The organism is Saccharopolyspora sp. NPDC000359, from assembly GCF_040300525.1.
GTDB lineage: Bacteria > Actinomycetota > Actinomycetes > Mycobacteriales > Pseudonocardiaceae > Saccharopolyspora.
Genome location: NZ_JBEPDU010000035.1, coordinates 1 through 56181, shown reverse-complemented (window position 1 = coordinate 56181; position 56181 = coordinate 1). Strand labels below are relative to the sequence as shown.

Genomic DNA, 56181 nt, shown 5'->3' with positions numbered 1-56181 from the left:
TCTGGGAGAGCGTCATCGCGGTCGACGGGATCCCGAGCTGCCTGGTGGAGGAGTGGTGCGCGCCGGACGAGGTGCTGGCCGCCGTCGACCGGGAGCTCCCCGCCGCGCTGGAGGCGGCCGCGGCCCAGCCACGCACGATGCTGCACGCGGTGACCGCCCTGCACCTGCCGCTCAGCGGCGCGAGCACGGTGACCGCGACGGTGCTCGGACGGCGCCGGGGCGAAGCCCTGGGGCGCTCCCCGGACACCCCGGTCGTGCTGATCACCCAGGTCGTGTCCGCCGAGGGCACCCCGCTGGTCGCGGCGAAGTGCGCGCTGCCCAGCGGCGCACCCGGCATCCCGGTGCGCCAGTCCAGATGACCTGCCGCCCAACGGCCGGCCGAACCGAGGAGAAGCACCCATGGCGTCCGAGGAAACCCTGATCGTCGACTGCGACACCGGCATCGACGACGCGCTGGCGCTGCTGTACCTGCTCGGGGACCCAGGTGTGCGGATCGGCGCGGTGACCACGGTGTTCGGCAACACCGACCCGGAGACCGCGGCGCTCAACACGCTGCGGGTCCTGGAGCTGGTAGGCCGGTCGGACATCCCGGTGGCCATCGGCGCCAGCCACGGCTGGCGCGGCACCCGGCACCTCGCCCCGGACGTGCACGGTGCGGACGGCCTCGGCGGCACGAACCTGCCAGCCCCGGAAGCCGCGCCCAGCACCGAACCGGCCGCTGAGCTGATCGTCCGCATGGCCCGGCAGGACCCCGGGGCCGTGCACCTGCTGGCGGTAGGCCCGTTGACGAACCTGGCCGCCGCGCTGCAGCTTGAACCGGAGCTGCCGCGGCTGGTCAAGCACGTCACGATCATGGGCGGAGCGCTGCGGCACCCGGGCAACGTCACCCCGGCCGCGGAAGCGAACATCAGCAACGACCCCGAAGCCGCGCGGATCGTGCTGCGGGCCGGTTGGCCGGTGACGCTGGTGCCGCTCGACGCCACCATGACCGAGGCGATCACCGAGCAGCAGCGGCGGCAGCTGGCTGAGTTCGGCACCCCGGTCACGACCTTCACCGCCGCGATCCTGGACCAGTACCTGGACTTCTACGCGCGGCACGCCTTCGGCGAGCGCAAGGCCGCCTGCCACGACCCGCTGGCCGCGGCGATCGCGGTGGGCGACGTCGAACCGCTGCTGGCGCCGGTCGTCCCGGTCGACGTCGAGACCGGCGACGGCCCGGCCCGCGGCACGACGGTGGCGGACCTCCGCGGGCAGTACCGCGGGTTCCCGGCGGACGAGGGCGCGAACGTGCGCGTGGTCCTGCGGACCGACGGCACCTTCGGCGCGCGGTTGGTCGACCGGCTCTGCGGTCGGGAAGCGGTGGCGCGCGGGGCGGCGTAGCGGTCCCCAGGTCGGGTGCGCGGCGGTTCCACGTCGGACTCGTGTGCGGTTCGGCCGGTGCGTGGGAACTCCAACGCGTCCCGGCCGAACGCACGGCCTCCCCAACCCGATGTGTGGAGGGGACTGGCCGCCTGGCTGCGGCGGTCGGTTGAGGCTTGGTCAGGAGAGTCGCTGATGACCAAGGCTGTGGTCCTGGATAACCTTCAAGCGATGGCGACTCCGAAGGTGAAGCTGCGGCCGGTCGACCTGGCCCGGGCGGCGGGCATCTCCACCCAGCAGGTCCGCAACTACCTGGACGCCGGGGTGCTGCCGCCCGCGCGGCGGACCGAGTCCGGCTACCGGTGCTTCCACGACCGGCACCTGCGGGCGCTGCTCACCTACCGGGCGCTGGTGCGGGGATTCGGCATCCACACCGCGCAGGCGATCATGCACGCGGTGCACGCCGGTGCGGTCCCGAAGGCGTTGGAGCTGGTCGACGCCGGGCACGCGGCCCTGCACGAGCAGCGGCGCAGCCTCGACGAGATCGGCGCGGCGCTGGAAGCGGTCGCCGACCAGGCCCCGGCGCCGAAGGCGGACATGCGGATCGGGGACCTCGCCGCCCACCTCGGGGTGCGCACCTCGGCGCTGCGGGTGTGGGAATCCGAGGGGCTGCTGGTCCCGGAGCGGGAACGAGGCACCGGCTACCGCTGCTACCGCCCGCCCGACATCCGCGACGCGCAGGTGGTCCACATGCTCCGCCAGGCCCGTTACCCCCTACCCCAGGTCCGCCAGGTCCTGACCGAACTCCGACGCACCGGGAGTCGAGAAGCACTCCGCGCAGCCCTGGCCCAACGCCGAGCGGACCTGACCACCCGGGCCAGGGCCATGCTCGAAGCAGCCAGCCACCTCCACGCCTCACCACCCCGCAACCCGAACCCACCAACCCCGCATGATCTCCGAACCCGCACAACTCCAGTGGAACCGGACGTCCGACTCCACTGGCGCCCACCCCCAACTCGCCCGGTCCCCCGGCACTTCGCCCAAGGCGGTGGCACCTCGCTGAGGGCTCGCGGAGTTGTGCAGTGGGGACCCGGCGAACCACAGTTTCAGTTGAAACTGTGAACGAACGGCGTGTCGGGCACCCGACATGCCGAGATGTGTTGGCATTCCCGGGGTTTCGATGCGCCCGCGCCAGATGTGGGGTCCCGGCCGAGTTCCCGCGCTGCCGCAGCAGCGCGGGAACTCGGTCTCTTCGGGGGTTCCCGGGCCGGGGGCATGGTCCACTTGGGACGTCGGCGCCGGGGTCGGGGCGGGGTCTGGGGCGGCGCGCGGCGCCGCCGAGGTCAGGCGGAGGCCGCGAGCCAGGTGGAGCGACCGGCGTGGGTCGACATCCAGCACCCGGCAGCCGGGGATCCCATGTCCGGGGCGGGGTCACCCAGCGCCAGCAGCTCGTTGATCACCTCGCGCGCCGAACCGTTGGTGCGCCACAGCACCTTGCTCGGGAACAGCACGTCGGGCTCGTCGCCGGGGACCCGGGCCGCGTCGGCGTCGTTCTCCCCGAAGAGCTGCACGATGTCGAAGACACCGCGGTGCACCCGGATGCCGACGACGGCGACGAGCCCACCGTCGGCATCACGTGGGTGCGCGAACTGGAAGTCGCGCGCGACCAGTGCTTGCAGGCCGTTCGTAATGTCGTACATGGCGCCACCGATATCCGTCGTGCGGTTCGGACCCCGCTTGCGCGGTGGTCCCGGTCCCGTCAGGCGATCAGGTCGTCGAACTCGCCGTCCTTGGCTCCGTGGAGGAACGCGGCGATCTCGTCCCGGCTGTAGACCAGGGCCGGGCCCTCCGGGTAGCGGGAGTTCCTGACCGCCACCCCGCCGTCTACCAGCGGTGCCAGCTCGACGCAGTTGCCGACCGCCCCGCTGTGGCGGCTCTTGCGCCACACCGCGTTGGGCAGCTGCTTCGCGGGCATCCCGTTCTGGATGTTCGGCATCCGAACCCCACCTTCCCCCGACTTACGTTGCACGATCATCTGCACGTGCAGTTGATCGTGCACCCAAGTTAGCAGGTGCAGATGCACGATTGAATGCACGTGCACGGCGGTGAGACGTTGATCACCGTGCTCGCGACGGCGTAACCGTACGCGTGTCATGTCGTTTGCGCCGCTATGAACCTCCGTGACCTGCACGTTTCATGGGCACGACGGTGCGGGTCCGGAATGGCGGCGCGCCATGCGGGTGAAAGAGCCCCCGATCGGGTGGCGAGAACTGGCCACGGCGGAGCAGTGCGAGCGCTCCGGGGCGGTGGCGGTCAGGCCTGCTTGAGCGCGGCCTTGAGGGTCTTGCGGGTCTGCTCCGGGGTCTGGGCGTCGACCGCCAGCCGGTGGCTGACCTTGCTGTACACCTCGACCTCGTCCGGCTTGTCCAAGTAAAGCGCGCCGCAGAGGTGCTCGAGGTAGACGATGTCGGGCAGCTCCGGCTCGGCGAAGCGCAGGATGGTGAACGCGCCCTCCGCGCCCGACCGGCCCAGCTCGAACGGCAGGACCTGCAGCGTCACCGCGGCCAGGCTGGTCGCCTCGAGCAGGAACTCGATCTGCTCGCGCAGCACCTCGCGGCCGCCGATCGGGCGGTGCAGCACCGACTCGTCGATCACCGCCCACACCCGCGGCGCCTTCGGCTGACTGAACAGCTTCTGCCGCTGCATCCGCAGCCGGACCCGGCGGTCCAGCTCGTCCTCGGTGAACTCCGGGCGGCCCTGGGTGGCGACCGCGCGGGCGTAGCGCTCGGTCTGCAGCAGGCCCGGCACGAACTGGATCTCGTAGGTCTGGATCCGGGAGGCCGACTCCTCCAGCCCGACGTAGTCCTGGAACCAGCCCGGCATCAGGTCGTTGTACCGGTGCCACCAGCCGGGTTCGTTGGACCGGCGCACCAGGTCCAAGAAGGACTCGCGCTCGGTGTCGTCGTCGACGCCGTACAGCGTCAGCAGGTCCGCGACGTCGCGTTCCTTGAAGCCGACCCTGCCCAGCTCCAGCCGGCTGATCTTCGAGCCCGAGCCGCGGATGGCGTACCCGGCGTCCTCTCGGGAGATCCCGCTTGCCTCTCGTAGTCGGCGCAGCTGACTGCCGAGCACGAGGCGGCGCGCAGTGGGACCGCTGCTCGTGGCGCTGTCCGGGGCCACGCGAGACCTCCTGTGAGGGGACACTACGACGACTAGTCGTGTTCCAGGGGTGGAACGTTACGCGAGGGGATAGTAGTGGAATCGGGTCCCAGGTCGAGCGGCTTGCCCGGATTGGCCGAACCTACCCGGCCGTAACCAGGAGAAATCGATCAAATACGCTCCGTGGGTCGGGGTGCGGTGGCTGGGGAGGTCATGGTGCGGACCAGTGGGGCGGTTTCCGGTGGGATCGACCCGGAGCGGCCGAGCAGTGCTCGGCTCTACGACGCGGTGTTGGGTGGCAAGGACAACTACGCGTCCGACCGGGCGGTGGTCGACGACCTGCTCGCGGTCGCACCCGGGCTCGGCGAGCTCGCGCGCGACAACCGGGCGTTCCTGGTGCGGGCGGTCCGCTACCTGGCCGGGACGGTCGGGATCGACCAGTTCCTGGACTGCGGTTCCGGGCTGCCCACCGCGGAGAACCTCCACCAGATCGCGCAGCGGGCCAACTCGGACGCCACCGTGGTCTACGTCGACAACGACCCGCTGGTGGCGGCGCACGGCCGGGCACTGCTCACCGAGAACGAGAACGTGCGGTTCGCGGTGGGGGACCTGACCGACCCGGCCGGGCTGCTCGCCGACCCGGTCGTCGCGCGGGGGCTCGACTGGTCGCGCCCGATCGCGCTGCTGCAGCTCAGCACCCTGCACCACGTGCCGGACGAGGTTGGCGTGCCGGAGCTGGTGGCCCGCTACCTCGACGCGCTGCCGCCCGGCTCGTTCCTGGTGCTGAGCCACCTCTTCCAGCCCGGTGCGGAGGACCCGGAGGCCGGTGCGCTGGCTGCCCGGTTGGAGGCGACCTTCCTGCGCAGCGCGCTGGGCAGTGGTCGGTTCCGTACCCGCGCGGAGATCACCGCGTGCTTCGCAGGCGCGGAGGTCCTGGAGCCGGGGCTGGTCGTGCTGGCCGACTGGTGGCCGGACGGTCCGCGCGCGGCCCCGCTGGAACCGGTGCGACGCCTCCTCCTCGGTGGTGTGGCCCGGAAGTCGTGACGGTGCTCGACGTGGCACCGAACGGAACTCTCCGTGGCCTCGGTCCACGTCGACGCGCCCGTGGCGGGTTGTGGCCTCGGTGTGGTTACCGGGGACGTGCCGACCACGATCTACAGTTTCAGTCTTGGTTTCTGGGGGTCGGTGCAACACCTTCGTGGATGATCTTGGTGGAGGTGTTGTGGGTGTCGGTGGTGCGGGATCGTGCTGGTGAGGTGTGGCGGTTGTGGAAGGAGGGGTTCGGGCAGCGGGGGATTTGTCGTGAGTTGGGGATGTCTCGCGAGTCGGTGGTCAAGGTGGTGGGGCCGGCGGGTGGGATGGTGCCGGCGGTGAGGCGGCGTGGGCCGCGGGCGTTGACCTTGGCTGAGCGGGAGGAGATTTCCCGGGGCTTGGCGGCGGGAGAGTGGTTGCGTCAGATCGCTCGCAGGCTGGGGCGGGATGTGTCGGTGGTCTCGCGGGAGATCAACCGGAATGGTGGTCGGCGGGCCTACCGGGCCATCGAGGCCGACCAGGCGGCCTGGCAGCGGGCCCGGCGACCGAAGGTGTCGAAGTTGGCCGCGAACCCGGAGTTGGCTGAGCAGGTGGGCCGTCTGCTGAAGAAGCGGTGGTCACCGCAGCAGATCGCGGCCTGGCTGCGCTGTCACTATCCCGAGGATCCGGAGATGCGGGTGTCCCACGAAGTCATCTACCAAAGCCTGTATGTGCAGACCAAGGCCAGGCTGAAAGAGGAACTGACCCAGTACCTGCGGCGCAAACACCGCCTGCGGCGGCCCCGCGCGGCCTCAGCCCGCGCCGCCAACAACGCCCACGGCCGTGGCCAGATCCCCGACCGGGTGCCGCTGTCGGCCCGCCCACCCGAGGCCGAGGACCGGGCCGTGCCCGGCCACTGGGAAGGCGACCTCATCCTCGGCTCACACGGCAGCGCCGTGGCCACCCTGGCCGAACGCCACTCCCGCTACGTCATGCTCCTGGCCCTGCCTCACGGCAAAACCGCCGAAGCCGTCCGCGACGCCCTCTCGGCATCCATCCACCGCCTCCCCCGACTGCTCCACCACTGCCTGACCGCCCCCGACCTCTGGAAAAGCATCACCTGGGACCAAGGCAAGGAAATGTCCCAACACACCCGCTTCACCATCGACACCGGCATCCCGGTCTACTTCTGCCCACCCGGCCAACCCTGGCTACGCGGCACCAACGAAAACACCAACGGCCTCATCCGCGACTACCTACCCAAACGAACCGACCTACGCCCCCACACCCAAACCGACCTCGACACCATCGCCCACGAACTCAACACCCGACCCCGCCACACCCTCAACTGGATGACACCATCACAAGCACTAGCCCAAGCGCTTGGTGTTGCAACCACCCCCTGAAACCAAGACTGAAACTGTGAACAACCGGTGTGTCGGGCGCCCGACACACCGGTGCGTGTCCGAGTTTTTCGCGATCCCAAAGAAATCGGACGTCTGATCTCCAGCGGGGGTCGCGCAGGCGGGGCGAGTCAGTTCTCGTAGGTCTCGACGCGGGTCGGCCCGTCGTGCCAGGTGGCGATCAGGGTGGACGCGCGGTCGACGGCGCTGAACTCCACCCGCAGCCAGCCCTCCGCCTGGTCCCAGGTCTGCACCGTGTAACCCGACCGCGGTGTCGCCGAGATCAGTTCGGCGCGCTCCGGGCGCACCGAGAGCACGACCGTGCCGCCGTTGAGCTCGTAGGTGCGCACGTCCCGCGCGATCTCCGTCGTCGACTCCAGCGTCGGGGTGTCCACTGTGGTCGTTTCGGGGGTGCTCGGCGGTGCGGTGGGACTCGGTGCGGTGGTGGTCGGGGTGTCCGGTGGCGGCAGCTCGACGGGCGGGGGTGCTGGTTCGACGGGCGGCGGCGGTGGGGGCGGCAGCGTCGTCGGGGTGAGGACCGGGCGGGCCGGTGGTGGGTCCGGCTGGTCGAACACCGCGCCGTGGATGACGTCGCGGACGCCGAGCCAGGTCACCGTGACGGCGGCGGTGGTCGCCACCAACCACACGCCGGCATAGGTGAAGGCTCGATGAACTCGCACGGGAGTGCAATCTTCCCCGCCCGCACCGGCTCCGCGCAAGCACCCCGCACCACCGCCGGTGACGTGGTGAGGTTCACCGCGGCACGAACGCCGCTCACGGTCCGGTTATGGTGCCCGCCATGGCTGTGGTGCTGGTTGTCGAGGACGATCCGGTGGTGCGCGCTGCGCTGATCCGCGACCTGACCGCGCGGGACTGGGTCGTCCGCAGCGTCGGGACCGCCCTCGACTCGCTGCGGGAGGTCACCGAGAACCCGCCGGACGTCATCATCCTCGACCTCGGCCTGCCGGACCTCGACGGCGGCGAAACGCTCAAGATGATCCGCGGCGTCTCCGACGTGCCGACCATCGTCGCGACCGCCCGCGACGATGAGACCGAGATCGTCCGCCTGCTGCGCGCGGGCGCCGACGACTACATCGTCAAGCCGTTCTCCAGCGAACACCTCAACGCCCGCATCGAAGCCGTCCTGCGCCGCGCCCGCGGTGCGCAGCCGACGCAGCTGATCACCGTCGGCGGGCTGCGCATCGACACCGAGAGCCGGGTGGTGGTGCTCGACGGCACCGAGCTGGAGCTGACCCGGCGCGAGTTCGACCTGCTCACCTACCTCGCCTCGCGGCCGGGGCGGGTGGTGCCGCGCCGCGAGCTGCTCTCCCAGGTGTGGCGGCAGTCCTACGGCGACGACCAGACCATCGACGTCCACCTCTCCTGGCTGCGCCGCAAGCTGGGGGAGAGTGCAGCCGAACCCCGCTACCTGCACACCGTGCGCGGAGTCGGCGTCAAGCTCGTGGAACCGGAATGAGGCGCACGGTCGTCCTGGTGGCGCTGGCGGTGACCTCGATGGTCGCGCTGGCGTTCCTGATCCCGCTGGGCCTGGTGATCCGCGAGATGGCCCGCGACCAGGCGATGTCCGACGCCGAGCGGCAGGCCGTCGCACTCGCCCCGGTGCTGGCCACCACGGACGACCACGCGCTGGTCGGCAAGGCGGTGGCCAGCACCCGCGCCGGTCAGCTGGGTCGCATCGCGGTGCACCTGCCGGACGGCGGCGTGGTCGGCACCAGCCGGGCGGGCGCGGGCGACGTCAGCCGGGCGGTGGTCGACGCGCGCACCGCGACCGTCGAGGTGCCCGGCGGTTCGACGGTCGTGCAGCCGATCGCGCTGGACGGCGGGCGCACGGCGGTCGCCGAGGTCTTCGTGCCGGAGGCCGAGCAGGTCCGCGGCGTGCTGCGGTCCTGGATCGTGCTCGGCGGGGTCGGGTTGCTGCTGGTGATCGGCTCGCTGCTGGTCGCCGACCGGTTGGCGGCGCGGATGGTGCGCGCGACGATCCGGTTGGCCGACGCCTCGTCGGCGTTGGGCGCGGGCGACCTCGGGGTCCGGGTGCACCCCAGCGGCCCGCCCGAGCTGGTCGCGGCGGGCCAGGCGTTCAACACCATGGCCGACCGGGTGCGCCAGTTGCTGGCCGCCGAGCGCGAGATGGCGGCGGACCTCTCGCACCGGCTGCGCACGCCGCTGACCGCGTTGCGGCTCAACGCCGGAGCGCTGGGCGACGACCAGGCCGCTGAGCAGACCCGGCTAGCGATAGACCGGCTGGAGCGCGAGGTGGACCTGGTGATCACCAGTGCCCGTCGGGCCGGTCCGGGCGAGGACCCGGACTGCGACGTGGCGGCGCTGCTGCGCGAGCGGCTCGAGTTCTGGTCGGCGCTGGCCGAGGACCAGCAGCGGCGGTGGAGCCTGCGCGGCGCGGAGGGGTCGGTGCGGGTGCCGGTGCCCGCCACGGAACTGGCGGCGTCCGTGGATGCCGTGGTGGGCAACGTCTTCCGGCACACCCCGGAGCGGACCGAGTTCGTGGTGTCGTTGCACCGCAACGACGGGGTGAACGACGGCGTGGTCGGGGTGGTCGTGGAGGACGCGGGGCCGGGCGTCGCGGGGCTGTCGGAGGCGGTGCAGCGCGGCCGCAGCAGCGCCGGGTCGACCGGCCTGGGCCTGGACATCGCGCGCCGGGTGGCGGAGTCGACCGGTGGTCGCCTGGTGGTGGACCGCTCCAGCCTCGGCGGTGCCCGGGTGTGCCTGTGGCTCTGGCAGCGCCCGGCGGCACCGCGGCCGAGCCGCCGCCGGGACCGCCGCCGCCCCCGTCCGTCGAGGTGAGCGGCGACCGCGTCGGCTGGTCGTCGGGGCCGGTGGTTACCCTCGCGGGCGTGCTGACTGTGTCGAGCGTGAACGTTCCTAGAGCACACAACGATCTAGCTTGAAACGCTAAGGCCACAGGACGTGGTCTGACCAGCGAGAAAGCCGAGGGATGCGTGCGTGAGCGCCCACCCGGTGCATCCGGGCGGGCGCTCGCCTCCGCCATGGAGAACCTTCGTCTTATTCCGGTAGCGTTCCGCTCTCTGGCGAACGAGACGAACGCGCCTGAGCTGGCGACTTGGACCATCCACGGCGAACGACTGATCGACGACACCCGACGGCTCAAGCTGAGCATCGCGTCGGTCGAGCTACCAGACGGCGTCACGTTCGAGCAGTACGTGCTGCGCATGCCCAAGGCCGCGATGACTGTGGTCGTCGACTCCGATCACGTGCTGACGATCTGGCGCCACCGATTCATCCTCGACCGGTGGGTGTGGGAGCTCCCCGGCGGCTATGTCGACCCGAACGAGGACCCCGCGCTCACTGCGGCCCGAGAGGTCGAAGAAGAGATGCCATAGCTGCACCGCCACTTGCGCAATTTTCGGAGTATTGCTTGCTGGCGCTTGCTACCTCCTGCACTCATTTAACGAAAACTCGGCCTTCGGGGGCAGCTTTCGATGCTATCGCCGCTATATCTATTTTTGTGCGCTGTAGGCCAAAAATCACGTCGGTGACGATAGCAGTCGTCACCACAATGGTGTTGTGCGGCATTCTGACTGCGCTGTTTCCGTGGCCTCGTCGCTTGCTGGCAGAGTTGGTTCTGTTCTCCCATCTAGTGCAGCAACGGCGTGTATGCTTCCCTTATGTCAGATAGGAATGACAGACGTTGGAGCGCGCCACCCACCTTCCCGGTGCTCTGTGCGAACGGTGCATGGGCCGAGCGACATGAACTTGACGAGTTCATGTCCTTTGCGGGACGGACAGTTGAAATATGGCTGGCCTCTGCTTCGTCGGATAGGTCACGCGGAGTACGCGTTGGCTCCTTCGAGAGAAAAGGACTAGAACAGCAGGCTGGTGAAAGTTCCATCTCGCCTGAAGTGATGGCCGGAACGACGCTGAGCGCATCCCCGAATCGGTCTATGACCGTGCACGCGACAAGTTGCTACAGCGTCGAGCCGAGGCAGAGGGGGAAATCGCACGGGCAAGTCAAGGCGCTGAGAACCCGGTATCCGATCCGCCTGCGGTCGCCCTCGGCTTGCTAGAGGAGTGGGACACCTTGCCTGTGCTGCAACGGCGGGAGGTGCTGCGATCGCTGATCAAGCGGGTAGAACTTGTCCCGGACAACACGCCTGGGCGGCAGCGGCGCCGGGCATCGGTACGGGTCATCCCTGCCTGGGACGATGGTTCCATAGAATCGCCCCATGGGTGGTTTCCTCACGGTGTCGAGCGTGAACGTCAACGGCCTGCGCGCCGCCGCCAGGAAGGGCTTCGTGGAGTGGCTGGCGGCCACTGGTGCGGACGTCATCTGCATGCAGGAGACGCGCGCGGAGCCCGACCAGCTCACCGCCGCCGTCCGCGAGCCCGAGGGCTGGCACACCGTGCTCGCGCCCAGTTCGGAGAAGGGTCGCGCCGGGGTGGCGATCTACAGCCGTACCGAACCCGAGGCGGTGCGCACCGGTTTCGGCTCGGCGGAGTTCGACGAGAGCGGCCGGTACGCGGAGGTCGAGCTGCCGGGGCTGGTGCTCGGCAGCCTGTACCTGCCCAGCGGTGACGTCGGCACGTCGCGCCAGGACGAGAAGGAACGCTTCATGAAGGAGTTCCGCCAGTACCTGGACGAGCTCCGCGGGCGCGCCGCGGCCGACGGTCGCGAGGTTTTGGTGTGCGGTGACTGGAACATCGCGCACCAGGAGGTCGACCTGAAGAACTGGAAGGCCAACCGGAAGGAGGCGGGCTTCCTCCCGGAGGAGCGGGCCTGGCTGACCGACCTGTACGCCAGCGGCTACACCGACGTGGTCCGCCACCTCCACCCGGAGGGCCCCGGCCCGTACTCGTGGTGGTCCTACCGGGGCAAGGCCTTCGACAACGACTCCGGGTGGCGGATCGACCTGCACGTGGCCACCACCGGTCTGGCCGAGCGCGCGACCTCGGCGGTGGTGGAGCGGGCCGAGAGCTACGACCTGCGCTGGTCCGACCACGCCCCGGTCACCGTGACCTACGACGTGTGATCAGCGCTTCTGGTAGGTCAGGTGGACCACTCCTCCTGGGAACGGTTGGGCGCTGGTCAGGTCGAACTGCTCGGGGTGGAACCCGCCGTCGAACAGCGGAATCCCCGCTCCGGCGACCACCGGGTTGAGCTTGATCAGCAGCTCGTCGATCTCCGGGCGCAGGGCGGCCGCCAGCTTCGCGCCGCCCACCAGCCAGATCTTTTTGCCCGGTTGGGCTTTGAGCTCGCGGACCTTCTCGACCGGGTCCGTCGCCACGAGGTGCACGCCGGGGTCCGGGCCCCCGGTCATCGTCCGCGAGAACACGTAGTGCTCCAGGTGGGCGTAGGCGTTGGTGATGCCCGCCTGCAGGCCGATCTCGTAGGAGCCGCGGCCTTCGATGACGGTGTCGAAGTGCTTCGGCTCGACGTCGGCGATGCCGAGCGGTTCGCGCAGGTGCGTGGGGATGATCTCCGGGAGTTCCGCCAGCAGCCGCGGCAGGTACTCCGGGCTCGGGGCCATCAGACCGGTGCTGCTCGGGTCGGAGCGGTCGGGGGCGGCGATGTAGCCGTCGATCGTGGTGGCCACGCAGTAGGTGAGCTTTCGCAAGGTCGCCTCCAGGTTCAGCGCTTGGTGTAGGTCAGGTAGATGACGCCGTTGTTGAACACCCGGGTGTCGGCCAGGTCGAACTGCTCGGGACTGAACTCGCCGTCGAACAGCGGGATTCCGGCGCCGGTGACGACCGGGTGGAGCTTGATGACGAGCTCGTCGACCTCCGGGCGCAGGGCGGCCGCGAGCTTCCCGCCGCCGCACAGCCAGATGCCCATGCCCTCCTCCCGCTTGAGCTCCCGCACCTTCTCCAGCGGGTCGGTGGCGACGAATTCCACCGTGGGGTCGGTGCACGGGTCGACGGTGCGGGTGAACACGATGTTGCGCAGGTGCTGGTAGGCGTTCGTCACCCCGTCGGCCACGCCCACCTCCCAGGTGCCGCGCCCCTGCAGGACGGTGTCGAAGTGCTTGTTCGGCACGCCTTCGAGACCGGTCAGCGGGCGGAAGTGCGTCGGCATGATCTCCGGGTACTCGTCGCGGGTCGGTTGCGCGTGGTCGCCCTCGATCAGAAAGAAGTCCGGGTTGTCGCCGGCCGGTCCGGTGATGAAGCCGTCGACGGTGGACGCGACCAGGTAGGTGAGCTTCCGCATGGGACCTCCGGTAACCACTTCGTTTGTAGTGCTTCGAATGTAGTACTCTGCCTGTAGTGGTTGTCAAGGGGCTTTTTCGGAGGAAGCCATGGTGCAGAACCCAGAACGGCGGATCGCCCTGGTCGACGCGGCGATCGAGGTGCTGGCGCGGGACGGCGCGCGCGGCCTGACCTTCCGCGCGGTGGACGCCGAGGCGGGGGTGCCCAAAGGCACCGCGTCGAACTACTTCGCCAACCGGGACGACCTGCTCAACCAGGTCGGCGCGCACATCCATCGGCGGCTGGCGATCGACCCCGCCGTGGAGGGCCTCCAGCTGCCGCCGTCACGCGAACTGCTCACCGAGCTGATGCGCGCGCTCTACCACCACATCTCCGACGACCGGACCGGCTGGCTGGCGCTGCTGGAACTGCGCCTGGAAGCCACCCGCCGACCCGAGCTCCAGGCGGCGCTGACCAGGACCCTGCGCGAGAACCTCATGGGCAACGTGGAGGGCCACCGCGAAACCGGCAACCCCGGCGACGACATGACGGTGGTCCTGCTCTACTACGCGATGACGGGCCTGATCCTGGAGCACCTGACGGTCCCCGAGGTCCTGGCCGACCACGACGAGGACGAGCTGATCAGCACCTTCGTCGCCCGCGCCGTCGGCACCTGAGCCGGGTCAGCGGGCGATGAGGTCGTTGAGCGGGGTGCCCGGGTCGGCCAGCGCCGCCGGGTCGACCGTGGTCCCCGAGGTGACCAGGGTCCTCAGCTGGTCCTGGACGTCCCAGGTGTTGACGTTCATGCCCGCCAGCACGCGGCGGCCGTCCAGCCAGAAGGCGATGAACTCGCGGGCCGCCACGTCACCGCGGAACACCACCTGGTCGTACTCGCCCGGCACCACGTGGCCGAGGAACTCCATGCCGATCCCACCCGCATCCGGGTCGTACTGGTCGGTGAAGAAGTAGGGCAGTTCCGAGTACTCGCTGTCGCGGCCCAGCATTGCCGCCGCCGCGGTCGCCGGTTGGTGCAACGCGTTTGCCCAGTGCTCCACGCGGATCTGCCTGCCCAGCAGCGGGTTGAAGGCGTTGGCCACGTCGCCCGCCGCCACGATGTTCGGGTCCGGGGTGCGCAGCGAGGCGTCCACCAGGATGCCGTTCTGCACCCGCAGCCCGGCCTGCGCCGCCAGCGACACGTCCGGCTCCACGCCGATCGCGACCAGCACCGCGTCGGCGGGGAGCTCGGAGCCGTCGGTCAACCGGACACCGGTCGCGCGACCACCACCGGTGCGGATCTCGTCGACCGCGGTGCCGAAGCGGAAGTCGACGCCGTGCGCCCGGTGCAGGTCCGCGAAGACCTGCGCGACCTCGGGGCCGAGCACGCGCAGCAGCGGCAGCTGGGCGGTCTCCACGACGGTCACCGCAACCCCGGAGGTACGGGCCGCGGCCGCGACCTCCAGGCCGATCCAGCCCGCGCCGACCACGACGAGCCGTTCGACCTGGGCCAGGGCCCGCTTGATGCGGTCGGAGTCCTCGACGCGGCGCAGGAGCAGCACGCCCTCGGCGTCGGCGCCGGGCACCGGCAGCGGGCGGGGGTGCGCGCCGGTAGTGAGCAGCAGCTTGTCGTAGTCGAGGCGGCTGCCGTCGCTGAGCTCGACCTGCCGCAGCGACCGGTCGATCCGCTGCACCGCCACCCCGAGCTGGAGGTCCACCCGGTTCTCCGCGTACCAGCCCTCGTCGTGCACGTAGGCCGCGTCGAACCCGCTCTTGCCCAGCAGGTAGTCCTTCGACAGCGGTGGGCGCTCGTAGGGCCGGTGCGGTTCGTCGCCGAGCAGCGCGATCCGCCCGTCGAACCCCAGCGCCCGCAGCGCCTCGGCGCCCTTGGCCCCGGCCATCCCGGCGCCCACGATCACGAACCGCTCCGAATCCCCCACGACGACCTCGCTCCCACCGGGTTCCGCTCCGGTCGAGCGTCCGTCCCGGCGGTGCCCCGGGCAACCCAGAACACCCCGCAGGATGCGGTGAAGGGCACCTCCACCGGCTCGGCCGGTCGAGATGCCCTCCGCTCGTCACCCCTCCGGGTGGGGGTCTGCGCGACCTCCGTGGAGGTCAGCTGTCCGACCTCCAGGGAGCTCGCGTGGTCACCGCACCGCGTCGAGCGCGTCGACCAGGCCAGCGCCGTAGAAGCCCGCGCCGGTCCCGCCGCCCGCGCACACCGCGTCCGGCTTGCCGTCGCCGTCCGGGTCGTAGTTCTCCGGGCACGCCAGGGCATCCGCCTGGTTGGCCAGCGCACCGGTCACCTGCTGGGCGCTCCACTCCGGGTGGGCGCTGCGCAGCAGCGCGACCACACCGGCCGCGTGCGGGCTGGCCATCGAGGTGCCCTGCATCCAGCCCCAGCCACCGCCTGGCACGGTGGACAGCACCCGGCCGTTGCGCGACGGGGTGTCCGGGACCTGGTCCTTGTCGCCGCCCGGGGCGGTCACCGCGACCGAGCCCAGCCCGTAGCTGGAGTAGTACGACTTCACCAGATCCGGGCCCACCGCGGAGACCGCCACCACGCCCGGCAGCTCACCCGGCAGCACGTGGCACTCGGGCCCGGTCAGCCGGTCCTGCTGCGGGGTGCCGTTGTTCGGGCTCTCGGTGTCGTGGATCGGCTTGGACAGGTCCCAACCGGCGTTGCCCGCCGCCGCCACGGTCACCACGTCCTTGCTGCTGGCGTAGGCGACCGCCCGGCGCACCGCCTCCGCCCCGGCCCGCTGGTCCGGGTCGCTCTCGCACCACAGCAGCCAGGGGTCGACGAAGTAGGAGTTGTTCGTGACGTCGATGCCCTGCTCAGCGGCCCAGATGAAGCCGCAGATCGCGTACTCGGGGTAGATGAACCCGTCGTCGTCGACCACCCGCACCGAGGCCAGGCTGACGTCCGGCGCGACACCGGCGACGCCCACGCCGTTGCGCGCCGCGGCGATGGAGCCCGCCACGTGCGTGCCGTGGCTCTGCGTCGGGTCCTGCGGCTGCCAGGCCTCCGGCCGGGTGTCCGGGACGCCCTCGTTGACGCAGCTCACCGACTTGGTGGAGTCGATGTTCGGCGCGAGGTCGGGGTGCGCCGCGTCGATCCCGGAGTCAAGCACGCCGACAGTGATGTCCGCGCTGCCCTGCGAGACCTGGTGCGCCTGGTCGGCCTTGATCTGCCGCATGTCCCACTGCTCGGGCTCCAGCGGCTCCTGCCCGGCCTGCGCGGCGAACGCGGCGGCGTCGACGTTGCCCTCCAGCGCCTCCAGCCGCGTCGACTGCGTCGGCGGCAGCTGCTCGGCGAGGTTGCGGGTGCTACCCGCCTGGTCGACGGCGGGTTGGGCGCGCACCGCGTCCGCGAAGGCCGGGTCGGTGGAGGTCGCCACCACGACCCCGATCTGCGGCCAGCTCTGCACCACGGTGCCGCCGACGGCGCGGACCGAGTCCTCGGTCAGCTTCAGGCCGTCACCGGTCGGTCCGAGCACGACGAAGTGCGCCGGTGCGGCGGTGCTCGCCGGTGCGGGCGCTGCGGTGCTGACGACACCAGCTGGCACCAGCAGCGCCAGCGCGAGGGCCGACCCGGCGATGCGCGCCGTGCGCCCTCTCAGTCCTTTGCGTGACACGCGTCCCTCCTGTGGAGACGAAGAGTGATCCACCCAGCGTTGTGCGACGGATTCTGCGCCTGTTTCGGGGATGTCTGGTAGGGCGAGATGGAGTAATTGGCTAGCTGGAAGTGAGCAGTGCCGCACGTGGTTGGTGGGTGCGCGGTGCCGCTCCGCGGACTTAGAGTCGGTTGGTGTCGGTCGAAGATCTGCAACTCGCCCAGCCGGAACCCACCCCCAGCGCGTCGGCCATGCGCAGAGCGTTGCGCCGGGCCACCGACGGCGTTTCGCTGGACGCCACCGAGGCCGCCGTGCTGCTGCACGCCCGCGGCGATGACCTGGAGCGGCTGTTCGCCGCGGCGGGGCGCGCGCGGGACGCGCACCTGGTCGCGGAGGGTCGGCCCGGGGTGGTCACGCACGCCCGCAACGTGTTCATACCGCTGACCCGGTTGTGCCGGGACCGGTGCCACTACTGCACGTTCGCCACCGTCCCGCACCGCCTCGAATCGGCGTTCCTGGAACGCGAGGAGGTGGTGGAGATCGCCCGCCAGGGCGCCGCCGCCGGGTGCACCGAAGCACTGTTCACCTTGGGCGATCGGCCGGAGGAGCGCTGGTCAGCGGCAGCGGAGTGGCTGGAGGCCCGCGGCTACTCCTCCACTGTGGACTACGTGCGGGCCTGCGCGGTCGCGGTGCTGGAGGAGACCGGCCTGCTGCCGCACCTCAACCCCGGGGTGCTGTCCTGGTCGGAGCTGACCAGGCTGAAGCCGGTCGCGGTGAGCATGGGCATGATGCTGGAGACCACCGCCGAGCGGCTGTGGCGGGACAAGGGCGGGCCGCACTTCGCAAGCCCCGACAAGGAACCCGCGGTCCGGCTGCGCGCGCTTGCCGACGCCGGTCGGGTCGCGGTGCCGTTCACCAGCGGAATCCTCATCGGCATCGGCGAAACCCGCACCGAGCGCGCCGAGTCGCTGCTCGCGCTGCGCAGCACCGCCCGCCAGTACGGGCACCTGCAGGAAGTCATCGTGCAGAACTTCCGGGCCAAACCGGACACCGCGATGCGCGACGTGCCCGACGCCGACCTGCACGACCTGGCCGCCACCGTCGCGGTCGCGCGGCTGCTGATGCCCTCCGGGGTCAGCGTGCAGGCACCGCCGAACCTGGTCGGCGACCAGCAGCTGCTGATGCTGCGCGCCGGGATCGACGACTGGGGCGGCGTCTCCCCGGTGACCCCGGACCACGTCAGCCCCGAGCACCCCTGGCCCCAGCTGGACGACCTGGCCGCGACCACCGCCGAGGCCGGGTTCGAGCTGCGCGAGCGGCTCACCGCCTACCCGCGCTACGTGCGCGCCGGGCTGGCCGGGGACAGCACGCAGTGGCTGGACCTGCGGGTGACCGGGCACGTGGCGGCGCTGGCCGGTCCGGACGGCCTGCGGCGACCGGACGCCGAGGTCGTCGGCCGCGAGTGGCAGGAACCGGACGGCGGGTTCGACTCCACCGGCCGCACCGACCTGCACCGCAGCATCGACACCGAGGGCCGCACGGGGGACCGCCGCGGCGACTTCGACACCGTCTACGGCAACTGGGACGAGCTGCGCGCCCAGGTCCCCGCCGGAACCGCCCCGGAGCGGCTCGACGCCGACGTGCGCGCCGGGCTCCAGCTGGCCGCCTCCGACCCGGCCGCGCTGCTCGACGAAGCGCACCACGACGCGGCGATGGCCTTGATGACCTGCGACGGAGTCGCGCTGGACGAGCTCGCGCGGATCGCCGACGAGCTGCGCCAGGAGGTCGTCGGGAACGACATCACCTACGTGGTCAACCGCAACATCAACTTCTCCAACATCTGCTACGTCGGCTGCCGGTTCTGTGCCTTCGCGCAGCGCGAGCGCGACGCCGACGCCTACCGGCTCTCCCCGGAGGAGGTCGCCGACCGCGCCGACGAGGCGTGGCGGGCCGGGGCCACCGAGATCTGCATGCAGGGCGGCATCGACCCGCGGCTGCCGGTGTCCGGCTACGCCGACCTGGTGCGGGCGATCAAGCAGCGGGTGCCGGAGATGCACGTGCACGCCTTCAGCCCGATGGAGATCGTCAGCGCGGCGGCCAAGGCGGGCGTGAGCATCGCGGACTGGCTGGCCGAGCTGAAGGAGGCCGGGCTGGGCAGCATTCCGGGCACCGCGGCGGAGATCCTCGACGACGAGGTGCGCTGGGTGCTGACCAAGGGCAAGCTGCCCGCCGCCGAGTGGGTCGAGGTGGTCAGCACCGCGCACCGGCTGGGCATCCCGTCCTCGTCGACGATGATGTACGGCCACGTGGACACCCCGGAGCACTGGCTGGGCCACCTCCGGACGCTGGCCGGGGTGCAGGACACCGCGGCCGAGCACGGCGCTGCCGGGTTCACCGAGTTCGTGCCGCTGCCGTTCGTGCACCGCAACGCGCCGATCTACCTGGCCGGGCTCGCCCGGCCGGGGCCCACGCGCCGGGACAACCGCGCGGTGCACGCGATGGCGCGCGTGCTGCTGCACGGGCGCATCGACAACGTCCAGTGCTCGTGGGTGAAGCTCGGCGACGCCGGGACGACCGAGGTGCTGCACGGCGGGGCGAACGACGTCGGCGGCACCCTGATGGAGGAGACCATCAGCCGGATGGCCGGCTCCGAGCACGGTTCGGAACGCAGTGTCGAGGAGCTGCACGAACTGGCTGCTCGGGCGGGGCGTCCGGCGCGGCAGCGGACCACCACCTACGGGCGTTCGGGGCGCGTGCAGATCGGTGTCAGCCCGGTCTGAACCGCCGTTCGGCGCAACTTCCGTTGGAATCGCACGTCTGATTCCAATGGGAGTTGCGCCCTCCACGAATCGCCCGTCCCCGGACGGGTGTGATCCAGGTCATGGCGGTAGCTGGATCGGGTGGTCGTGCGAGTCGCTGATCCACTGCCTGGCCTGCGTCGTTGAACGTTGCACAGACCCGGATTCACGCTCATTCCGGGGGAAAATATGATCATTCCGTCGTGGTCGGTTTACGCAAAGCGACCGCAGGTGTTACGGCCGACCGGTACGGTCCGCCACCAGACTCGGACGAATGCTGACCCGAACGGGTCAACTGTCGTTAGGGAGGCGCGCTCGTGCGTAGCCGAATAGCTCACGTGGCCACGCGAGCCACCGCACTCGGTACCGCGATCGCCGCGGCGCTGCCCGCGACCGCGACGGCGGCCACCGCCGAACCGCTGGCGCTGACCGTGCGCGGACCACTGGACTCGCTGGCCACCCCGGTCGGCCTCACCGCCGTCGGACTCGGCGTGGTCGGCATGGTCGCGGGTGCGTTCCGGAAGAAGAAGGTCCACCCCGAGAACCAGCGCAAGACCTCCTGACCCGGGAGGTCGTTCCCACCGTCGGCGCGGGGCTTGCGAGAATCGGCACGTGAGCAGCGACACCGCACCCCAGAACAGCCAGTCCGCGGCTCGGCCGCGCGTGTTGTCCGGCATCCAGCCGACCGCCGATTCCTTCCACCTCGGCAACTACCTGGGCGCCCTGCGGGAGTGGGTCGCCATGCAGGACACCCACGACGCCTTCTACTGCGTCGTCGACCTGCACGCCATCACCGTCGAGCAGGACCCCGCGCAGCTGCGCCAGCGCACCCGGCTGTCCGCCGCCCAGCTGCTGGCGCTGGGCATCGACCCGGACCGCGCCACGCTGTTCGTGCAGAGCCACGTCCCGGAGCACGCCCAGCTCGGCTGGGTGCTGGAGTGCCAGACCGGCTTCGGCGAGGCCGGTCGGATGACCCAGTTCAAGGACAAGTCCGCCCGGCAGGAGGCCGACCACGTCAGCGTCGGACTGTTCACCTACCCGGTGCTGCAGGCCGCGGACATCCTGCTCTACCAGGCCGACGCGGTCCCGGTCGGCGAGGACCAGCGCCAGCACCTGGAGCTGACCCGCAACCTCGCCCAGCGGTTCAACTCCCGCTACGGCAGCACCTTCACCGTCCCGGCCGCGCACATCCCCCAGGCGACCGCGAAGATCTACGACCTGCAGGACCCGACCTCGAAGATGAGCAAGTCGGTGCCCGCCGGGGTCGTCGAGCTGCTGGAGGCGCCGAAGCGGTCGGCGAAGAAGATCCGCTCCGCGGTCACCGACCTGGAGCGCGAGATCCGCTACGACGTCGAGGGCAAGCCGGGCATCAGCAACCTGCTGGTGATCTACTCGGCGCTGACCGGCCGCAGCGTCGCCGACCTGGAGACCGCCTACGAGGGCAAGGGCTACGGCGACCTGAAGAAGGACCTCGGCGAGGTCGTGGTCGAGTTCGTCACGCCGTTCCAGGAGAAGGTCCAGGCCTACCTCGACGACCCGGCGGAGCTGGACAAGGTGCTGCACCGCGGCGCCGAGCGGGCCCGCGAGGTGGCTTCGGAGACGCTGCGCACCGTCTTCGACCGGATGGGCTTCCTTCCGCCGATGGGCTGAGCTGATCAACAGCGGGTAGCCTGCTGCCGTTCGGGGGAATCCGTTGCGGCGGGAGGTGCACCGTGACCGGGCAGCAGGAGGAGAAGCCGGGGCGGTTGGCGCTGCTGCGGCGCAAGCACGCGTGGCTGGACCGGCTGATCCGCGCGTTCGAGCGGTACCAGAAGCAGTACGGCGACTACTACGCCGCGGCGATCACCTACTTCAGCGTGCTCGCGTTGGTGCCGCTGCTGATGATCGCCTTCGCGGTGGCCGGGTTCGTGCTGGCGGGCAACCCCGGCCTGCTCGCGCGGCTGCAGGACTCGATCACCTCGGCGGTGCCGAGCCCCGCGATGAGCGAGATGCTGACCGGGGTCGTCGAGCAGGCGATCCACCAGGCCGGAGCGGTCGGGGTGATCGGCCTGCTCGCCGCCCTGTACTCCGGCCTGGGCTGGATGACCAACCTGCGCGAGGCGCTGACCGCGCAGTGGACGCAGGTGCCGAGCGCGCAGCCGATGTGGCGCCGGATGGTGTCCGACCTGCTGTCCCTGGTCGGCCTCGGCGCGGCGATGGCGGTCTCGTTCGGCATCAGCGCCCTCGGCGGCCTCGGGCTGCGGCTGTTCGAGCTGGTCGGCATCGAGCACACCGCGGCGGCGGTGCTCGCGCTCCGAGCCCTGACCACCCTGCTGTCCCTGGCGGCGAGCTGGCTGGTGTTCCTGTGGGTGCTGGCGAGGCTGCCGCGCACGCCGGTCACGCTGCGGAGCGCGGTGTGGGGTGCGCTGTTCGCGGCTGTGGGCTTCGAGATCCTCAAGCAGGTGGCGGTGATCTACCTGAACAGCGTCACCAGCTCCCCGGCCGGAGCGGCGTTCGGGCCGATACTGGGTCTGCTGGTGTTCGCCAACCTGACCTCGCGGTTCGTGCTCTTCGTGACGGCGTGGACGGCTTCGGCGCCGGAGAACCTGCAGGCGGCGGCGCCGGAGCCGCCGGGCCCGGCGATCATCCGGCCGGTGGTGCAGGTGCGGGAGCGTCCGGGGGCGCGGGCCGCGGCGGGGTTGGTGGGGATCGGGGCGCTGGCCGGGTACGCCTGGCGGCGTCGGCGGTGAGGTTCGGGGTGGGGTACTGGGGTATTGGTGGTGGTACTGGGGTGGGGTGAGGGGGATTTGGGTTTCTTCGCGTGGGGGGGTTGGTTCTGGGTTCATAGCGGGGGGTGGTTGCTTTGGGGGTGTTGCAATTTCAATCGAAATTGCGTCGTTCTCGACGTAGCTCGCGGTGGCGACGTGGCAATTTCAATCGAAATTGCAGAGGTCACCGCCCCTCTGATCCGTGTGATGTGGTCCTGGTGTCGTGGCTCCTCGGGGGCGTGTGATGTGGGTTTTTGTGGTGTCACCGCTTCTTGGGTGGGCGTGTGGTGTGGTTTTTGTTTGCGTGTGAGTGGTCTTCTAGCAATTGCTTCCTGGGCTCAGGTGTCATTGCTCAGTAGACCTGCTCTTCGGTACACCGACTCCAGGTAGGCCTGGGCCCTGGTGGGGTTCAGGGGTTCTGGTTGGAGGAGGCGGAAGAGAACCGCTCCCACCATCATGTCGATCAGTACTTCCAGGTCGGCGTCGGGTGGGACCGCGCCCTCGGACTGCGCTCGTCGCAGGAGGTCCCGGGTGGTTTGGCGCCGGGGGACGACGTAGTCGTGCCAGTAGGTCGCCATGAGTTCTGGGTGGCTGGCGCTGGCTCCGAAGATTCGGGCGATCATGGCGCGCAGGCGCGGGTTGGCGATTGCTTCGGCCAGGCCGGGCAAGACCTGCCGGACCAGTTCTTCCAGCGGTGCGTCGGGGTTGGGGGGTGCCGTTCCGGGGGTTTCGTCGCGGGCGGATTCGATCGCGGCCGCCAGCAGTGCTTCCTTGGAGTTCCAGCGGCGGTAGACCGTGAGCTTACCCACTCCGGCGCGCTTGGCGATCTGCTCGATGCTGGTGCCTTCGACGCCGCCTTCGATGAACAGGTCCAGGGCGGCTCGCAGGATTGCTCGATCGGCCTCGGGGTTCCGGGGGCGTCCGCGTCGGGCGCGCTTGGGCTCGTCGGCGTTCATGCGCTCCTCCCCGCGAGCAGCGTCTTCTCGATCCAGCGGTTGAGGTCGGTCGTGCTGGTGCTGCGCCAGGCCAGGTGGGCGTCCGGGCGCACCAGCCAGATCTCGTCGCGCGGTTGGTTGGCCGTCAGGTGCGTGACGGCGTCTCCGAGTGGGGTGGTGAGCTGCTGGTTGGCGAGGAGGGCCCAGTGGCCACCGAGTTCGGTGTGGAGGCGGGTGGGGCGGTTGCCGTTCCGGCACGGCAGGTCGGGGACCCGGTCGCCCGGGCGCGGGCGGGGGCCGCGGCGGGAGCCGAGGGGGCCGTTGCGGTAGTTCACCCACAGCTGGGAGGCCAGCCAAGTCCCGCGGCGCTGAACCACGTCGAGGTTGGCCACGCGGGTGAAGAGGTTGCGGACCGCTCGGCCCACCGCGCCTTCGGCCAGCATGAGCTTGGTGTTGGCCGTGGTGCTGCGCAGGACGTCCTGCGCCAGGGGGCGGCGTTCGGCCTGGTAGGTGTCCAGGAGTGCGGCACCAGCGCGTCCCCGCAGCACCAAGGCAAGCTTCCACGCGAGGTTCTCGGCGTCACCGATGCCGGTGTTCATGCCCTGGCCGCCGAAGGGGCTGTGGATGTGCGCGGCGTCCCCGGCGAGCAGGACCCGACCGGCGCGGTAGCTGTCGACGAGGCGGCGGTGGATGCGGAAGGCCGAGGCCCAGGTTGCCTCGCGCAGCCGCGCGTCGGTCCGGCCGGTGCGCTCGGTGAGCAGTCGGCGCAGCTGCGCGAGGACGTCGTCCTCGACGTGCTCGACGTCGGCCATCAGCCGCCACCGGTCGTCGGTCGCGCTGTGCATCGGCATCGCGATGAACAGGCCGTCGCGGGCGAACCAGCCCGACGAGCCGCGGCGGTCCAGGTCCCAGTCGGCGTCGACGTCGGCGAGCAGCCACTGGTCCACCAGCGCAGCGCCGGGGAAGCCGATGCCGACGAGCTTGCGGACCGCGCTGTGCGCGCCGTCGCAGCCCACCACGTAGTCCGCGTGCGTGGCCTCGCCCGAGATCGTGGCGACCACGCCGTCGGAGCCCTGCGCGAGGTCGGTGAGCTCGCGGCCCCACTCGATGGCGCCGCCGAGCTCGGCCAGCCGTCGCCGCAGCGCGGCCTCCACCTCGGCCTGCGACACCACCAGCGCGGAGAGCTGGTTGCCCTCGACCTCTCCGAAGCTGACGGTGGCCAACGGCTTGTCCGCGGCGTGCAGGGTGATCCGGATGGCGTGCTGCGCGCGTTCTGGCAGATCACCGAGGGCGCCCAGCCGGTTGAGCACTTCCACGCCGCGCGCGTGCAGGATGTTCGCCCGCGACGTGGTCGCCGGTTCGGCGGCACGATCGATGACCCGCACCGGGACGCCGTGCGCCCTCAAGCCGCATGCCAGCGCTAAGCCGGTAGGGCCGGCTCCCACCACGAGAACGCCCATCGTCCGCTCCAATTAATTAACGATACGGGACCGTAAACTAATTGAACCACGGCCGGGGGCCGCCGGGTAGTGCTCCCGGATCAGGGGTGGTCGTCGCCGCTGCTGCGCCGTCGCCGGGCCAGGGCCGCTCGGCGGCGCTGCACGGCGATCGCGGCGGCCACGGCGACACCCGCCGCAGCCAGCAGGGCGAGCGGTCCGCCGACCGTGCCGAACAGGGACGGGTCCGTCGGCTGCGCCTGCACCCGGTCCGGCTCCGGCTCGCCGTCCGCGGGCGGCGCCGGGGAGGCGGTGACCAGCTCGCCGACCGGCTCGCCGCCCAGCGCGAAGCCGTAGTCCAGCAGCCGCATGGTCTGCGCGGACAACCGGATCGGCTGGTTCTCGCCGCGCATCAGCACGGCCACCAACCGCCGCCCGTCGCGCTCGGCCGCGCCGATGTAGGTGTGCCGGGCGTCGTCGGTGAACCCGGTCTTGCCGCCCAGCCCGCCCGGGTAGGACCGCAGGACCTGGTTGTCGCTCCACACCTCCAGCGGCGGACCGCCCGGCGCCCCGGGCAGGAACGCCGAGTGGGTGCTCACGATCTTGGCGAACTCGGGTTCCCGCATGGCCACCCGGAAGATGGTCGCCAGGTCGTAGGCGGAGGTGCTCATGCCCGGGCCGTCCAGCCCGGACGGGGTGGCGGTGCGGGTGTCCAGCGCCCCGAGCGATTCGGCCAGCGCGTTCATCTTGTCGACGGTGACCTCGACACCGCCCATCTTCACCGCGAGCGCGTGCGCGGCGTCGTTGCCGGACCGCAGGATCAGGCCGGTCAGCACCTCCCGGACGGTGTAGGTGGCGCCGGGCGCGAGACCGACCCGGCTGCCCTCCTGGTTCGCGTCCTCCTGCGTGGCCACCAGGGTGTCGTCCAGCCGCAGCTCGCGGAGCGCGGTCAGCGCGGTCAGGACCTTGATGGTGGACGCCGGGCGGTGCCGGGCGTGCGGGTCGTGGGCGGCCAGCACCTCACCGGTGTCCAGGTCGGCGAGCACCCAGCTGGCCGCGGTGACCTCCGGCGGCGGAGCGGGGGCGCCAGGCGGCAGGACCGGCCCGCAGCGGCTCAGCTGGTCGCCGCCGACCGGCGTCTCGGGCACCGGCACCGGTTCCGGCGCGGGTTCGCCGGGCAGCGGCACCTCCGAGGTGTCCACCGGCGGTGGTGGGGCGGCTGCGGGGCACTCCTGCGCGTGCGCGGTGCCGCTCAGGAGCGGGAGCGCCACGCCGAGAGCGCAGAGGACGACCTTGGTGCGAAGCAGGACTACCGAACCGCGGGCACTTCGAGGCACACGCAGCAGGCTAGCCAATCCACGACCCACGCGTACCGGCAACGCCCACCCGGACCGGTGGGTGAGGCGGGTTACAGCGGATACTGGCCCCGTGACGATTTCCCGACGTGTTGCGCTGTTCCTGCTGGCCTTCGGCGTGTGGTCGTACCTGCTGTGGCCGAACTTCGCCCGCAACATCTGGAACAGCGACCGCTCCTGGGCCGACGGCTCCCCGACGAGCTACCTGGTCGTCCACCTGGTGCTCGCGGTGGTCTCCCTCACCCTCGGCACGATCATCGGCATCCTCGGCTGGCGAGCCCTCCGCGCCACCCGCAAGAGCTGACCACGGTGGAGGCCAGGGTCAGGACTGCCGCACCCTGGGGACCCCTCCCTTTCGTCCCAGGCCGAACGCGATCCGGTAGATGTCCGGCAGGTCGAGCCTGCCGTCCTTCCGGCGCGTCATGATCCCGAGTTCGATCAACTCGTCGATGAGCTTGCCCGGCCTGAGGTCACGAGGGCCCGCAGGTGACTCGTCATCCGGGGACTTCTGCTGGAGTGCCGCGAGATCGGACTGCACTTCCGCGCGTTGCCAACACGCCTCGACCTCGGATTGCTCGATCGGGACCTGCCTGCCGCGCAGCGGGTCGATCGTGGTTGGCACCCAGTTGATGTCGTCGGTGATTTCCTTCAGGCGCATGGAAGAGGCGCTCTGAACGCCTTGCTTGATCGGTTCCCAGTGCAGCGCGAAGGCGTGGCTGGGGTGTTGGTCCTCGGAGTTCTCCGTGGCTGTCCGGAGCGCGTTGAGGAAGCTGCGTGGGCTGACCTGGCCAGCCCCGTCGGCGAGGTGGTTGGGAACCCACGTGTAGGTGTGTCCCCTCCTGCGGTCAGGTCCCATGTACGGGCCCGCGATCGAGACGAAGGCGGTGTGCTGGCGGTCGGGATCTCCGAGCAACGGCTCTGGCGGCAGGAACCTGCTGCTACTGCTCGTCCATGCTCCGGTCATGTTGCGGAACGTGGCGGAATGTTCGTCGTCCGCGTTCCCGAGGTAGTGGAAGAGCAGGCCGTAGAGGTTGGAGCGGGGCCATTGGAGATCGGCTTGGTTGGAGAGGATCTTGGAGGCGTCTGAGAAGTTGAGTTGGAGCTTGTCGAGCCAGTCGTGGCGGATGAAGACCTTGGCTCGGAGGTTGCGTGTCGTGATGCGCAGGTCGAGCGCGAGCTGAAGCATCCCGATCGTCAGCTGATCGGCGTGGTCCCGATTCGAGTGGAGCCATTCGAGCGCATCGAACAGGAAGAGTTTTGTCGTGCCGGTGGAGTCTGCGTCCTGGTCGGCGCGAATCAGCCATTCATCGGTGTCTTCAGCGTGGTCGCGTATCCATTCGACGCGTTCCGACCACTTCCCGGACTGCAGTTCTGGGTGGCCGAGCGCCTTCAGCACGACGGTTTCCCAGATGATCTTCGCGTTAGCGCGTTGAAGGAGGTCTTCCAGGGTCCGCTGCCGCGGGTAGCTCTCGCTCTGGTCCGCCCCGAAACCTGGGAAGGCTCGGACTCGGCGAAGTTGGGGGAGTCGGTATTCTTCGGCGGCGATCTCCCGGAGTTCGTCGTCTTGCAGGGCCTGGAACCACACCGTCTTGCCGACACCTCGGCCGCCCTTGACCACGGTGACGTCCGGATCCAGTGCACGTCGGTGGGCTTGCGGGGTGAACAACGAGCGCGGATCGGGTGAGATGGTGTTCGAGTCGTAGCTTGTCGGGAGCGCCCCTCGCAGGAGGGATCGATATTCTTGTGGTGTCAATTCTTCCACGGCTTCTCTCCGACGATCAGGTTGGTCGTGGCGGTGAGGAAGTGCTCGTATGCCGCCCGCGTGAACGGGTTGTCGTGCCATCCTGGCTCGGCCGCGTGATTCAATCCGACCAGATCGCTCGTGAACAGGATTGGAAGCGGGGAGTGCGGCGCATCCTCGTCATCCGGGCCGAAGCTGAACGCGTCCATGTCGTCGGATGCGTCGGTGTCGTCGTAGAGGGTTTCCGCGAAGCAGAGCTGCGCATTTTCTCGGAAACTCCGGAGGTAGCTCTCCTTGTTGTTGCCCGGAACGAGTGCCGCGACCACGCGCAGCCGACGTCGAATGTCATCAACGCGGTTGAGGGAGATCTTGTGCCACTGCTCGAACAGTGTGCGGTAGCCGGTCCAGGACGCCTGGTTGTCGCTTGCGAACAACAGGCTGAGCCAGCTGAGTCGGGTGATTGCGATTGCGGCTATGTCGTGAATCCCGGCCCGGCTGTCGATCAGGACGACGTCCGGTCGACCACTGCGCTCGGCGACCTGCTGTTCGGCCTCCTTGACAGCTTCCTCGAGGCGTTCCGCGAGCGTGTGCGGGGTGTCGTGGTTCTCGGCTGGGACTTCTGTGTAGATGCGGTTCAGCTTGGCCAGGTAGTCACGATGCCGCGGTGTCCCGGCCGGACCACGCACCCTGTCGGATGTTGCTGGGCGCCCGTCAGCAGCGAAGAGCCATACCTCGCCGTTTCCTGACGAGGGCCGGACGATGTCACTTCGGCTGACCAGATCAAGCCCGGCCTCGTTGCCAACAGCAGATTCGACGAGGTAGTCGACGATGCCGTGCTGTGCTCGGTTCTCGGGCGGTTGCAGGAGTTCGCCGACACCAGGCGACTCCAGGTCCAGATCAACCACCAGCACGCACAATCCCTGTTCGGCCAGGTGCTTGGCGAGCATGAACGTCGCAGTCGAGCGTCCCACTCCGCCTTTGAAGCCGTACAGCGTGATGCGGTTCTCCTTGGCCGCGGGGTGTGGGCGCAACCAATCAGCACCCACCACTGTGCGCTCCAGAAGCGAAAATGCCCCGCGTCCCGAATCGGGATCGGCTTCGTGCGCGACGACCAGGTCGGGCGAGTTCAACACCGCCGAAGCGGTGAACATCTCACTGGCGCGCAACACTGGAGTGGCGGCGGCGAACGGGCCAGCGGCCGCGCGCACCCGATCGTCCAGATTCGCCGGGAGGTGGCCCTGACCACGGTCGTCGATGACCAGGCGAAGTCGTCCCACCAGGTCCCGGACCAACACGACTTCAAGCCCATTGCGGCTGACTTCGTCGGCAAGTGCGTAGACGTTTTCCCACGCGGTGTCGAAACGGATCGTGGTCACGGCAGCACCCCGGTGATCTTTGCTTCTTCGTAGAAGGGCAGTACCTTGCGCGCTGCGGCGAGGTGCTGGTCGGCGCGAGTGACGTCGATGTGCGAACCCTCCGCATAGCGCTCTGCCACGTCCCACTGGTGGAACGGGTTCTCCTGGGGCATGGCTTGGTGGAACGTGCTGCCGCTTCGGCCGCTGGAGACCACTGCGATCTCGTCCCACAGCGTGGGGAGGTGCCCGTATTCGTGCTTGTCCTTCTTCTTGCTGCCTCTGGGGTGCGCGCGATGGTTGGGTCGGTTGCCCTCGTCGATGTAGCCGCCCAGGTAGCTGGTGAGGACGGCTTTCAACCCGCATTCCGCGGCGATGCCGGCCAGGTGGTCGGCGTTGGGTAAGCGCTCCTGGCCGCGCAGGAGCTGAGCGTCCTGGTAGTGCCGGAACGCAGCCGCGAAGAAGGTTTCTGCAGACGCGGGGGTGGTCATGATCGGGATCGTACTGACCGGGAGTGACCACGCGTGCGCAGTTGGTGGTCGAAATGGGACCGGCGCCCATCCCGGGTGGGGTGGGCGCCGGTCCGGAAGGGGGTGGGTCAGCGGCGGCGGAACATCAGGGCTCGCTTGACCTCCTGGATCGCCTTGGTGACCTGGATGCCACGCGGGCAGGCGTCCGTGCAGTTGAAGGTCGTGCGGCAGCGCCACACGCCGTCGACGTCGTTGAGGATGTCCAGGCGCTCCTCGGCACCCTCGTCGCGGCTGTCGAAGATGAACCGGTGGGCGTTGACGATCGCCGCCGGGCCGAAGTAGTTGCCGTCCGACCAGTACACCGGGCACGACGTGGTGCACGCCGCGCACAGGATGCACTTGGTGGTGTCGTCGAACCGGGCCCGCTCGGCCACCGACTGGACCCGCTCGCGGGTCGGCTCGTTGCCCGAGGTGATCAGGTACGGCTTGATCGACCGGTACGCCTCGAAGAACGGCTCCATGTCGACGATCAGGTCCTTCTCCACCGGGAGGCCCTTGATCGGCTCGATGGTCAGCGTGGTCTCGCCGCCCTTGGCCAGCATGTCCTTCATCAGGACCTTGCAGGCCAGCCGGTTGACGCCGTTGATCCGCATCGCGTCGGACCCGCACACGCCGTGCGCGCAGGACCGGCGGAAGCTCAGCGAACCGTCGATGTACCACTTGATGTAGTGCAGCAGGTTCAGCACGCGGTCCGAGGGCAGCGCCGGGATCCGGTAGGACTCCCAGTGCATGTCCTCGTCGGTCTCCGGGTTGTACCGCAGGATCTTGACGGTCACCATCGTGGCGTCGTCGGGGATCGGCGGTGCGTCGTCCGGGATCTGGTTCTTCTCGGGGGAAGTGGTGGCGGCGGTCATCAGTACTTACGCTCCATCGGCTGGTACCGGGTGACGACGACGGGCTTGTAGTCCAGCCGGATGTCGGCCTGGAAACCGGTGAGCCCCAGCGGGGCGTCCGGGTCCTCCTGCTCGGGCAGCACCTTGTACTGCATGCTGTGCCGCATGAAGTTGACGTCGTCGCGGGCGGTGTAGTCCTCGCGGGCGTGCCCGCCGCGGGACTCCTTGCGGGCCAGCGCGGCGTTGACCAGGGCCTCGGCCAGGTCGAGCAGGAAGCCCAGCTCGACGGCCTCCAGCAGGTCGGAGTTGTACCGCTTGCCCTTGTCGTGCACGGCGATGCGGCCGTAGCGCTCCTTGAGCGCCTGCACGTCCGACAGCGCCGTCTTCAGCGTCTCCTCGGTGCGGTACACCGACGCGTTGGCGTCCATCGTCTGCTGCAGCTCGGTGCGGATGGTGGCGACCCGCTCGCCGCCGTGCGCGGTCCGCAGGTGGTCGACCATGCCCTCGACCAGCTTGGTCGGGTTCTCCGGCATCTCCACGTGGTCGTGGCCCAGCGCGTACTCCGCGGCGGCGATGCCGGACCGGCGGCCGAACACGTTGATGTCCAGCAGCGAGTTGGTGCCCAGGCGGTTGGAGCCGTGCACCGAGACGCAGGCGCACTCACCGGCGGCGTAGAGGCCGGGGATGACGTTCTCGTTGTCCCGCAGGACCTCGCCCTGCACGTTGGTGGGGATGCCGCCCATCGCGTAGTGCGCGGTCGGGTAGACCGGCACCGGCTCCTCGGTGGGCTCCACACCCAGGTAGGTGCGGGAGAACTCCATGATGTCCGGGAGCTTCGCCTCGAGCAGGTCCTCACCGAGGTGGGTGACGTCGAGCAGCACGTAGTCCTTGTTCGGACCCGCGCCGCGGCCCTCCAGCACCTCCAGGGCCATCGACCGGGCGACGATGTCGCGCGGCGCGAGGTCCTTGATGGTCGGGGCGTAGCGCTCCATGAACCGCTCGCCGTCGGCGTTGCGCAGGATGCCGCCCTCACCGCGGACGCCCTCGGTGATCAGGATGCCGAGCCCGGCCAGACCGGTCGGGTGGAACTGGTAGAACTCCATGTCCTCCAGCGGCAGGCCCTTGCGGTAGATGATGCCCATCCCGTCGCCGGTCAGGGTGTGCGCGTTCGAGGTGGTCTTGAAGACCTTGCCGAAGCCGCCGGTGGCGAAGATGACCGCCTTGGCGTGGAAGACGTGGATCTCGCCGGTGGCCAGCTCGTAGGCGATGGCGCCGGTGCAGACCTGCTGCCCGTCGGGGCCCTCGCTGAGCATGATGTCCAGGACGTAGAACTCGTTGTAGAACTCCACGCCGTGCTTGACGCAGTTCTGGTACAGCGTCTGCAGGATCATGTGGCCGGTGCGGTCCGCGGCGTAGCAGGCGCGGCGGACCGGGGCCTTGCCGTGGTCGCGGGTGTGGCCGCCGAACCGGCGCTGGTCGATCTTGCCCTCGGGGGTCCGGTTGAACGGCAGACCCATCTTCTCGAGGTCCAGGACCGCGTCGATGGCCTCCTTCGCCATGATCTCGGCGGCGTCCTGGTCGACCAGGTAGTCACCGCCCTTGATCGTGTCGAAGGTGTGCCACTCCCAGTTGTCCTCTTCGACGTTGGCCAGCGCCGCGCACATGCCGCCCTGGGCGGCACCGGTGTGCGAGCGGGTGGGGTAGAGCTTGGTCAGCACGGCGGTGCGAGCGCGCTGCCCGGATTCGATCGCGGCGCGCATCCCGGCGCCCCCAGCGCCGACGATGACCACGTCGTACTTGTGGAATTGCATGGTCGCCTCCTCGGGCGGCGGCGAGGTCCGGGGTTGGCGACGACCCCGCCGCGGATGTGGTCGTCTGCGGCTAGCCGATGTTCGGGTCGAAGGTGAACAGGACGAAGGTGCCCAGACCCACGGTCAGCACGACCGAGACGTACAGCAGCATCTTCAGCCAGAAGCGCGTGCCGTCCTTGCGCGAGTAGTCGTTGATGACGGTACGCAGCCCGTTGCCACCGTGCAGGCCGGCCAGCCACAACATCGTCAGGTCCCACATCTGCCAGAACGGGGACGCCCAGCGGCCCGCGACGAAGGCGAAGTTGATCCGCTGCACGCCGCCGTCCAGGAACAGCATGATCAGCAGGTGGCCCAGCACCAGGAAAAGCAGGACCACGCCGGACAGCCGCATGAACAACCAGCTGTAGAGCTCGAAGTTGTTGCGGCGGGCGGCCGGCCGGGACGGGGTGCGCGGCTTCTCCACGGAAAGCGGTGCGTCGGTGACGGTCATTGCCCTCAACCCCCGAAGAACTCGTTGACCGCGCGGCTGAGCAAGCTGATCGCCGCCGGGATGATCAACACCAACCAGAGCACCACGACGGTCCACAGCATCGGCTTCTGGTACTTGGTGCCCTTGGACCAGAAGTCGACCAGCATCACGCGGATGCCGTTGAACGCGTGGAACAGCACGGCCGCCAGCAGACCCAGCTCGAAGAGGATCATCACCGGGTGCTTGTAAGTCTCGATGACCGTGTCGTACGCGTTCGGCGAAACCCGCACCAGTGCGGTGTCCAGGACGTGTACGAACAAGAAGAAGAAAGTGAGTACGCCCGTGATCCGGTGGGCGACCCACGACCACATGCCCAGATCGCCGCGGTAGAGACGCCCCTTGGCGCGCGGCGCGGTGGCGCGCTCCGGTGCGTCGGCCGCGGAGGCGGTGGTGCTGGCCATGGTGGAAGGCCTCCAACCTCGCTGGTGGACTGACGGCCCCGTTCGGGAACATGAGCGACCGGCATCGAGTCGCAGTTGGTCCCAATCAGCATTGGGTGCACGCCCGTCACCGGCCACGAACAGGGGCCTTGACGCATCGGATGCTAGACCCGACCAATCGCCCGGGCCTACTCGCCCGTGCCCTCTGTGATCGACCAGACAAGTCCGCTGCTCCGGTGGATCGATGTAGAAATCATTTCGTGACACGCGAGCGATGCACAAGCAGCAGCGTCAAGACTTAATTTCGAGAGCCACGTCACCGAATGGCGTGCGCCGCGGACCGGACGAACAATTCACCGAGGACGACACCATCGTGTGGAGTTCTGTCGGGTCGCGGCGCCCGGGGCACCGGGCGCGCGGTCGGGGGACCGCGGCGGGACCAACAGGAAAGGGGAACGGCATGCGGCGGACGCCGATCTGGAGGCGCTCGGGTGCCGGAGGTTCACGAACGGCCACCGCGGTGGCGGTGTTGCTCACCGGCTCGCTCGTGCTCGCCGGTTGCGCGAAGGACGGGGGCGGCGGCGGGGGCACCGACAACGCCGACGGCCAGGGTTGTCAGCTGAACGCCCCACCGGCCGCAGCCGCACCACCCGCACCGCCGACGCAGCCCGCGGCGCCGCCGGAGGCGAAGGACCTGCGGGTCGGGCTGGCCTTCGACATCGGTGGGCGCGGCGACGCCTCGTTCAACGACGCCTCGGTGGCCGGGCTGGACCGGGCCAAGCAGGAGATGGGCTTCACCGACGTCAAGGAGCTCGACGCCGGTGCCGGCGAGCCCGAGGACGCCAAGCAGACCCGCCTGCGGCAGCTGGCGCGCGAGGGCTACAACCCGGTGATCGCGGTCGGCTACGCCTACGCCGACGCCATCAAGGTCGTCGCACCGGAGTTCCCCGGCACCAAGTTCGCGATCATCGACGAGCAGGTCGAGGGCGTGCCCAACGTCACCTCGCTGGTCTTCGCCGAGGAGCAGGGCTCCTTCCTGGTCGGCGTGATCGCCGCGCACCGGTCGAAGAACTGCCAGGTCGGGTTCGTCGGCGGGGTGGAGACGCCGCTGATCCAGAAGTTCCAGGCCGGGTTCGAGGCGGGCGCCAAGGCCGCCGCGCCGGACATCGAGATCGACAGCAAGTACCTGACCCCGGCCGGTGACTTCAGCGGCTTCCAGGACCCGAACAAGGGCACCGAGGTCGCCACCGGGCAGCTGGAGTCCGGGGCGGACGTGGTCTACCACGCGGCGGGCGCCTCCGGTAAGGGCGTGTTCTCGGCGGTGGAGCAGGCCGGAGCCAAGGCCATCGGGGTGGACTCCGACCAGTACAACCAGCCGACCGTGGCCGAGTACAAGGACGTGATCATCTCGTCCATGCTCAAGCGCGTCGACCTGGCGGTCTACGACTACATCTCCGCGGTCGCCCGCGACGACCTCGGGTCGCTGCCGAAGAAGTTCGACCTCGCCATCGACGGCGTCGGCTACTCCACCTCGGGCGGCATGGTCGACGACCTGGTGCCGGTGGTGGACGCCTACAAGAACGCCATCGCCAACGGTGACATCAAGGTCTCCGACAAGCCGTGACGTGCGCGGTGCGGGGCGCCTCCGCTGGCCGGGGGTGCCCCGCGCGCTTCACCCGGGACGGTGGCGGTTTCGCGCCAAACCGTCCCCACCGGACCGAAACCGTCCAAAGTTGAGCGTCCGTCCGCTTCGCTGCCGCGAGACGACGTCCCTTGGAGCACCATGAACACCGCCACCGACCCGGACCCCGGCGAGCCACCGGCCGTCGAGCTGACCGGCATCACCAAGACCTTCCCCGGCGTTGTCGCCAACTCCGACGTGAACCTGTCGGTGCGCACCGGTGAGGTGCACGCGCTGTGCGGCGAGAACGGCGCGGGCAAGTCGACGCTGATGAAGATCCTCTACGGCATGCAGGCGCCGGACTCCGGCACGATCCGGGTGCGCGGTGAGGAGGTGCGCCTGCGCACCCCGGCCGAGGCGATCCGGGCCGGGATCGGCATGGTGCACCAACACTTCATGCTGGCCGACAACCTGACCGTGCTGGAGAACATCGTGCTCGGCGCGGAGGGCGCGCACGGCATCGGTGCGAAGGCCCGCCGCGAGGTGCTGGCGCTGGCCGCCCGGGCGGGCTTCGAGCTGCGGCCGGACGTGCTGGTCGAGCGGCTCGGGGTGGCCGACCGGCAGCGCGTGGAGATCCTCAAGGTGCTCTACCGCGGCGCGCGGATCATCATCCTGGACGAGCCCACCGCGGTGCTGGTGCCGCAGGAGGTCGACGAGCTGTTCGCGACGCTGCGCACCATGCGCGAGCAGGGCTTCACCTTCCTGTTCATCTCGCACAAGCTCGACGAGGTGCGCGCGATCGCGGACACGATCACGGTGCTGCGCCGCGGCACCACCATCGGCACCGTGCCCACCAGCGAGGTCACCAGCCAGCAGCTGGCCGAGATGATGGTGGGCAGCGAGCTCCCGGTCCCCGAGCGCGGCGAGTCCACGGTGACCGACCGCGAGGTGCTCGTGCTGTCCGAGCTGACCGCCGCCGAGCAGGGCCGCGCGGTGCTGTCCGACGTCGACCTGGTGGTGCGCGCCGGGGAGGTGGTGGGCATCGCCGGGGTGGAGGGCAACGGCCAGACCGAGCTGGTCGAGGCGATCATGGGCATGCGCCCGGTCGACTCGGGCCGAATCATCCTCGGCGGGCGCGACCTGACCGGCCTGTCCACCCTGGCCCGCCGGGAGGCCGGCATCGGCTACGTGCCCGAGGACCGGCACCGGCAGGGCCTGCTGCTCACCGAACCGCTCTGGTACAACCGCATCCTCGGCCACCAGACCCGCCGCCCGACCGCTCGCGGCCGCTGGCTGGACCGGCAGGGCGCGCGGGCCGACGCGGCGCGGATCGTCGACGAGTTCGACGTCCGCACCCCCGGCATCGAGGTCGACGCGGCCGCGCTCTCCGGCGGCAACCAGCAGAAGTTCGTGGTGGGCCGGGAGCTCTCCGGCGACCCGAAGCTGCTGATCGCGGCCCACCCGACCCGCGGCGTGGACGTGGGCGCCCAGGCGGGCATCTGGGACCACCTGCGGGCGGCCCGCGCCGAGGGCCTGGCGGTCCTGCTGATCTCGGCGGACCTGGACGAGCTGATCGGCCTGTCCGACACCATCCGAGTGATGTTCCGAGGCCAGCTCGTCGCCGAAGCGGACCCCCGCGCGGTCACCCCGGAGTCCCTCGGCGCGGCAATGACCGGAGCTCAGGACGGTGAGGTCGCATGAACAACCCACCCCAACCCCCACCAACCGCGAAGCTGCCCCGGCGGTGGTCCGCTGCGCACAACCAGCTCCAGCCCGCACGGCACACCCCAACCCAGTCACGGGGAACCACGGTGAAGCGGCGCCGGCGATTGGTCGGTGACCACAACCCGCTCCAACCCGAGCGCTCGATCCAGTCACCAGCAACTGCGGAGAGGCACTGGCGGTGGTCCGCTGCGCACAACTCACCCCGGTGCCGAGCAGCCCGCAACGGGACCTCAGGGGACCGTGACGCAACCCAGCCACAAGCACCCGCGAAACGCGAGCCAACCCGGAAACGCAACCACCACTGCGCATCGCGGAGAGGCGGTACTGGAGGCGGTACGGCATGAGCAACTGGCGGACACGTCTGCTCCCGGCTGGGTTGGCGATCGTCTTCGCGGTGGTGCTGTGCAGCGCGGTGCTGCTGATCTCCGGGGCCAACCCCGTCGACACCCTGGGCGAGATGATCGCCCAGCTCGGGCGCGGCACCACCGCGGTGGACGTGGTCAACACCGCGGGCAGCTACTACCTGGTGGCCATCGCCGCGGCGATCGGGTTCCAGATGAACCTGCTCAACATCGGCATCGAGGGCCAGTACCGGCTGGGTGCCTGCGTGGCGGCGATCGTCGGCGGCGCGGTGAGCCTGCCGTTCGGCCTGCACGCGGCGCTGGTCGTCGCGGTCGGGGCGGTCACCGGCGCGCTGTGGTGCGGGATCGCCGCAGTGCTGAAGGTCTACCGCGGGGTGTCCGAGGTGATCTCCACGATCATGCTCAACACCCTGTCCATCGGCTTGATCGCCTACCTGGTGTCCACCTTCGGCGAGATGCGCGGGAACATGCAGGGCACCGCGCGCATCCCGGAGTCCGGCCAGGTGCCGGGCATCCCGCTGGGCGGTGCCGGGACGATGTTCGGGCTGGTGCTGCTGTCGGTGGCGGTGGGCGTTGGCTACGCGGTGCTGGTCGACCGCACCCGCTACGGCTTCCAGCTGCGCGCCTCGGGCCTGTCGCCGACCGCCGCGCTGGCCGGCGGGGTGGACTCCAAGCGCATGATCATGTCGGCGATGCTGGTCTCCGGTGCCGTCGCCGGGGTGGCCGGGCTGCCGGAGATCCTCAGCCGCGACCACACCTTCACCATCAACTTCCCGGCCGGGTACGGCTTCGCGGGCCTGGCCATCGCGCTGCTCGGCCGCAACCACCCGGTCGGCATCGCCTTCGGCGCGCTGCTGTGGTCCTTCCTGGACAAGAGCTCGTTGACGCTGGACAACATCGGGGTGCCGAAGGAGATCGTGACCATCCTGCAGGGCGCCATCGTGCTCTCCGTGGTGGTGGCCTACGAGCTGGTGCGCCGCCGCGAGCTCGCCGCCGAGCAGCGGCGGGTCGGGCGCGCGCTGGGCACTGCGACCGAAGCACCGGCCGCCGCCGGGACCGGAGGTGAGCGGGCATGACGACCGCGGTGACCGCGGAGCCGACGAAGGTTCCGCCGAAGCCCACCAGTCGCAAGGTGCCGGGCTGGGCGCGGGTGCTGCTGTGGGTGGCCGTCGCCTTCACGGCGGTGTCGATCACGTCCTACCAGACGGATGTGCCGCAGCTGACCTCGTCGGGCACCGTGCAGTCCGCGGTGCGGCTGGGCATCCCGATCCTGCTGGCCGCGCTGGGCGGCCTGTGGGCCGAGCGCGCCGGGGTCATCAACATCGGCCTGGAAGGCATGATGATCCTCGGCACCTGGGGCGGCGCCTGGGCCGGTTACCAGTGGGGGCCGGTGGCCGGGCTGGTCGCGGCGGCGGTGTTCGGTGCCCTGGGCGGCCTGGTGCACGCGATCGCGACGGTGACCTTCGGGGTCAACCACATCGTGTCCGGTGTGGCGATCAACCTGCTGGGGGCGGGGCTGGCGAAGTACCTCGCGACGCTGGTGTTCGAGCCGATCTCGCAGAACCCGCGGGAGTCGCCGCCGGTGCCGAAGTTCGACACCTACTCGGCGCAGCCGCTGGGCACCTGGTTGCAGGAGCTGGAGGACCTGCAGCGGGTGGGCATCTCCGACGCCGCGGGCATTCTCGGCGGCCTGGTCACCGGGGTGTCGCCGCTGACCATGCTGGCGTTCCTGCTGGTGCCGGTGAGCTACCTGGTGCTGTGGCGCTCGCCGTTCGGCCTGCGGCTGCGCTCCTGCGGGGAGAACCCGGTGGCGGCGGAGTCGCTGGGCGTCAACGTCTACCGGTACAAGTACCTGGCGGTGATCATCTCCGGTGCGCTGGCCGGGATCGGCGGTGCGGCCCTGATCCTCAACCCCGGCCAGGCGGGCTACCTGGAGGGCCAGACGAACAACCGCGGCTACATCGGCCTGGCGGCGATGATCTTCGGCAACTGGCGCCCGGGCGGTCTGCTCGGCGGCGCGGCGCTGTTCGGCTACTCCGACGGCCTCCAGCTGCGCAGCGGCGAGACCAGCGTGCACGCCCTGTTCTACGGTGCGACCCTGCTGCTCGTGGTGGTCGCGGCGGTCCAGGTGTGGCGGCGCAGCTGGTTCGCGGCAGGCCTGGCGCTGGTCGCCTCCGCGGTGATGTACGCGGTCTACTGGTACACCGACGAACTCCCCACGGAACTCACCGCCTACACCCCCCACCTGGTGACGCTGGTGGTCCTGGCGGTGGCCTCCCAGCGCCTGAGACCACCAGCGGCGAACGGCCTGCAGTACCGGAGGGGATCGGACTAGTGACCACCGTGGACTGGGATGCGCTACGAGCGGCGGCGGTTTCGGCCGCCGCCCTGGCGTACTGCCCGTACTCGAACCTCCAGGTCGGCGCGGCAGCCCTCTGCGACGATGGCCGGATCGTGACGGGCTGCAACGTGGAGAACGCCTCCTACGGCCTGACCCTCTGCGCAGAATGCACGATGGCAGGTCAACTCCGCCTGACCGGAGGAGGCAGCTTCACCGCGGTCGCCTGCAGGAGCGGGGAAGGGGACCTCCTGATGCCCTGCGGCCGCTGCCGCCAACTCCTCCAGGAACTGGGCGGCCCGAACTGCCTGGTGGACACCCCAGAAGGCCCCCTGCCCATGACCAGGGTCCTCCCCCACGCCTTCGAACTATGAACCCAACCTCACCCAGGGAACCCCAAGCCGCCCACCGCCGCAAAAACCGAACCAACCCCTGGTTCACCAAGGCAACGCTGCCGAACCTCACGCGATTTCGATTGAAATTGCCTCACCGCCCTTCCGCAGTGAGCATCGAGAACGACGGCAATTTCGATTGAAATCGCTGCACACCCAAACCCAACCCCCACCGCTGCGAACCCGAACACCAACCCCACCGGCTACCACCACCGCTCCCCAATCCCCACCCCCAGAACCCCAACATCACCCGTCCGAGGTGTATCTGTTCGGAAGGTTCGTCCCTCTATACAGATGAGAAGGTCCACAGCGAACCCTGGAGGCGGTCGTGCACTCTGCAGTTGATGTAATCCGGGCGAAGCGAGACGGCGGTCGCCTGACCGACGACCAGATCGACTGGGTCGTCGACGCCTACACGCGAGGCCAGGTCGCCGACGAGCAGATGGCTGCGTTGGCGATGGCGGTCCTGCTGCGCGGCATGACACCGGAGGAGACGGCGCGGTGGACGGCGGCGATGGTCGCCTCCGGTGAGGTGTTAGCGCTCGACTCGGTGCGCAAGCCCACTGTGGACAAGCACTCCACCGGCGGCGTCGGGGACAAGATCACCCTGCCGCTCACGCCGCTGGTCGCCGCGTGCGGGGCCGCCGTGCCGCAGCTGTCCGGGCGCGGGCTGGGGCACACCGGCGGGACGCTGGACAAACTGGAGTCCATACCGGGCTGGCGGGCGCAGCTCTCCGACGCGGAGGTGCGCGCGCAGCTGGACGACGTCGGTGCGGTGGTGTGCGCGGCGACGGAGGGCTTGGCCCCGGCGGACCGGAAGTTGTACGCGCTGCGCGACGTGACGGGCACCGTCGAGTCGATCCCGCTGATCGCCAGCTCGATCATGAGCAAGAAGGTCGCCGAGGGCGTGCAGTCGCTGGTGCTGGACGTCAAGTGCGGGTCCGGCGCGTTCATGAAGGACCTCGACCAGGCGCGGGAGCTGGCCACCGCGCTGGTGGACATCGGCACCGCCAGCGGCCTGCGCACCAGTGCGCTGATCACCGACATGTCCGTCCCGTTGGGACGAGCGGTGGGCAACGCGCTGGAGGTCGCGGAGGCGGTGGACGTGCTGCGCGGCGGTGGCCCGCCGGACGTCGTGGAGCTGACGCTGGCGCTGGCCCGCGAGATGCTCGACCACGCTGGGCTGTCCGATGTGGACCCGGCGGAGGCCTTGGCGGACGGCAGCGCCTACGACACCTGGCAGCGCATGATCAAGGCCCAGGGCGGCGACCCGGACGCGGAACTGCCCCGGGCGCGGCACGTCGACGTCATCACCGCGCCGGAGGGCGGGGTGCTGGCCGAGCTGGACGCCTTCGCCGTCGGCCTCGCGGCCTGGCGGCTCGGGGCCGGTCGAGCCCGCAAGGAGGACGACGTCGAGCACGCCGCCGGTGTGCTGTGCCTGGCGAAGCCAGGTGACCGCGTCACCGCGGGCCAACCGCTGCTGGAGCTGCATACCGACCGGCCGGAGGCGGTCCCCGCAGCGCGCGAGGCGTTGCGGGGCGCGTACGAGATCAGCGGCGCCGACCGGAGGTCGACGCCGCTGATTCTGGACCGGGTCACCGCCAGCACCTGACGAAGCCCTCGCGTGGCGGTTCCGCGGTCGCACCGCTACCGGCACCGCCACGCGAGGTGGGTCGACGGACCCCGACTCAGGCGCTCTCGGCGGTGAAGTCGTCTTCCCCGTCGGTAATCGCCTTGTCGGTGGTGTCGCGCTTGGCGCTCTTGGAGCGGCCGCGGCGCTGCTGGCGCGGGAGCGTGGTGGGCGGCGGCGGGGCCGACGGGGCGCTGCCGCCGAGGATCAGCTCCGCGAAGGTCGCCATGGCCTCGTCGAGCTGCCCGGCGTGGCGCCGCACGCTCTCCTCGTTCGCCTCGCGCACCATGGCGTTCAGCGCCTCGCTGTCCGGGCGCGACGAGAGCGTGCCCGACAGCTGCGTCAGGTTCTTCGACAGCGTTCCGCCGAGGTCGCCGAGACCGGTCTTGACGCCCTCCTCGACGGTTTCGAGGCGGTTGGTGAAGCCCTGCTCGACGGTGTCGATCCGGGTGTTGACGTTGTCCTCGACCTGGTCGAGGCGGGACGACACCTGGTCCAGCCGGTTGGTGAGCTGCTCCAGCCGGTCGGCCAGCTTGTCCAGCTTGTCGGTCGGGTCCACCGCGGGGCGGGCCGCGAGCTGGTCCAGCTTGGCGTCGAGCTGGTCGCGGGTGCCGGCGACCGCGTCGGCGAGCGTGCTCTGCGCGCTGCCGGTGGACTCGGTGACCGCGCGCTGCAGGGCCTCGCGGGTGCCGTCGAGGTGCTCGTGCACGCCCTCGTCGATCTCGGCGAAGCGGCCGCGCAGGCTGGTCTCCAGGGAGTCGATGCGCTCGCGCACCGGGCCGTGCACCGTCGCGGGCAGCGACTCCAGGCGGCCGTCCTGCTTGTCCAGGTGCAGGCCGAGCTCGTCCAGGCGCTTGTGGATGTGGCCGAGCTTGTCCTCCAGGCCGTCCATCCGGCCGACCACGCCGTCCATCCGCCCGGAGACCCCGTCGAGGCGGCCGTCGAGCTGGGCGAAGGGCTTGGCCAGCTTGTCCACCAGCCCGTCGACCGAGCCCTTGAGCTCGACGAGCGCACCGTCGTGCGCCTCGAGCTTGGCCAGCGCTTCGTCGAGTCGTTCGGCGAGCACGCTGACTTCGGTGCGGTCCGGCAGCTCGGACAATCGTTTCCGCACGGAACCCAGCGACTCCAGCGGGGAGAGCCGGGCGTGGATCTCGTCCAGGGCGTCGAAGATCTGCTGTTGTTCGCTCTCGCGGATCTCAGCCGCACGCGTGAGCATGTTCCGCATGCGGTCGAACGACATGTTCTCGGTCACGGCTAGGGGCGTCCTTCGTCGAGGGGAGGTGAGGACTCACCGAGCCTAGCCACTCACTTCCCGTGTTCCCAGGCACCCCCCGATGCATAGCGTGATTGCACATCGGGGTGTGACTCCATTTGGAGCAGCATTGTTCGACTGAAAAGTCCAGCCGACTCGCCGCTGATTGCTTTAAGCGTTGTGTTTGGGTCCATCTGGGTGAGTTTTGCAGTACGCGCATCCTGCGCCGACAACTTCCAGTAACTCCGAGTTCCCGAAGTTCCCACGAGGTTTTCGCTGGTAGCTGTCCGTGAGGCGCCCCTCGGCGCCCTGTAACGTGGATGCATGTCGACTCCGGTGAACCTGAACACCATCCGGCAGGCGCCCAAGGTGCTGCTGCACGACCACCTCGACGGTGGGCTGCGGCCGCAGACCGTGATCGATCTGGCGCAGGCTGCCGGGTACTCCGAACTGCCCCACGAAGACGCCCTTGCGCTGGGAAACTGGTTCCGGGAGGCGGCGGACTCCGGATCGCTGGAGCGCTACCTGGAGACCTTCGCGCACACCGTGGCGGTGATGCAGACCGAGGAGGCGCTGGCCCGGGTCGCGGCGGAGTGCGTCGAGGACCTGGCCGACGACGGCGTGGTGTACGCCGAGGTCCGCTACGCCCCGGAGCTCTTCCAGGACGGCGGGCTGACGCTGGACCAGGTCGTGCAGGCGGTCCAGGACGGGTTCCGGGAAGGCGAGCGGCGCGTCGCGGCGGCCGGGAAACGTATCCGAATCGGTACCTTGCTGTGCGCGATGCGGCAGAACGCGCGGTCGTTGGAAATCGCCGAGCTCGCGGTCCGTTACCGGGATGCCGAAGTCGTCGGCTTCGACATTGCCGGGCCGGAAGCCGGGTTCCCGCCCACCCGGAACCTGGACGCCTTCGAATACCTCCGCCAGCAGAACGCGCACTTCACGATCCACGCTGGTGAGGCGTTCGGGCTCCCGTCGATCTGGGAGGCCATCCAGCACTGCGGCGCGGAACGGCTCGGGCACGGCGTCCGCATCGTCGACGACATCAAGGTTGACGAGGACGGCTCGGTGCACCTGGGGCGGTTGGCGTCCTACGTGCGAGACCGGCGGATCCCGCTGGAGATGTGCCCGTCGTCGAACCTGCAGACCGGGGCGGCCAGGTCGATGGCCGAGCACCCCATCGGGCTGCTGGCCAAGCTGCGCTTCCGGGTCACGGTGAACACCGACAACCGGTTGATGAGCCACTGCTCGATGTCGGGCGAGTTCGCCCTGCTGCACGAGGCCTTCGGCTACGGCTGGGAGGACATGCAGTGGTTCACGGTGAACGCGATGAAGTCCTCGTTCATCGGTTTCGACGAGCGGTTGGAGCTGATCAACGACGTGATCAAGCCCGGTTACGCGGCGCTGCTGGGCTGATCGGCCGCCGCGCGTCGTCGGTTCAGGGGTGCGCGAGCGGCGTGGGCGGTGGATACTGCCAGGTCTGAACGCGATTCACGTATGGCGCGGGGACGGCGGACCACACATTGCCGGGAGGGAACGGTGGCACGCGGTGGCGAACCAACGCTGATCACGTCGGTGCAGCGCGCGCTCCGGCTGCTGGAGGCGGTCAGCGAGCAGCCTTCCGGGACGACGGCGAAGCACCTGTCCAGGAGGACCGGGATCGCCTTGCCGACCACCTACCACCTGCTGCGCACCCTGGCGCACGAGGGATACCTCGAGAAGCTCGACGACGGCGCGTTCATCATCGGCGAGCAGGTCGCCGGGTTGCACTCGGCTGCGCAGGACCAGGGCGTGCGCAGCCGGATCCGCTCGGTGATGGGCGAACTGCGCGACGACCTGAACGCGGCGGTCTACCTGGCCCGGTACGACGAGGGCGAGGTGGTGGTGACCGACATCGTGGACAGTTCCCGCACCCCGCGGGTGGACACCTGGGCGGACTTCAAGGAGGCCGCGCACGCCACGGCGATCGGCAAGTGCCTGCTGTCCGGGCTGAGCCGGGCCGAGCGGGCGGACCACTTCGACCGCTACCCGCCCGCGGACCTCACCCCGCGCACCATCACCCGGATCCGCGACCTCATCGACAGCCCGGAGCACCCGGTGGTCACCGACTCCGAGGAGTACTCGCTGGGCACCGCGTGCATGGCCGCGCCGGTCCTGGGCACCGGTTCGCCGATGACGCTGGCGATCTCCTTCCCGGCCCGCAAGCTCACCGGCACCGGTGCCTTCGTGCCGCCGCTGCGCGCGGCCGCCGGGGAGATCTCGCAGGCGCTCGCGCTCACTGGCCCCACGGCTGGGTGACGTTCGAGAGTGGACTTCCGCTCCACCTGCGAGCAATCACTATCTGAAATATTCCACCTTGTCCGATGCCAGCCGTTTCGCAAGCATCTTGCACAGCGGGGGCGTATTCGGTGAGGGGCGTCAGCCCCCTCAGCGACGTCCCTCACCGGTGCAAAGGCTGAGGGGAACCATGTACGCGGGCGACGACGGAGCTCTGCTCGAAGCGGTTCGAACCGGGTCGTCCGAGGCGTTCGCCGAGCTGTACGACCGGCACCGCGCGGCGGCGCGGACGATGGCCAAGCAGGTCGCACCGACAGCGGCCGATGTGGACGACCTGGTGGCCGAGGCGTTCGCGAACGTCCTGGACGTCATCAAGCGCGGCGGCGGACCGGGCACTGCGTTCCGCGCCTACCTGCTCACCACCATCCGGAACCTGGCCGCGGCGGCGACCACCCGCGACCGCCGGGTGCACCTGGTCGCCGAGCTCGACGGCTTCCGCCGGGACGAGTCCCAGCCGTTCGTCGACCCGGCGGTGGCCGAACTGGAGCGGAACCTGGTCAAGCAGGCCTTCACCCGGCTGCCCCGCCGCTGGCGCCACGTCCTCTGGTACGTGGAGGTGGAGAACCAGACCCCGGCAGAGGTCGGCAAGCGCTTCGGCATCAGCCGCAACAGCGCGGCTGCGCTGACCTACCGAGCCCGCAAGGGCCTCCGGGAGGCCTACACCCAGGTCTGCCGAGGAGAACCCACCCAACGCCGCCTCGCCGCCCCAGGCCAACTCCTGGCAGCAGCCTGACAGAACCCCCCATGGCGCGTGCTCGGGTGGGTGAGCGTGGCCCCGGGCACCTCCGGCGTGGGGTGTCCCGGGGTGGAGCCTCGGTGTGGAGGTGCGAGTTCCATTGGTTTGGTTGCGCGATCTCGGTGGAACTCGCGTTGGGACGGGTGTCAGTGGGTGCGGAACCGGTCTTCGAGGGATTCGACGAGCTTGCGCCAGGACTCGACCTCGGCGTCGAAGGGGCCGCTCGGGGGCAGGCGGTTCGGGCTGGGGCGCAGGACGAACGAGACCAGCCAGCCGAGCCGCTCCGAGGGCTGGAGCGCCTTCTCCACGCTGTTGTCGTCCGCCCAGGCCGCCGCGTCCATCAGCAGCTCCTCGGCCAGGTCCAGTTGCGTCGGGTCGACTTCGGACGGTCCGGCGCCGAGGTCGGTGTCCAGGCCGGTCAGCACGTAGGTGTTGTCGTCGTCGACCTCCACCTCGAGCTCACCAGCGGTCGCCTTCTCCCGCACCTGCGCCCAGGTCGACACGCGCTCCAGGTCGGTACCGGCCACCGCCTCGTCGTCGGCGATGAACCGGGCCAGCGCGCGGGGGCTGCCGAACACGTCGATCTTGCCGCTGCTGCCGAGGAACACCGGGTCGTCGTCGAGGTAGCAGCGCAGCGAGTAGTGCTCGCCGGTGCTGGTGATGATGCGGATCGGGTCGATCCCGACCTCGCCCCAGAACCCGAGGTCGACCTCCTCGATCTCGTCCACGTCGGATTCGTCGGAGGTGTCCGCGGGGTCCTCGGCATCGGCCTCCAGCGCCTCGGCCAGCTCGGCTTCGGCGGTGGCGACCGCGTCGGCCGGGACCTCCGGGGTGGTGACCACGGCGTCGATGGCGTCCAGCAGCTCGTCCCAGCGCTCCACGACGACCTTGCACAGCTCGGTCCAGCGGCGCTGCCCGTCCTTGCCGGTGAAGGCGAAGGTGCCCTGGTCGAGCAGGCCGAAGCCGTCCGCGGAGTCCAGGACCTCGTGCACCACGTCCAGCTCGCAGACGTCGGCCAGCGAGCGGGCGATCTCGACGATGTCGGCGAGCTCGCCGACAGTCCAGGTGTCCAGCGGTTCGGCCACCAGCTCCGGCACCCCGACCAGGTCGTACTGGTGGTCCTCGTCCGGGCTCAAGTCCTCGGCGGCGAGCTGCGGCACCACGTGCCACGCCGGGTGGTCGTCGAGGTCGTGCTCCTCAGCGGTGCGCACGAACGCCGCGAGGTGCGCGGGGTCGGGGAACCCGTAGAGGTCGTCCTCGTGCCCGAGGAACGCTTCCCACTCCTCGCCGTCCTCGCGCCACCGCGGTGCCCACAGGGTGACGACGTCGCCCTGCGGCAGCCCGAGCTCGATGGGGACGATGTCCTGCGCCATCTCTCTACCTCCGGTCACCGAACCAGACCTCGCGGAAGCCTACGGGCTGCCCGTTCGCAGCGTGTTCCCCGGTCCGGCTGTCACCGTATCGAGTCCGCGGTGTGCAACGGTCGACGGAACAATTCGTAACGATCAGTCGTCGGGCTGGTGATCACGTCCCAACGGCGTTGGGCTGTTCGGCTCAGCGCCTGCCCGGGAGGGGGCGAGGTCACCTTTGGCGGTACCCCTGCGGGGGTTCCCCGTCGATCATGAACGGAATGGATGTCACGGAGCTGTGGACCGAGATCGTGCGCTGGCTCGCCGAGCACGCCCCGGTCACCGCAGCTGCCCTGCGCCCGCCCGTGCCACCTCCGGACCTGGCGGAGCTGGAGGCGGAGTTCGCCGTCGAGCTGCCCGTTGAACTGCGCGACCTGTGGTTGTGCTGCGGGGGCACCGACGTGGACGTGCTCGCCGACGTCCTGCCGCCGTTCTACACGCCGTACGGCGCGGCCGAGGCGCTCCAGGCGTGGCGCGACCACCGCAAGCACTGGGCTGCGCAGTGGGAGCGCCCGGCCTGCGACTACTACGCGGGATCGCCGGGTTCGAGCTTCCACCCGGCCTGGATCCCGATCGCCGGTGACGGTTTCGCCGACGAGCTGGTGGTGGACCTGCGCCCGGGCCCGCTGCACGGCTGCGTCCTGGAGTGGGAGCAGGAGGCCGCGCAGGTGCTGCGCCCAGAGTGGATGGGAGTCGCGGCGATGCTCTCCGACGTCCGCCGCGCCCTGACCCAAGGCGCCCCAGCGGGCCACAGCTACCCAACGGTCACCGAGGACGGCCGCCTCGACTGGCAGATCCGCTGACCCCGCCAGCCCCGGTGCTCCGCAGTTTCAATTGAAACTGCGACCCCCACGCACGACGAATCGCAGTTTCAATTGAAACTTCGGCCCCTGCCGCGGCCGTTCACAGTTTCAGTTGAAACTGTGACTTCGGGTGCGCGGGTGGACCACAGTTTCAACTGAAACTGTAGATCCGGGGCGGGAGGGGCTGGCGGTCGCGGGTTCGGGTGGCGGGTCGGCTTGTCGGGTTGGTGGTCGTGCCTAACCCTCTCGTGGTCGTGGTCGTGGTCGTGGTCGTGGTCGTGCCGGTGAAGTGGGTGAGTGTGACCCACTAGTTTGTGACGCCTACTAGTTGGTGTTACCTTGTTGGCATGGCGGACAGGGCGATCTCGGGGCGGCAGGCGCAGTGGCTGCGCGGTGTGCTCGACCTCGCCGTGCTGGCGTTGCTGGCGGAGGGCGGCGAGGGCTACGGGTACACGCTGCTGCAGCGGCTGGCCGAGGCCGGTTTGCCGGGGATGAAGGCCGGGACGCTGTACCCGCTGCTCAACCGGCTCGCGGCCGATGGGCTGCTGAGCGCCGAGTGGCGGGCTGGGGAAGGCGGACCCGGGCGGAAGTTCTTCGCGCTCACCGACGAGGGGCGCGCGGTGCTCGCCGAACAGGGGCCGAAGTGGGTCGAGTTCGCGAGGAACTCGATCTCCGTGGTGGAACGAGGGGTGCAGTCGTGATGACGTTGGACGCGAAGTACCGGGACGAGCTGCTGATCGCGCTGCGGTTGCACGAGATCTCCGGCGAGCGCGTCGGCGAGGTGCTGGCCGAGGTCGAGGCGCACGTGCGGGAGACCGGGGAGGACCCGGTGGAGGCCTTCGGCCGCCCCCGCGAGTACGCGGCACAGGTCGCCGAGCAGCTGGACAGCAGCACTGGGAAGCGCACGTCGCTGGAGGTCGCGATCAGCGCGCTGGCGACCGCGGCGCTGGTCATGTTCGGCTCGGACTTCCTGCTGGACGCGCTGTTCGAGAGCGCGGACCTGATCGCCTACACGCTGAAGGACACCGTTGCCCTGGTGTCCCTGCTGGTACTGATCGTGGCCGGGGTGATGCTGGCGTTCAAGGCCTACACCGCGAAGCGGGGGAACAAGGTCTACGGGGCTGCGGCGATCGGGGCGTTCGCCCTGGGGATCGTGGCGCAGTTCGCGTCCGCCCGGCTCTTCGACGACGTGGCGCCGCTGTACGAGCTGCCGCGCTGGGCTGCGGTCGTGCTCGGTGTCGTGGCGTTGGCAGGGGCCATCACGCTCCTGGTCCAGGCCACCCGCCGAGGCCGCGTGGTCTACCCGACGATCAACTGATCCTGGGGTCTGGGGGGCCCGCGATTCCCATGGGAACCAGACCTCTGACTTCCATGGAAATCGCACTCCATCGGCGTGTCGCCCCGCGGCACGCCGATGGACCGTCTGGAACCCCCGCGACTTCGGTGGAAGTCGGGTCTCTGGTTTCGACGGAACTTGCGGTCCGTCGGTCCCCGATGCGCCGGTGGCGTGTCTGGGACCCGCGACTTCGGTGGAAGTCGGATGTCTGGTTTCGACGGAACTGCGGTTCGTCGGGGTGTTGGGGGCATGACGTGTCGTATGACCCGCAACTTCGGGGGAGGCTGAACGGTTCCCTCGAAGTTGCGGGCGCGGGGCGCGGCACCGGGGGCGTGGTTGGGTCAGGTGCCGATGGGGTGCCAGACGGTTTTCAGTTCGGTGAAGGCCCTGAGGCGTTGGAGGTTGGGTTCCGTCGTCCAGTCGGGGTCGCCGCCTCGGACCGGGAGGACCCGCTTCACCGTGTTCGCCGCCGTGCGGGCCAGGTCCGGGCGGAGGTCTTCGGGAGCTCCGGTGGGGTCCAGGGCGTTCACGTCGGCGTGCGAGGCCAGCCAGGGGCCGAGTTCGGCTGCTCGGCCGGTCAGGATGTTGACCACGCCGCCGGGGACGTCCGAGGTGGCCAGCACCTCGGCGAAGGTCACCGCGGGCAACGGGCGGTCCGCGCTGGCCACCAGCACGCAGGTGTTCCCGGCCGCCAGGACGGGGGCCACCACGCTGATCAGGCCGAGCAGCGCGGAGTCCTGCGGGGCGAGGACGCCGACCACGCCGGTCGGTTCCGGGACGCTGAACGAGAAGTACGGTCCGGCCACCGGGTTCGCCGCGCCGAGCACCGTCGAGATCTTGTCCGTCCAGCCCGCGTACCAGACCACCCGGTCGATCGCGGCGTCCACGGTGGAGTTGGCGCGCTCGGTGGACAGGCCTTCGGCGGCGGCGACCTCGGCGGCGAACTGGTCGCGCCGCCCCTCCAGCACCTCGGCCACCCGGAACAGCACCTGGCCCCGGTTGTAGGCCGTCGCGCCGGACCAGCCGGGGAACGCCTTGCGCGCGGCGGCGACCGCGTCGCGGACGTCCTTGCGGGACGCGTGCGCGGCGTTGGCCAGGAACTGTCCGTCCGCGCCATGCACCGGGTAGACCCGGCCGGATTCCGAGCGCGGGAACTTCCCGCCGATGTAGAGCTTGTAGGTCTTGGCCACGGCCAGCCGCTCCGGGATGTCAGACATCGAGGTACGCCTCCAAACCGGCCCGGCCGCCCTCGCGGCCGAATCCGGACTCCTGGTAGCCGCCGAACGGGGCGGTCGGGTCGAAGCGGTTGAAGGTGTTGGCCCACACCACGCCGGCCCGCAGCTGCTGCGCCGCCCACAGGATCCGCGAGCCCTTCTCCGACCAGATCCCGGCGGACAGCCCGTACGGGGTGTTGTTCGCCTTGGCGATGGCCTCGGCCGGGGTGCGGAAGGTCAGCACCGACAGCACCGGGCCGAAGATCTCCTCGCGGGCGATCCGCATGGACTGCTGCACGTCGGAGAACACCGTGGGGGAGAAGAAGAACCCGCGTTCCGGCAGCGGGCACGGGCTGGTCCAGCGCTGTGCGCCCTCGACGTCCCCGCTGTTGACCAGTTCGGTGATCTTGGCCAGCTGCTCGGCGGAGTTGATCGCGCCGACGTCGGTGTTCTTGTCCAGCGGGTCGCCGACCCGCAGCGTCCGTACCCGCGCCCGCAGCTTCTCCAGCAGCTCCTCGGCGATCGACTCCTGCACCAGCAGCCGCGAGCCCGCGCAGCAGACGTGGCCCTGGTTGAAGAAGATGCCGTTCACGATGCCCTCGACGGCCTGGTCCAGCGGGGCGTCGTCGAACACGATGTTGGCGGCCTTGCCACCGAGTTCCAGGGTGAGCTTCTTGCCGGTGCCCGCGACGGTGCGCTGGATCTGCTTGCCGACCGCGGTGGAGCCGGTGAACGCGACCTTGTCGACGTCGGGGTGGGCGACCAGCGCGGCGCCGATGTCCCCGGCGCCGGGGACGATGTTGACCACGCCCGGCGGCAGCCCGGCCTGCTGGCAGATCTCGGCGAACACCAGCGCGCTGAGCGGGGTGGTCTCGGCGGGCTTGAGCACCACGGTGTTGCCGCAGGCCAGCGCGGGGGCGATCTTCCAGGCCAACATCAGCAGCGGGAAGTTCCACGGGATGACCTGCCCGGCCACGCCGAGCGGCCGCGGGTCCGGGCCGTACCCGGCGTGGGCGAGCTTGTCCGCCCAGCCCGCGTGGTGGAAGAAGTGCGCCGCGGCGGTCGGGATGTCGGCGTCGCGGGACTCCTTGATGGGCTTGCCGTTGTCCAGCGTCTCCAGCACGGCGAGCTCGCGGCCGCGCTCCTGGATCAGCCGGGCGATGCGGAACAGGTACTTCGCGCGCTCGGTGCCTGGCATCCGCGACCAGGTCCGCTCGTAGGCGCGCCGGGCCGCCCGCACCGCGGTGTCCACATCGGATTCGTCGGCGCTGCTGACCTCGGCGAGCACCTCCTCGGTGGCCGGGTTGGTGCTCTTGAGCGGCTCGCCCCCGCCGTCGGTGAACTCACCGTCGACGAACATCTGGTAGCTGGGTCTGAGGTTCGCGATGTCCCGCGATTCCGGGGCTGGCGCGTACTCCCAGGGGCTTTCGGTCATCAGTCCACCGCCACGTGGTCGGGGCCGCTGTAGTGGCCGTCGAGCTGGGTGCGTCGCTGCATCAGCAGGTCGTTGAGCAGGCTGGACGCGCCGAAGCGGAACAGGTCCGGGGTGAGCCACTCCGGTCCGGCAACCTCGTGCACGGCCACCAGGTAGCGGATCGCGTCCTTGGTGTTGCGGATGCCGCCCGCCGGTTTGACCCCGCGCAGTTCGCCGGTGGCGTCGCGCCAGTCGCGGACCGCCTGCAGCATCAGGTGCGTCACGGGCAGGGTCGCGGCGGGGGAGACCTTGCCGGTGGAGGTCTTGATGAAGTCGCCCCCGGCCAGCAGCGCCAGCCAGGACGCCCGGCGCACGTTGTCGAGGGTGGCGAGCTCACCGGTCTCCAGGATCACCTTCAGGTGGGCCCGGCCGCAGGCCTGCTTGACGGCCTGGACCTCCTCGAAGACCTGCCCGTACCGGCCGGACAGGAACGCGCCGCGGTCGATCACCATGTCGATCTCGTCGGCGCCGGCGGCCACCGCGTACTCCACGTCGGCGAGCTTGACCGCCCGCGCCGCGCGACCCGAGGGGAACGCGGTGGCGACCGAGGCGACGTGGATGCCGGTGCCGTCCAGTTCCCGCACCGCGGTGGCGGCGAGGTCGGAGTACACGCAGACGGCGGCGACCGGTGGGGTGTCCGGCCGCTCCGGGTCGGGTCGGCGGGCCTTGGCGCACAGCGCGCGCACCTTGCCCTCGGTGTCGGCGCCTTCCAGCGTGGTCAGGTCGACCATGGAGATCGCGGTGTCGATCGCCCAGCGCTTGGCGTCCTTCTTGATGCTCCGGGTGGCGAGCCCGGCGGCCCGCTGCTCCAGCCCGACCTGGTCGACACCGGGTAGGCCGTGCAGGAACCGCCGCAGCGACCGGTCATCCCGGACCGCGTCGGCGAGCTCGGACGAAGTCGGCGACTGTGCCATGCCGGGGAGTCTAAGCGGCCTGGCCACCGCGCCGCCGGGCCTGGAGTGATCACGCCACCCGGCATACTGGTTGGGACGAACGGAGTGTGGCGTGCTGATCGGAGAACTGGCGCGGATCAGCGGTGTCGATGCGCGCTTGCTGCGGTACTACGAGTCGCAGGGGCTGCTGGAGCCCCGGCGGGGCGCGAACGGCTACCGCGAGTACGACGAGGACGCGGTGGTGGTGGTCCGGCAGATCCGGGCCCTGCTGGACGCGGGGCTGTCCACCGAGGTGATCCGCGCGGTGCTGCCGTGCGCGCGTGGTGAGCTGCCGGAGTTCGAGTGGTGCGTCGACGTGCGGGAAATCCTGGACCGGGAGCTGGCGATCGCCGAGCAGCGGATCGCCGACCTGCAGCGCAGCCGCAGCACCCTCGCTGGCTTCCTCGGGAAGCCTTGACCACCGCGGCGGTGGCCCACCGCGGGCTCTGGACGCGCTCCTCGTGAACCGCAGTTTCAATTGAAACTGCGATTTGGTGTGGGGCGGGTTCGCAGTTTCAATTGAAACTGCGGCCTGCCTGGAGGTGGGGAGCACGGTTGAGCCGCGTGTGCGCCTCTGGCGCGTGCTCCTCGATTGCGATGGTGTAGTCGCCGTCCGAACCGGGGGCGTCGTCGACGATTCGGGACTTGTTCCCCGAAGCCGCCGGGCCTTCGGGGATGACGGCTTGCGCCTTGCTCGTGGTGAGCCGTTCCGGGTGCTGGTCCTCCCAGCAGCGCTGACCCTGCTGGGCCGAGCGGCCTGGTGGCCGTGGAAGCCGCGCGAGCACGAGGAACCCCCGACCGTCCGCACCCCGCAGCCGGTCAGCTGAGCGAGGTCCGTGAGCACTCCGCGGAGTGCTCACGGACGTCACCGGGCGGCGGCGTGCCGGTGGGCGGTCGCCGCGGTGCGGGGTGGTGCCCCGGTCGAGGTGCGCTGCTCCTCCGACGGTTCGGCGATCTCCAGCAGCCGCGCCTCGCCCCCGAGCTCGTGGCCTCCAGCACGGCAGTGCCGGAGATCAGCTCGTACAGCGCACATGCGGCGCTCTCCACCAAGCTAGAGGTGGGCTCGCGCGCCGTGGAGTGGTCGCACTCTTGGACAATCCCGACTCCTGCAACGCGTACTGACGCGAGCGGCGGAACCGGATGCTCCGAACGCGCCGCCCGGAGCGAACTCCGATCACTAGCCTCGTGATCGCCAACGGCTCACACGAGGAGATCTGGTGCGTAGAATTCCGTTGTACGCGGCGGCATCTGCCGCGCTCGTGCTGTCCTCGCTGACCGGCGCGCAACCCGCGCTGGCAGCCGACCTCGTCTGGGAACCCTGCGGCGGGCAGCAGGGCGAGTGCACGACCGTGGAAGTCCCGCTCGACTGGGAGGACCCCGGCGGGGAGAAGATCGAGATCGCGGTCGGGCGATTACCCGCCACCGAACCGCAGAACCGCATCGGCGTGCTGTTCGCCGCGCCGGGCGGACCGGGTGCGTCTGGCGTGGACATGTACATCGACAGCCCCGACCCGCTGTCCATCGGCGAGCTGCGCAAGCGCTTCGACATCGTCAGCTGGGACCAGCGAGGTGTGGTGCGCAGCAGCGAGATCCGATGCAGCGCCGACGCGCTGGCGCAGAAGCCGACGGACTTCCCGGAGGACGAGCAGGAGTACCAGGCGCTGCTGGACTACAACGCCGCGATCGCCGAGGACTGCCGGAACAACACCGGACCGGCCTTCGGCCGCGTCGACACCGTCAGCGCGGTCCGCGACCTCGACGCGATCCGGGAGGCGCTGGGCGAGGAGCAGCTGAACTTCTACGGCGCGTCCTACGGCACGCAGGTCGGTCAGCAGTACGCGGAGCTGTTCCCGAACCGGGTGCGGTCGATGGTCCTCGACTCGAACATGGACCACAGCATGCGCTCCGGAGGCGACTACATCGCGACGACCACCGAGGACCAGGAAGGCGCGTTCAATGCCTTCGCGGACTGGTGCGAGCGCACGCCGAACTGCGCGCTGAACGGAACCGACGTCCGCGCGCTGTGGGCCGACCTGCACGCCCGGGCCGAGGCCGGGACGCTGATCGACCCGGCCAACGGCAAGCCGCTCAGCGCGGAGTTCCTCCGCCGCGAGCTCAAGGCCGCCATGTACGCGCCGGAGGAGCGGTGGTTCCCGCTCGCGGAGCGGTTCCACGCGCTGGACGGCGGAGGCCCGGCGGTGGCCGCGCTGGCCGCCCCGGAGGAGTTGGCGCAGAACTCCTACCAGGCGATCTGGTGCGACGACTGGCGCTGGGACGTCGGCAGCTTCGCCGAGGTGCAGGGCTACCGGGAGCGCGCGGAGCAGCTGGCCCCGCAGACGAAGCTCTCCCCGTTCTGGAGCGACGTGGCGACCTGCCTGAACTGGCCCGAGGAGGTCAGCAACCCCCAGCACGAGCCGGTGATCGCGGGCACGCCGCCGATCCTGCTGGTCACGGCCAAGTACGACGTGGCGACGCCGAACGCCTGGAACCGGACGGTGGCGGAGCAGATCGACAACTCGGTGCTGCTGCACTACGACGGCATCGGCCACGGCCAGTACTACCACAGCCCGTGCGTGGCGGATCACGTCAACGACTACGTGACGACGCTGCGCACGCCCGAACCCGACACGCACTGCGAAGCGGTCTGGCCGACCGCCCCGGCGGGCTGACGGGTCACGTCGGCGGAAGTGGCGGTTTCGCGGTGCCTGCGAAGTCGCCACTTCCCCGGCGCGGCGCGAGCTCCGGCAGAATGGCGCGGGACCGGGGACTTTACTCGATGGAGGCTCGGTGATCCAACTCCCGCAGGCGTTGTTGTGGGACCACAACTCGCACTACCACCCGTGGTTGCTGCGGCAGGTGCCGCAGCGCAGCGCGCGGGCGCTCGACGTCGGGTGCGGGACCGGCGCGTTCGCCCGGCAGCTCGCGGCGAGGGTGGAGCACGTCGACGCGGTGGACGTCTCGGCCGAGATGGTCGAGGCCGCCAAGGGCGCGTCGAACCCGCCCAACATCAGGTGGGCCCGCGCGGACCTACTGGACCCCGAACTCGCCCTGGACCCCGAGGGCTACGACGTGGTGACGGCGATCTCGAGCCTGCACCACATGCCGCTGCGCCCGGCGCTGACCAAGCTCGCCGAGCTGGTGCGCCCGGGCGGAACCCTCGCCGTGGTCGGCCACTACCGCAAGGAGACGGCGGTGGACTTCGCCCTGGACGCGGTGACGCTCCCAGCGAACGCGGCCGTCGGCGTCTGCAAGGCAGCCCGCGGCCGAGCGGGCAAGCCCCACGACGACGGCATGCCGGTCAAGGACCCGGTGGACACCCTGGTGGACATCCGCGCAGCAGCGGCAGAGCTCCTCCCCGGAGCGGCCGTGCGACGCCGCCTCTTCTGGCGAGTCACCCTCCACTGGCGCAAACCCAAGGGGTCGTGAGTGCGTAACAGTGTTCGAACACTGTTACGC

55 protein-coding genes (1 of these 55 only partly in view) are annotated in these 56181 nt (G+C 70.0%); 31 read left to right on the top strand and 24 right to left on the bottom strand.

The features are described 5' to 3' along the window. From ABT324_RS21945 to ABT324_RS21935, 3 genes are all read left to right on the top strand, one after another. Positions 1-359: the final stretch of a GntR family transcriptional regulator gene (locus ABT324_RS21945; protein WP_351180558.1), read on the top strand. It extends 376 nt beyond the left edge of the window; the window shows 359 of its 735 coding nt (coding positions 377-735); its start codon lies beyond the left edge, outside the window; its stop codon occupies positions 357-359. A 40-nt stretch (positions 360-399) separates the two neighbouring features. Beyond that, positions 400-1380 carry a nucleoside hydrolase gene (locus tag ABT324_RS21940; RefSeq protein WP_351180555.1) on the top strand — a complete coding sequence of 327 codons (981 nt, stop codon included), beginning with the start codon at positions 400-402 and terminating at the stop codon, positions 1378-1380. 210 nt (positions 1381-1590) lie between these two features. Next, a complete protein-coding gene (locus tag ABT324_RS21935) occupies positions 1591-2481 on the top strand; it encodes a MerR family transcriptional regulator (RefSeq protein ID WP_351180552.1) in 891 nt (296 codons plus the stop codon). A gap of 221 nt (positions 2482-2702) precedes the next feature. Here ABT324_RS21935 and ABT324_RS21930 read toward each other — a convergent pair whose 3' ends face one another. The 3 genes from ABT324_RS21930 to ABT324_RS21920 all read right to left on the bottom strand — a co-directional run bounded on the left by ABT324_RS21930 (position 2703) and on the right by ABT324_RS21920 (position 4539). Then, positions 2703-3059, bottom strand: coding sequence for a hypothetical protein (locus tag ABT324_RS21930; RefSeq protein WP_351180549.1), 357 nt, complete (start codon positions 3057-3059; stop codon positions 2703-2705). A gap of 59 nt (positions 3060-3118) precedes the next feature. Next, positions 3119-3355 carry a DUF397 domain-containing protein gene (locus ABT324_RS21925; protein WP_150067286.1) on the bottom strand — a complete coding sequence of 79 codons (237 nt, stop codon included), beginning with the start codon at positions 3353-3355 and terminating at the stop codon, positions 3119-3121. A gap of 317 nt (positions 3356-3672) precedes the next feature. Continuing rightward, positions 3673-4539 (bottom strand): Sco1979 family transcriptional regulator, encoded by an 867-nt coding sequence (locus tag ABT324_RS21920; protein WP_351180546.1) that lies wholly within the window; start codon positions 4537-4539, stop codon positions 3673-3675. Positions 4540-4731: 192 nt separating this feature from the next. Here ABT324_RS21920 and ABT324_RS21915 point away from each other — a divergent pair, with 192 nt between their 5' ends. Continuing rightward, the gene (locus ABT324_RS21915; RefSeq protein ID WP_351180543.1) at positions 4732-5562 is read left to right on the top strand and encodes an SAM-dependent methyltransferase; all 831 of its coding nucleotides are present in this window, start codon (positions 4732-4734) and stop codon (positions 5560-5562) included. Positions 5563-5720: 158 nt separating this feature from the next. Next, positions 5721-6935, top strand: coding sequence for an IS30 family transposase (locus tag ABT324_RS21910; protein WP_351180540.1), 1215 nt, complete (start codon positions 5721-5723; stop codon positions 6933-6935). 128 nt (positions 6936-7063) lie between these two features. Here the strand turns inward: ABT324_RS21910 and ABT324_RS21905 are convergent, their stop codons facing one another. Further along, positions 7064-7612, bottom strand: coding sequence for a hypothetical protein (locus ABT324_RS21905; protein WP_351180537.1), 549 nt, complete (start codon positions 7610-7612; stop codon positions 7064-7066). 119 nt (positions 7613-7731) lie between these two features. On the opposite strand from ABT324_RS21905, the gene ABT324_RS21900 reads away from it, so the two are divergent. From ABT324_RS21900 to ABT324_RS21885, 4 genes are all read left to right on the top strand, one after another. Then, complete coding sequence (locus ABT324_RS21900) at positions 7732-8409, top strand: response regulator transcription factor (protein ID WP_351180534.1); 678 nt, start codon at positions 7732-7734, stop codon at positions 8407-8409. Beyond that, the gene (locus ABT324_RS21895; protein ID WP_351180531.1) at positions 8406-9752 is read left to right on the top strand and encodes an ATP-binding protein; all 1347 of its coding nucleotides are present in this window, start codon (positions 8406-8408) and stop codon (positions 9750-9752) included. The genes ABT324_RS21900 and ABT324_RS21895 overlap by 4 nt, the downstream gene beginning before the upstream one ends. Positions 9753-9907: 155 nt before the next feature. After that, positions 9908-10309, top strand: a complete 402-nt coding sequence (locus ABT324_RS21890) for an NUDIX domain-containing protein (RefSeq protein ID WP_351180528.1) — start codon at positions 9908-9910, stop codon at positions 10307-10309. An 843-nt stretch (positions 10310-11152) separates the two neighbouring features. Continuing rightward, positions 11153-11956, top strand: a complete 804-nt coding sequence (locus ABT324_RS21885; protein WP_351180525.1) for an exodeoxyribonuclease III — start codon at positions 11153-11155, stop codon at positions 11954-11956. On the opposite strand, the gene ABT324_RS21880 is transcribed toward ABT324_RS21885, so the two are convergent. Together ABT324_RS21880 and ABT324_RS21875 are read right to left on the bottom strand one after the other, a co-directional pair. After that, on the bottom strand, positions 11957-12541 hold the full coding sequence (locus ABT324_RS21880) for a dihydrofolate reductase family protein (protein WP_351180522.1): 585 nt from the start codon (positions 12539-12541) through the stop codon (positions 11957-11959). A gap of 14 nt (positions 12542-12555) precedes the next feature. After that, the gene (locus ABT324_RS21875) at positions 12556-13131 is read right to left on the bottom strand and encodes a dihydrofolate reductase family protein (RefSeq protein ID WP_351180519.1); all 576 of its coding nucleotides are present in this window, start codon (positions 13129-13131) and stop codon (positions 12556-12558) included. Between the two features lie 88 nt (positions 13132-13219). Here ABT324_RS21875 and ABT324_RS21870 point away from each other — a divergent pair, with 88 nt between their 5' ends. After that, on the top strand, positions 13220-13786 hold the full coding sequence (locus tag ABT324_RS21870) for a TetR/AcrR family transcriptional regulator (protein WP_351180516.1): 567 nt from the start codon (positions 13220-13222) through the stop codon (positions 13784-13786). A gap of 6 nt (positions 13787-13792) precedes the next feature. Here the strand turns inward: ABT324_RS21870 and ABT324_RS21865 are convergent, their stop codons facing one another. Together ABT324_RS21865 and ABT324_RS21860 are read right to left on the bottom strand one after the other, a co-directional pair. Further along, positions 13793-15043: an NAD(P)/FAD-dependent oxidoreductase gene (locus tag ABT324_RS21865; protein ID WP_351180513.1), complete on the bottom strand. Its 1251-nt coding sequence runs from the start codon at positions 15041-15043 to the stop codon at positions 13793-13795. A 207-nt stretch (positions 15044-15250) separates the two neighbouring features. Continuing rightward, positions 15251-16741, bottom strand: coding sequence for a S8 family peptidase (locus tag ABT324_RS21860; RefSeq protein ID WP_351180510.1), 1491 nt, complete (start codon positions 16739-16741; stop codon positions 15251-15253). A 173-nt stretch (positions 16742-16914) separates the two neighbouring features. Between ABT324_RS21860 and ABT324_RS21855 the strand changes: the two genes are divergently transcribed. From ABT324_RS21855 to yhjD, 4 genes are all read left to right on the top strand, one after another. Continuing rightward, on the top strand, positions 16915-19500 hold the full coding sequence (locus ABT324_RS21855) for a bifunctional FO biosynthesis protein CofGH (protein WP_351180507.1): 2586 nt from the start codon (positions 16915-16917) through the stop codon (positions 19498-19500). Between the two features lie 356 nt (positions 19501-19856). Further along, positions 19857-20081, top strand: a complete 225-nt coding sequence (locus tag ABT324_RS21850; RefSeq protein ID WP_351180503.1) for a hypothetical protein — start codon at positions 19857-19859, stop codon at positions 20079-20081. Between the two features lie 49 nt (positions 20082-20130). Then, positions 20131-21168 carry a tryptophan--tRNA ligase gene (gene trpS, locus ABT324_RS21845; RefSeq protein WP_351180500.1) on the top strand — a complete coding sequence of 346 codons (1038 nt, stop codon included), beginning with the start codon at positions 20131-20133 and terminating at the stop codon, positions 21166-21168. 62 nt (positions 21169-21230) lie between these two features. Further along, positions 21231-22247, top strand: a complete 1017-nt coding sequence (gene yhjD / locus ABT324_RS21840; protein WP_351180497.1) for an inner membrane protein YhjD — start codon at positions 21231-21233, stop codon at positions 22245-22247. Positions 22248-22603: 356 nt separating this feature from the next. On the opposite strand, the gene ABT324_RS21835 is transcribed toward yhjD, so the two are convergent. The 3 genes from ABT324_RS21835 to ABT324_RS21825 all read right to left on the bottom strand — a co-directional run bounded on the left by ABT324_RS21835 (position 22604) and on the right by ABT324_RS21825 (position 25907). Then, positions 22604-23221, bottom strand: coding sequence for a TetR/AcrR family transcriptional regulator (locus tag ABT324_RS21835; RefSeq protein ID WP_351180494.1), 618 nt, complete (start codon positions 23219-23221; stop codon positions 22604-22606). Beyond that, entirely contained in the window at positions 23218-24660 is a 1443-nt protein-coding gene (locus ABT324_RS21830; RefSeq protein WP_351180491.1) for an FAD-dependent monooxygenase, read from the bottom strand. The genes ABT324_RS21835 and ABT324_RS21830 overlap by 4 nt, the downstream gene beginning before the upstream one ends. Before the next feature lie 80 nt (positions 24661-24740). After that, complete coding sequence (locus ABT324_RS21825; RefSeq protein ID WP_351180488.1) at positions 24741-25907, bottom strand: D-alanyl-D-alanine carboxypeptidase family protein; 1167 nt, start codon at positions 25905-25907, stop codon at positions 24741-24743. 157 nt (positions 25908-26064) lie between these two features. Here ABT324_RS21825 and ABT324_RS21820 point away from each other — a divergent pair, with 157 nt between their 5' ends. Beyond that, entirely contained in the window at positions 26065-26295 is a 231-nt protein-coding gene (locus tag ABT324_RS21820) for an SCO4848 family membrane protein (protein WP_351180485.1), read from the top strand. An 18-nt stretch (positions 26296-26313) separates the two neighbouring features. Here ABT324_RS21820 and ABT324_RS21815 read toward each other — a convergent pair whose 3' ends face one another. From ABT324_RS21815 to sdhC, 7 genes are all read right to left on the bottom strand, one after another. Continuing rightward, positions 26314-27753: a hypothetical protein gene (locus tag ABT324_RS21815; RefSeq protein WP_351180482.1), complete on the bottom strand. Its 1440-nt coding sequence runs from the start codon at positions 27751-27753 to the stop codon at positions 26314-26316. Continuing rightward, positions 27741-29108 (bottom strand): KGGVGR-motif variant AAA ATPase, encoded by a 1368-nt coding sequence (locus tag ABT324_RS21810; protein WP_351180479.1) that lies wholly within the window; start codon positions 29106-29108, stop codon positions 27741-27743. Before ABT324_RS21810 ends, ABT324_RS21815 begins: the two co-directional genes overlap by 13 nt. Continuing rightward, entirely contained in the window at positions 29105-29575 is a 471-nt protein-coding gene (locus ABT324_RS21805) for a hypothetical protein (protein WP_351180476.1), read from the bottom strand. The genes ABT324_RS21810 and ABT324_RS21805 overlap by 4 nt, the downstream gene beginning before the upstream one ends. Positions 29576-29682: 107 nt before the next feature. Continuing rightward, the gene (locus tag ABT324_RS21800) at positions 29683-30393 is read right to left on the bottom strand and encodes a succinate dehydrogenase iron-sulfur subunit (RefSeq protein ID WP_502949783.1); all 711 of its coding nucleotides are present in this window, start codon (positions 30391-30393) and stop codon (positions 29683-29685) included. A gap of 74 nt (positions 30394-30467) precedes the next feature. After that, a complete protein-coding gene (gene sdhA, locus ABT324_RS21795; RefSeq protein WP_351180471.1) occupies positions 30468-32258 on the bottom strand; it encodes a succinate dehydrogenase flavoprotein subunit in 1791 nt (596 codons plus the stop codon). Between the two features lie 70 nt (positions 32259-32328). Next, positions 32329-32748 carry a succinate dehydrogenase hydrophobic membrane anchor subunit gene (locus tag ABT324_RS21790; RefSeq protein WP_351180468.1) on the bottom strand — a complete coding sequence of 140 codons (420 nt, stop codon included), beginning with the start codon at positions 32746-32748 and terminating at the stop codon, positions 32329-32331. 5 nt (positions 32749-32753) lie between these two features. After that, positions 32754-33188 carry a succinate dehydrogenase, cytochrome b556 subunit gene (sdhC, locus tag ABT324_RS21785; RefSeq protein WP_351180465.1) on the bottom strand — a complete coding sequence of 145 codons (435 nt, stop codon included), beginning with the start codon at positions 33186-33188 and terminating at the stop codon, positions 32754-32756. Positions 33189-33627: 439 nt separating this feature from the next. Here sdhC and ABT324_RS21780 point away from each other — a divergent pair, with 439 nt between their 5' ends. The 6 genes from ABT324_RS21780 (at position 33628) to ABT324_RS21755 (ending at position 41217) form a co-directional block, all read left to right on the top strand. Beyond that, the gene (locus ABT324_RS21780) at positions 33628-34791 is read left to right on the top strand and encodes a BMP family lipoprotein (RefSeq protein WP_502949782.1); all 1164 of its coding nucleotides are present in this window, start codon (positions 33628-33630) and stop codon (positions 34789-34791) included. Positions 34792-34950: 159 nt separating this feature from the next. Further along, positions 34951-36489 carry an ABC transporter ATP-binding protein gene (locus ABT324_RS21775; RefSeq protein ID WP_351180459.1) on the top strand — a complete coding sequence of 513 codons (1539 nt, stop codon included), beginning with the start codon at positions 34951-34953 and terminating at the stop codon, positions 36487-36489. Between the two features lie 364 nt (positions 36490-36853). Beyond that, positions 36854-37951 carry an ABC transporter permease gene (locus tag ABT324_RS21770; RefSeq protein ID WP_351180456.1) on the top strand — a complete coding sequence of 366 codons (1098 nt, stop codon included), beginning with the start codon at positions 36854-36856 and terminating at the stop codon, positions 37949-37951. After that, complete coding sequence (locus tag ABT324_RS21765) at positions 37948-39210, top strand: ABC transporter permease (RefSeq protein ID WP_351180454.1); 1263 nt, start codon at positions 37948-37950, stop codon at positions 39208-39210. The genes ABT324_RS21770 and ABT324_RS21765 overlap by 4 nt, the downstream gene beginning before the upstream one ends. Further along, positions 39210-39587 carry a cytidine deaminase gene (locus ABT324_RS21760; RefSeq protein WP_351180451.1) on the top strand — a complete coding sequence of 126 codons (378 nt, stop codon included), beginning with the start codon at positions 39210-39212 and terminating at the stop codon, positions 39585-39587. Before ABT324_RS21765 ends, ABT324_RS21760 begins: the two co-directional genes overlap by 1 nt. A gap of 346 nt (positions 39588-39933) precedes the next feature. Then, the gene (locus ABT324_RS21755; RefSeq protein ID WP_502949781.1) at positions 39934-41217 is read left to right on the top strand and encodes a thymidine phosphorylase; all 1284 of its coding nucleotides are present in this window, start codon (positions 39934-39936) and stop codon (positions 41215-41217) included. 76 nt (positions 41218-41293) lie between these two features. On the opposite strand, the gene ABT324_RS21750 is transcribed toward ABT324_RS21755, so the two are convergent. Next, the gene (locus ABT324_RS21750) at positions 41294-42487 is read right to left on the bottom strand and encodes a hypothetical protein (protein ID WP_351180448.1); all 1194 of its coding nucleotides are present in this window, start codon (positions 42485-42487) and stop codon (positions 41294-41296) included. 324 nt (positions 42488-42811) lie between these two features. Here ABT324_RS21750 and ABT324_RS21745 point away from each other — a divergent pair, with 324 nt between their 5' ends. The 3 genes from ABT324_RS21745 to ABT324_RS21735 all read left to right on the top strand — a co-directional run bounded on the left by ABT324_RS21745 (position 42812) and on the right by ABT324_RS21735 (position 45554). Then, the gene (locus tag ABT324_RS21745; RefSeq protein WP_351180445.1) at positions 42812-43900 is read left to right on the top strand and encodes an adenosine deaminase; all 1089 of its coding nucleotides are present in this window, start codon (positions 42812-42814) and stop codon (positions 43898-43900) included. 123 nt (positions 43901-44023) lie between these two features. Further along, positions 44024-44782, top strand: a complete 759-nt coding sequence (locus ABT324_RS21740) for an IclR family transcriptional regulator (RefSeq protein ID WP_351180442.1) — start codon at positions 44024-44026, stop codon at positions 44780-44782. 169 nt (positions 44783-44951) lie between these two features. Next, on the top strand, positions 44952-45554 hold the full coding sequence (locus tag ABT324_RS21735; protein ID WP_351180439.1) for an RNA polymerase sigma factor: 603 nt from the start codon (positions 44952-44954) through the stop codon (positions 45552-45554). A gap of 149 nt (positions 45555-45703) precedes the next feature. Here the strand turns inward: ABT324_RS21735 and ABT324_RS21730 are convergent, their stop codons facing one another. Further along, positions 45704-46930, bottom strand: a complete 1227-nt coding sequence (locus ABT324_RS21730; RefSeq protein WP_351180436.1) for a SatS C-terminal domain-containing protein — start codon at positions 46928-46930, stop codon at positions 45704-45706. Between the two features lie 257 nt (positions 46931-47187). Here ABT324_RS21730 and ABT324_RS21725 point away from each other — a divergent pair, with 257 nt between their 5' ends. The 3 genes from ABT324_RS21725 to ABT324_RS21715 all read left to right on the top strand — a co-directional run bounded on the left by ABT324_RS21725 (position 47188) and on the right by ABT324_RS21715 (position 49087). After that, positions 47188-47769 (top strand): SMI1/KNR4 family protein, encoded by a 582-nt coding sequence (locus ABT324_RS21725; RefSeq protein ID WP_351180433.1) that lies wholly within the window; start codon positions 47188-47190, stop codon positions 47767-47769. 347 nt (positions 47770-48116) lie between these two features. Continuing rightward, complete coding sequence (locus tag ABT324_RS21720; protein WP_351180430.1) at positions 48117-48470, top strand: PadR family transcriptional regulator; 354 nt, start codon at positions 48117-48119, stop codon at positions 48468-48470. Continuing rightward, on the top strand, positions 48467-49087 hold the full coding sequence (locus ABT324_RS21715) for an HAAS signaling domain-containing protein (RefSeq protein ID WP_351180427.1): 621 nt from the start codon (positions 48467-48469) through the stop codon (positions 49085-49087). Before ABT324_RS21720 ends, ABT324_RS21715 begins: the two co-directional genes overlap by 4 nt. A 359-nt stretch (positions 49088-49446) precedes the next feature. Here the strand turns inward: ABT324_RS21715 and ABT324_RS21710 are convergent, their stop codons facing one another. From ABT324_RS21710 to deoC, 3 genes are read right to left on the bottom strand one after another with little or no spacing between them, the layout of a single operon-like run. Then, positions 49447-50322, bottom strand: coding sequence for an aldehyde dehydrogenase family protein (locus tag ABT324_RS21710; protein ID WP_351180424.1), 876 nt, complete (start codon positions 50320-50322; stop codon positions 49447-49449). Next, positions 50315-51754, bottom strand: coding sequence for an aldehyde dehydrogenase family protein (locus ABT324_RS21705; RefSeq protein ID WP_351180421.1), 1440 nt, complete (start codon positions 51752-51754; stop codon positions 50315-50317). The genes ABT324_RS21710 and ABT324_RS21705 overlap by 8 nt, the downstream gene beginning before the upstream one ends. Continuing rightward, positions 51754-52707, bottom strand: a complete 954-nt coding sequence (gene deoC / locus ABT324_RS21700; protein WP_351180418.1) for a deoxyribose-phosphate aldolase — start codon at positions 52705-52707, stop codon at positions 51754-51756. Before deoC ends, ABT324_RS21705 begins: the two co-directional genes overlap by 1 nt. A 91-nt stretch (positions 52708-52798) precedes the next feature. On the opposite strand from deoC, the gene ABT324_RS21695 reads away from it, so the two are divergent. Next, complete coding sequence (locus ABT324_RS21695; protein WP_351180415.1) at positions 52799-53143, top strand: MerR family transcriptional regulator; 345 nt, start codon at positions 52799-52801, stop codon at positions 53141-53143. Positions 53144-53408: 265 nt separating this feature from the next. Next, positions 53409-53552, top strand: coding sequence for a hypothetical protein (locus ABT324_RS21690; RefSeq protein WP_351180412.1), 144 nt, complete (start codon positions 53409-53411; stop codon positions 53550-53552). 38 nt (positions 53553-53590) lie between these two features. Here the strand turns inward: ABT324_RS21690 and ABT324_RS21685 are convergent, their stop codons facing one another. Beyond that, the gene (locus tag ABT324_RS21685; protein WP_351180409.1) at positions 53591-53758 is read right to left on the bottom strand and encodes a hypothetical protein; all 168 of its coding nucleotides are present in this window, start codon (positions 53756-53758) and stop codon (positions 53591-53593) included. 184 nt (positions 53759-53942) lie between these two features. Between ABT324_RS21685 and ABT324_RS21680 the strand changes: the two genes are divergently transcribed. After that, positions 53943-55394 carry an alpha/beta hydrolase gene (locus tag ABT324_RS21680; RefSeq protein WP_351180406.1) on the top strand — a complete coding sequence of 484 codons (1452 nt, stop codon included), beginning with the start codon at positions 53943-53945 and terminating at the stop codon, positions 55392-55394. A gap of 118 nt (positions 55395-55512) precedes the next feature. Then, positions 55513-56151, top strand: coding sequence for a class I SAM-dependent methyltransferase (locus ABT324_RS21675; RefSeq protein ID WP_351180403.1), 639 nt, complete (start codon positions 55513-55515; stop codon positions 56149-56151). The last annotated feature ends 30 nt before the right edge of the window (positions 56152-56181 follow it).

Excerpts from the sequence above, each read along its gene's own strand:
- ABT324_RS21895 (WP_351180531.1), top strand. The coding sequence starts at position 8,406 with ATGAGGCGCACGGTCGTCCTGGTGGCGCTGGCGGTGACCTCGATGGTC.
- ABT324_RS21800 (WP_502949783.1), bottom strand. The coding sequence starts at position 30,393 with ATGGTGACCGTCAAGATCCTGCGGTACAACCCGGAGACCGACGAGGAC.
- ABT324_RS21735 (WP_351180439.1), top strand. The coding sequence starts at position 44,952 with ATGTACGCGGGCGACGACGGAGCTCTGCTCGAAGCGGTTCGAACCGGG.
- ABT324_RS21730 (WP_351180436.1), bottom strand. The coding sequence starts at position 46,930 with ATGGCGCAGGACATCGTCCCCATCGAGCTCGGGCTGCCGCAGGGCGAC.
- ABT324_RS21915 (WP_351180543.1), top strand. The coding sequence starts at position 4,732 with ATGGTGCGGACCAGTGGGGCGGTTTCCGGTGGGATCGACCCGGAGCGG.
- ABT324_RS21910 (WP_351180540.1), top strand. The coding sequence starts at position 5,721 with ATGATCTTGGTGGAGGTGTTGTGGGTGTCGGTGGTGCGGGATCGTGCT.
- ABT324_RS21720 (WP_351180430.1), top strand. The coding sequence starts at position 48,117 with ATGGCGGACAGGGCGATCTCGGGGCGGCAGGCGCAGTGGCTGCGCGGT.
- sdhC (WP_351180465.1), bottom strand. The coding sequence starts at position 33,188 with ATGGCCAGCACCACCGCCTCCGCGGCCGACGCACCGGAGCGCGCCACC.
- ABT324_RS21940 (WP_351180555.1), top strand. The coding sequence starts at position 400 with ATGGCGTCCGAGGAAACCCTGATCGTCGACTGCGACACCGGCATCGAC.
- ABT324_RS21835 (WP_351180494.1), bottom strand. The coding sequence starts at position 23,221 with ATGAACGCCGACGAGCCCAAGCGCGCCCGACGCGGACGCCCCCGGAAC.
- ABT324_RS21775 (WP_351180459.1), top strand. The coding sequence starts at position 34,951 with ATGAACACCGCCACCGACCCGGACCCCGGCGAGCCACCGGCCGTCGAG.
- ABT324_RS21925 (WP_150067286.1), bottom strand. The coding sequence starts at position 3,355 with ATGCCGAACATCCAGAACGGGATGCCCGCGAAGCAGCTGCCCAACGCG.
- deoC (WP_351180418.1), bottom strand. The coding sequence starts at position 52,707 with ATGGCACAGTCGCCGACTTCGTCCGAGCTCGCCGACGCGGTCCGGGAT.
- ABT324_RS21930 (WP_351180549.1), bottom strand. The coding sequence starts at position 3,059 with ATGTACGACATTACGAACGGCCTGCAAGCACTGGTCGCGCGCGACTTC.
- ABT324_RS21885 (WP_351180525.1), top strand. The coding sequence starts at position 11,153 with ATGGGTGGTTTCCTCACGGTGTCGAGCGTGAACGTCAACGGCCTGCGC.
- ABT324_RS21725 (WP_351180433.1), top strand. The coding sequence starts at position 47,188 with ATGGATGTCACGGAGCTGTGGACCGAGATCGTGCGCTGGCTCGCCGAG.
- ABT324_RS21830 (WP_351180491.1), bottom strand. The coding sequence starts at position 24,660 with ATGGGCGTTCTCGTGGTGGGAGCCGGCCCTACCGGCTTAGCGCTGGCA.
- ABT324_RS21710 (WP_351180424.1), bottom strand. The coding sequence starts at position 50,322 with ATGTCTGACATCCCGGAGCGGCTGGCCGTGGCCAAGACCTACAAGCTC.
- ABT324_RS21875 (WP_351180519.1), bottom strand. The coding sequence starts at position 13,131 with ATGCGGAAGCTCACCTACCTGGTCGCGTCCACCGTCGACGGCTTCATC.
- ABT324_RS21790 (WP_351180468.1), bottom strand. The coding sequence starts at position 32,748 with ATGACCGTCACCGACGCACCGCTTTCCGTGGAGAAGCCGCGCACCCCG.
- ABT324_RS21805 (WP_351180476.1), bottom strand. The coding sequence starts at position 29,575 with ATGACCACCCCCGCGTCTGCAGAAACCTTCTTCGCGGCTGCGTTCCGG.
- ABT324_RS21935 (WP_351180552.1), top strand. The coding sequence starts at position 1,591 with ATGGCGACTCCGAAGGTGAAGCTGCGGCCGGTCGACCTGGCCCGGGCG.
- ABT324_RS21770 (WP_351180456.1), top strand. The coding sequence starts at position 36,854 with ATGAGCAACTGGCGGACACGTCTGCTCCCGGCTGGGTTGGCGATCGTC.
- ABT324_RS21705 (WP_351180421.1), bottom strand. The coding sequence starts at position 51,754 with ATGACCGAAAGCCCCTGGGAGTACGCGCCAGCCCCGGAATCGCGGGAC.
- sdhA (WP_351180471.1), bottom strand. The coding sequence starts at position 32,258 with ATGCAATTCCACAAGTACGACGTGGTCATCGTCGGCGCTGGGGGCGCC.
- ABT324_RS21745 (WP_351180445.1), top strand. The coding sequence starts at position 42,812 with ATGTCGACTCCGGTGAACCTGAACACCATCCGGCAGGCGCCCAAGGTG.
- ABT324_RS21685 (WP_351180409.1), bottom strand. The coding sequence starts at position 53,758 with ATGTGCGCTGTACGAGCTGATCTCCGGCACTGCCGTGCTGGAGGCCAC.
- ABT324_RS21870 (WP_351180516.1), top strand. The coding sequence starts at position 13,220 with ATGGTGCAGAACCCAGAACGGCGGATCGCCCTGGTCGACGCGGCGATC.
- ABT324_RS21780 (WP_502949782.1), top strand. The coding sequence starts at position 33,628 with ATGCGGCGGACGCCGATCTGGAGGCGCTCGGGTGCCGGAGGTTCACGA.
- ABT324_RS21765 (WP_351180454.1), top strand. The coding sequence starts at position 37,948 with ATGACGACCGCGGTGACCGCGGAGCCGACGAAGGTTCCGCCGAAGCCC.
- ABT324_RS21900 (WP_351180534.1), top strand. The coding sequence starts at position 7,732 with ATGGCTGTGGTGCTGGTTGTCGAGGACGATCCGGTGGTGCGCGCTGCG.